Source organism: Pseudomonas sp. NPDC087342, from assembly GCF_044744265.1.
GTDB lineage: Bacteria > Pseudomonadota > Gammaproteobacteria > Pseudomonadales > Pseudomonadaceae > Aquipseudomonas > Aquipseudomonas nunensis.
Window position 1 is genome coordinate 189,247 of the sequence record NZ_JBIUXZ010000004.1, and the last position, 55,894, is coordinate 245,140.

The window sequence follows — 55,894 nt, forward strand, 5'->3', positions numbered from 1 at the left end:
GGTGTGCCAACCCCAAACCCCCTCGCCCCCCGGCCTACACCTTGTTGGAGCCTGGTGCCCCCGCTACGGCTATTAAAACCCCCCCTCCGGGGCCAAGCCTCGCTCCTACAGGCGAAGGCGATTTCATGGACGCCTTCGCGGGCAAGCCTCGCTCCTACAGGCGAAGGCGATTTCAAAGACGCCTTCGCCGGCAAGCCTGGCTCCTACAGGTTATTCTTGCGCCTTTTAGTCAAGGCCATTCCTCATCCATGTCTACTTCCCCTCGCATCATCCACATCGCCGCCGCCCTGTTGATCGGCTCCGACGGCCGCACTCTGCTGGTCCGCAAACGCGGCACCGAAGCCTTCATGCAACCCGGCGGCAAGATCGAAGCCCATGAGCAACCGGTCCATGCCTTGGCCCGCGAGCTGGAAGAAGAACTGGGCCTGGTCATCGACCCGACGCAAACCACGTTTCTGGGCCAATTCTCGGCACCGGCCGCCAATGAACCGGGTTTTGTCGTCCAGGCCGAACTGTTTCTGCTGAACATCGACGCAAACGTCACTCCGGCCGCCGAGATCGAAGAAGTGCGCTGGATCGACCCGGCCACTGACGGTCATCTCACGCTGGCGCCATTGACACGGGATGTGATCCTGCCGTTTTATCGAGCCTCGCTGACTGCGATCGCCTGATCAACACTGGACCCAGGACTGCCCCATGATCCCGCTTCAAGACTTGCTGATCTTCGCCGCCGCCGCGTTGCTGATGGTACTGACGCCGGGGCCGAACATGATTTACCTGATCTCCCGTTCGATCTGCCAGGGGCGCAGGGCCGGGGTGACGTCGTTGCTCGGCGTGGTGGCAGGATTCTTCGTACATTTGTTCGCCGCCGCGGCCGGTTTGACCGCAGTGTTCCTGGCGGTGCCGATGGCGTATGAAGTGTTGAAATGGGCCGGCGCGCTGTACCTGGTGTGGCTGGCCTGGCAAGCGGTCAAACCCGGCGCGCGCTCGCCGTTCGAAGCCCAGCAGTTGCCGCCGGACTCATCGCGCAAACTGATCACCATGGGCTTTCTCACCAGCGCCTTGAACCCGAAGATTGCGGTGTTCTACTTGTCGGTGTTTCCGCAGTTCATCAGCCCGGAACATGGCTCGGTGTTTACCCAGAGCATCATCCTCGGCCTGACCCAGATCAGCGTGAGTTTCTGCGTCAATCTGCTGATCGCGCTGTTCGCCGCTGGAATCGCGTCGTGGTTCGTCAGCAACCCGACCTGGCTGGCGGTGCAGCGTTATTTCATGGGTTTCGTGCTGTCGGCCTTGGCGGTGCGGCTGATGCTTGAACAGCGCAAGGCGGCGTGACCATGTGGATCGAACGCCTGGATGCCAGCCATGCCTTGGACTATCGGGAACTGATGCTCGAAGCCTACGACCGGCATCCGCAAGCTTTCACCTCCAGCGTGCGCGAGCGTGCCGCGATGCCGCTGGGCTGGTGGGAATCGCGATTGACCAGCAAGCTCGATGTGGTGTTCGGCGGGTTCGTGGAGGGGAAGCTGTCGGGCATCGTCGGCCTGGCCTTCGAACCCCGGGAAAAGGCTCGGCACAAGGCGACGCTGTTTGGCATGTACGTGTCTGGCCAGGTTCGTCAGTGCGGACTCGGTTTTGAATTGGTCCAGGCAGCGCTGACGGAAGCGAAAAACCGTCCAGGCCTGAAACTGATTCAGCTGACCGTTACGGCTGGCAATGACGCAGCGTTCAAGCTGTACCAGCGTTGCGGTTTCATCCAGTTCGGCCTGGAACCGCTGGCGGTGCGGGTCGGCGAGGACTACTTCGACAAGATCCACATGTGGCGCGAGATCTAAGATCAAAGTAGATCTTTGGGACCACAAATAACCTGTAGGAGCGAGGCTTGCCCGCGAAGGCGTCCTCGAGGCTGCAAAAAGCTTCGCGGGCAAGCCTCGCTCCTACAGGGGTTGTGTCGTGTGTATGGTCGTTCCCACGCAGAGCGTGGGAACGATCGGGGTTAGCGAACTGCGCTGACGCCGTCGAGGGTGGAGAACGATGTGTCCTTCGCCGTCAGCAAGAAATCGCGCATGTACGGCGCATCCAGCATGTCCGCGCGAATCCCCGCGTACAACGTCGCAAACAAGCCTTTCTCGCCCAGCCGCTTGGCCTTCACATAACCCCGTGAACTGTATTCATGCAGCGCCCAATGCGGCATGCCGCAGACGCCGCGTCCGCTGGCCACCAGTTGCATCATCATCACCGTCAGTTCCGAAGTGCGGACCTGGGCCGGTTCGACGTCGGCCGGTTCGAGGAAACGCGTGAAGATATCCAGCCGATCGCGCTCCACCGGGTAGGTGATCAAGGTTTCCGTGAGCAAGTCTTCCGGCACGATGTACGCCTTGCTCGCCAACCGGTGTTGGTTGGCCACCGCGAGCATCGCTTCGTAGGTGAACAACGGCACGTAGGTGATCCCGGCCAGTTCCAGCGGATCGGATGTCACCACCAAGTCCAGATCGCCACGGGCCAGGGCCGGCAGCGGGGCGAAGGAGAAGCCCGAGGCCAGGTCGAGTTCGACTTCCGGCCAGGCATCGCGGAACTGGTCGATGGTCGGCATCAACCATTGAAAGCAACTGTGGCACTCGATCGCCATGTGCAAACGCCCGGCCGTGCCGCCGGCCAGCCGCGCGATATCGCGTTCGGCGCCACGCAGCAGCGGCAGGGTGGCGTCAGCCAGTTGCAGCAGGCGCAAACCGGCACTGGTGAAACGCACCGGTTTGGTCTTGCGCACGAACAACGGCATGCCCATGCGCTCCTCCAGTTCCTTGAACTGGTGGGACAGGGCCGACTGCGTCAGGTGCAGGCGGTCGGCCGCATCCACCAGGCTATCGGCTTCGCGCAAGGCATGCAGGGTCTTCAGGTGACGGATTTCAAGCACCGGGGGCTCCATGAGGAAAACTTGTGATCAACACGAAAAGGTTGAGTTTGTCTCATGTTGGGTTGGCTGTCGACAATAGGCCCACGTTTTTACAACATCTTTAAAGGGAGAAATTCACCATGGCTCTGGCCCACACACTTGGTTTCCCGCGCATCGGCGCTGACCGCGAACTGAAAAAAGCCCTCGAATCCTATTGGAAGGGCGACCTCGATCAGGACGCTTTGAACGCCGTTGGTCGCCAACTGCGCGCCACCCATTGGCAATTGCAGAAAGACGCCGGCATCGATTTGCTGCCGGTCGGCGACTTTGCCTGGTACGACCAGGTGTTGAGCCATTCCCTGGCATTCGGCGTGGTGCCCGAGCGTTTCGACAGCACCCTGGACTCCAGCGGCCAGCCGACCCTCGACACCCTGTTCGGCATGGCCCGTGGCGCCACTGCGGCCTGCTGCGGTGGTGAGCACACCAAGGCGCAATACGCTCAGGAATTGACCAAGTGGTTCGACACCAACTACCACTACCTGGTCCCGGAATTCAGCGCTGATCAGCAGTTCAAACTGAGCTGGGAGCAACTGTTCGACGAAGTCGCCGAAGCAAAGGCCCTGGGCCACAACGTCAAACCAGTGATCATCGGCCCGCTGACTTATCTGTGGCTGGGCAAAGCCAAAGGCAACGACTTCGACAAACTCGAACTGCTCGAACGCCTGCTGCCGGTCTACAACGAAATCCTCGGTCGCCTCGCCGAGCAAGGCGTGGAATGGGTGCAGATCGACGAACCGATCCTGACCCTCGACCTGCCACAAGCCTGGAAAAGTGCCTTCGAACGCGCTTACCACATCCTTCAATACTCGCCGCTGAAAAAACTCGTGGCGACCTACTTCAGCGGCCTGGAAGACAACCTCGGCCTGGCCGTCAGCCTGCCGGTGCAAGGCCTGCACATTGATGCCGTGCGCGCGCCGGATCAACTCGGCCAAGTGCTGGATCGCCTGCCGACTTACAAAATCCTCTCGGTCGGCCTGGTCAACGGCCGCAACGTCTGGCGCTGCGAACTGGAACAAGTGCTGGCGCAACTGCAACCGGCGCAAGAGCGTTTTGGCGACAACTTGTGGGTCAGCAGTTCCTGCTCGTTGCTGCACAGCCCGGTGGATCTGGAGCGCGAAGACAAGCTCGACCCGGAACTGAGATCCTGGCTGGCCTTCGCCGTGCAGAAGTGCGGTGAAATCGCCGTGCTGCGCGATGCCCTCAACGACCCGCAAGCGCCCAAGGTGCAGGCCGCACTGGCCGAAAGCCGCGCGATCCAGGCCAGTCGTGCGCAGTCGCCACGTATCCATAAAGCCGAAGTTCAGGCCCGGATCAACGCTATCGGCGCGAAAGACAGCCAACGTCATTCGCCGTTCGCCAAACGCATCGAACAACAGCGTGCACGCCTGAAACTGCCGACGTTCCCGACCACCACCATCGGCTCGTTTCCGCAGACCGGTTCGATCCGTCTGGCGCGTCAGGCGTTCAAGCAAGGCAAGCTGTCGGCCAACGATTACACCGACGCCATGCACAGCGAAATCCGCCACGCGGTGCAAGTCCAGGAACGCCTGGGCCTGGACGTGCTGGTGCACGGTGAAGCCGAGCGCAACGACATGGTCGAGTACTTCGCCGAGCAACTGGACGGTTATTTGTTCACCCGTTTCGGTTGGGTGCAGAGCTACGGTTCGCGCTGCGTGAAACCGGCGATCATCTACGGCGACCTGAGCCGCCCGAACGCCATGACTGTCGACTGGATCACCTACGCGCAAAGCCTGACCGACAAGGTCATGAAAGGCATGCTCACCGGTCCCGTGACCATGCTGATGTGGTCGTTCCCGCGTGAAGACGTGTCGCGCAAAATCCAGGCGCAGCAACTGGCCTTGGCCCTGCGTGATGAAGTGGTGGACTTGGAAAACGCCGGCATCAAGATCGTGCAGATCGACGAAGCCGCGTTCCGCGAAGGCTTGCCGCTGCGCCGGGCGCAATGGCAGGAATACCTCGACTGGGCAGTGGAGGCCTTCCGTCTCACAGCCTCCGGTGTGCGCGACGAAACCCAGATCCACACCCACATGTGCTACAGCGAATTCAACGACGTGATCAAATCCATCGCGGCCATGGACGCCGACGTGATCACCATTGAAACCTCGCGTTCGGACATGGAGTTGCTGGAAGCTTTCGAAGCCTTCGACTACCCGAACGACATCGGCCCGGGCGTGTATGACATCCACTCGCCACGGGTGCCGGACACCGCTGAAATGGTCAAGTTGATGAGCAAGGCTGTGAAGCGCATTCCGGCTGAACGCTTGTGGGTCAACCCGGATTGCGGCTTGAAGACCCGTGCGTGGCCGGAAACCGAAGCGGCGCTGGTGAACATGGTGGCGGCGGCGCGGCAATTGCGCAGTCAGCTCGCCTAAGTACGGATGCGGCAAAAAAAAGCCCGCTGAACCGGTGACGGTCAGCGGGCTTTGTTTTGGTTGATGGCTTATACAAGCGCCTTATGGAAGCTTCTTTGTCCTGCATGATTGACGAAATACCCGGTCACTCCCAGATTTGCGCCATATTCTGGGCTGATGACATCGGAGCGAGTGGCGCCCGATCCAGCGTCATCCATGCCATATCAAAAACATTTCCGCGACCACCCTCCATGCCGCTTTCGAGGTACAGCGTGCACTCGGGTGTGGGCGGTACAAAATGCAGGCTGAGCACCTCCAGGACCTGGTTGTTCAACCGCACAAAGTCCGATGCGGCGCCGGTGCTGGAGCGCAAGCGAAGGGACGGCTGAAGGTTGCCGGTTGCCGACTGGACCACGGCGACCTGGAGCCGATAACTGGCGCCGGATTGGAGGTTATTGAATGATCTGGACAGTATGTCCGCCGGGGCTGCGCCGGATACGGTCTCGGTCTTGAGTACGCAATAGCGTCCGCACGGTGACTGGAAAAAGGAGAACACGTTCTTGAAATCCGGATCGTGCGGGACCCAGCCTTGATAGTCCGGGTAATCGAAAACCACTCGGTCCTCTGACAGTCCTGGCTGGACAGTGAACACGTACGGTGGCGAGTGTTGCGTACTGTCGATCGACCGCACCGTGATGACATGGCGCGCTACCGCAAAGGTTCGCGCCGGCACGACCCAGTCGCCATTGGCATCCACCGTGAAGCGTCCCAGATTGCGCACCCCCTCATAGACAACCACCGATTGCCCCGCTGTCGCCCGGCCGCGAATAACCAGGGCGTTGCGGTAGTAAGTGACGCCAGTGTGGGGGATCACCTGATCCCTGGTGGTGACGGCGCTGATGATCGGTATCTGCGGCGGCAAATCCTGCGAATCGAGTACAGCGCTGGGACCGAGCAGCAAATGGGTGGGTTGGCCGAGGGCTGCTCTTGATGCCGGCACATGACGACGCACACCGGTGTGATCGGATTCGAACACCACGTGCGCCGAACACGGCGCCATCGGGTCCGGGCCATTTTTGATCTGGTCCTGCACGGTGTAGAAAAGCGTCAGTCGCGGACCGTTTGCAGCCTGCCGGAACTGTTGTGCCGTCAATGTCCGCACGATGCATTGCGGTTCGTTCGCCACGCATTGTGGGAGCTCATCGGGCGACACCGTGAAACACACGGTCAGGTTGCCCATGGTCAGTGTGATGACGTCGTGAGGCCGGCAATAGGGATAGCAAAAGCTCACCTCGACGCCCAGCGCTATACGTTCGGCATCCAGACCATTATCGATAACGTCCTGTGGCAGTTTCAGTTGCAATTCCGAGTGTCCGGGATTGCAATCGCGGTCCTTGTTGCCGGGGCGGATGGCGTTGTACAGGACCCTCAATGGCGGCGAGAAGGTTTCGGTGTCATGGCTGACCCGGCTGATCGTGGCTTGCAGCAAGTTGATCCTGTCGGGCATGAGCTCAAGCTTGGGAAGCTTCATCTCATGCCGACACTTCACCGTGCCGGACTGGATGATCAAGGTGTCGACGATGCGTCCGTTGAGCAGTAGATCGATCACATCCAAAGCCACGGCCCCTGTCACCGGATTGATAATGACCCTGGAACCGTTGAGGTCACTGTCATCGTAAATCCGTAGCGAGACACCACAATCGGCGCCTTCCACCGCTTCAGTCGCTCCTAAAATGGTCGGTTGGGCGATCTGCAACACACCGTCTTCGGGAGCAGCCGCTGGCGGATGCGGCGGCTCACTGCTCCTGTGCGTGTGACCGACAATCAGAATTTCCGTGGCCGGTAATGTCTGCGTAGCGCCATGGGCGTCGGTGCGGGTGAAAAACAGCCGGGCACTGCCACCGGCCAGCTCCTGCATGACCTCGTTGGGAATCTTGAAGTCCAGCCTCGATGGGCTTTCCAGGGTTTGTTCCAGGGTCAACACCTTCGACTTGCCTGCGCGGTCCAGGCCTCGCCAGACCAGTTTCAGCGTGTCACCGTGGGCAAAATCCTGAGTGTCGAGGCTGACCTTCGCCGAGCGGCTGCCCAATCGGCTCAGGTACAACGTGTGCTGCTGATCGGTGCCTTCCACCGTCGCAAGTATCGGTTCGTCGGTGCCGCACTGGATCATCAGTACGCGGCCCGGTGAGTGATCCAGCGCGCAATTTCTCAGTTCATCAAACACCGTGTAATACACAACGACCGCGCCGTCGCCATTGCTGGCAACCTTGTCTCTGGACAGCGTAAACGTCAGCGGCTGTCCAATCTCGGCGGCTTTTACCGTATGCAGCAAGGCCCAGTTGCCAAACATCAGCGTGACCTTGTCGTTCGGGCTCATGCCCTCATAGGCGGGCACGATGACGGTTTCATCCTGCTGAGCGTTGAGCGTGGTGGAGCTGATGTATGGCGCAGCAAGCGGTTTATCGATACCGCCGGGCAAACGGGTCTTGACCCGAACTTGCAGCGGGGCGGATCGCTCAATGTTCACCCGGTACGTCAGGGTGAAAACACCTTCGGGGATCAGCGTCGCCGGGATGTATGGGGTGATGGACTGTCCGGCGTAATCCTTCTTCACCGGCAGGACCAGCACCAGCCGCGTGTCGAGGTACACCGACACACTGTCGCCGGGTTTGACGCCGTTGGAGTCAATGGCGATTGGCAAGCCTCGCTCCATGAGCATGGCCTGATTGACGCCCAACTCCGCACGCTCGACGCAGGTCATCGCGCCGGGTATTTCCAGCGCTGGGCGGGTGGCCAATTCCTGTCTGGCCTCGGGGCAATTGGTTGTGATCATGAACGCAACCTCTGTGTGTGCCCGGAGGGGCGATTGAATACACAACGGGGGAGGCTGCCTACTGTCAGAAATAACAGGTGGACGGGGTCTTCCGATGAGCGGCTGCAAGGACTTGTCTGGAGGATGCCGCGAGCCCCGACACGACCACTCGGCAATCTTCATCAAACTGTCACGCAACTGTGGCAGCGCGCTTGAACAAACTTCATCAGACTCGCGCTCTACTGGGGTTCTGCGTTTCGGTGTTTTTCATGTGTGTACGATTTTTTTCAAGGGCGGTACTGTTGGCTGCGCTTTTATTCAGCCTGCCGTCCCTTGCGGCCTCGCGTTGTGACGTCAATGTCCCGACTGAACATGCCGATCTGGACCAGGTGAGCCTGGCGTACCAGAGCATTGGCCGTGCGTCTGATCCGGCATTGCTGCTGGTGATGGGGCTGGGCGGGCAACTGATCCACTGGCCGGACGAGGTGGTGGTTGCCTTGTGTCAGCAGGGCTTTCGGGTGATTCGCTATGACAACCGCGATGTCGGGCTGTCGACCTGGCGCCAGACGCCGGCCAACGCCAACCTGACCTTCGAAGTGTTGCGCTACAAACTCGGCTTGCCGGTGGCGGCGCCGTACACCTTGACCGACATGTCCGAGGACGCGTTGGGGCTGATGGACGCGTTGCACATCGAGCAATTCCACGTGCTGGGCGCAAGCATGGGCGGGATGATCGCCCAGCATATGGCAGCGATGGCGCCGCAGCGGATCGAAAGCCTGACGTTGATCATGACCAGTTCCGGGGCCGAAGGCTTGCCGGCGCCGAGCGCGGCGCTGGTGCAACTGTTGTCGCGTCGCGGCGCACCGAATCGCGAAGTCGCGCTGGAGCAACAGGCGGATTTGCTCGCAGCCCTGAGCAGCCCGAGCGTGAGCGATGACCGGCAAGTGTTGCTGCAACAGGCGGCGGCTTCATATGACCGAGCGTTCAACCCCGAAGGCGTGAAGCGCCAGATCATGGCAATCCTCGCGGAGCCGAGTCGGGTGGCGTTGCTGAATCAATTGCGCGTGCCGACGCTGGTGGTGCACGGCACGGCGGACCCATTGCTGCCGGTGATGCACGGCGTCCACCTGGCGGCGCACATCCGCGGCAGTCAGTTGAAACTGATCCCGGGCATGGCCCATCGTTTCCAGGAAGCGTTCAAGGCGCCGTTGCTCGCAGCGGTGTTGCCGTACTTGCAGTCCCACCGCGAAGACACCTCGCATTGGGCGCAGATCGAACCGGTGGCAACCCCCAACCTCCTGTAACCCACCTCCCATATTTTGTGGGTGACACAATCCCCCTGTGGGAAATGTGAATCAGGGATCTGCTGCAACCCCAGCCCCGTCGGGTGTATTGTTCGAGCTTTACGGCGCGACATTAGCCTGCGAGGTACGCGATGAGTAACTCCCTGAAAATCGATTTTGTCAGCGACGTGTCCTGCCCCTGGTGCGTCGTGGGTCTGTATGGTTTGACCAAGGCGTTGGACCTGCTGGGTGACGAGGTGCAGGCCGAGATCCGTTTCCAGCCGTTCGAGCTGAACCCGAACATGGGCCCTGACGGCCAGAACATCACCGAACATATCACCGAAAAATACGGCTCCACCCCGGAGCAATCGCAGAAAAACCGCGAGATGATCCGCGCCCGTGGCGCCGAGGTCGGGTTTGCCTTTCGCACCGACGGCAACAGCCGCATCTACAACACCTTCGACGCGCACCGCTTGCTCTACTGGGCCGGGCTGGAAGGGTTGCAGTTCAATTTGAAAGAAGCGCTGTTCAAGGCGTATTTCACTGATGGTGGTAATCCGTCGGACCCCGCGCAACTGGCGCAGATTGCCGAAAGTGTTGGACTGGATCGGCAACGGGCTGAAGTGATTCTGGCGTCGGATGAATACGCCAAAGAGGTTCACGAGGAAGAACAGTTGTGGCTGTCGCGCGGAGTGAGTTCGGTGCCGACGGTGGTGTTCAACGGGCAGTACGCCGTGACGGGCGGGCAGCCGGTAGAAACGTTTGTCGGGGCGATCCGGCAGATCATGAGCGAGGCGAAGGGCGGGACCGTCAGCTGATCCTGAGGTGAGTGGGATTGATACTGTGGGAGCGAGCCTGCTCGCGAAGGGGCCGTCAGCTTCAACATCATTGTTGAATGATCCACCGCATTCGCGAGCAGGCTCGCTCCCACAGGGGGGCGTGGTCAGCGGACAATCTTGTCCACATGAATCCCCAATTTCTTCAGCCGATACCAGAAGCTGCGCTCGGAAATCCCGATCAACTGCGCCGCCGCTGCCTGCACGCCATTGCTCTGTTGCAACGCCGCCAGAATGTAGGCTTTTTCAACTTCAGCCAGCGCCGCTTCCAGGTCCGCCGGCACGCCGTTGTTTTCAACCAGCACACCGCCGTCGGCGGGGCGTGAGGCGAACAGATACGCCGGCAAGTCATCCTCTTCAATCACCGACCCACTCGCCACAATCGTCGCGCGCTCCACGCAGTTCTGCAGTTCGCGAATATTCCCCGGCCACGAATAATTCGCCATCGCCTGCAACGCCTCCGCGCTAAAACCGCTGAACCGTTTACCGGCCGCAGCACCCAGCGTATTAGCGAAATGCCGGGCCAACGGTGCGATGTCTTCGACCCGTTCGCGCAGGGCAGGCAGCGGAATCGGGAACACGTTGAGGCGGTAATACAAATCTTCGCGAAACTCTTTTTTGGCCACCGCATCCAGCAGATTTTTGTTGGTGGCCGCGATCACCCGCACATCGACCTTGCGCTCACGCGGATCACCCACCGGCTCGATCACCCGCTCCTGCAACGCGCGCAAGATCTTCGCCTGCAAGGCCAAGGGCATTTCGCCGATCTCGTCGAGAAACAGCGTGCCCTTGTCAGCCTGTTGAAAGCGCCCAATCCGATCCGCCACCGCACCGGTAAACGCGCCTTTGCGATGGCCGAACATTTCGCTTTCCAGCAAGCCTTCGGGGATCGCCGCACAGTTGACCGCCACGAACGGCTTGTCGGCGCGGTTGCCGTGTTTGTGGATGGCGCGGGCGACCATTTCCTTGCCGGTACCGCTTTCGCCGGTCAGCAGAATCGTCGCGTTGCTTTCGCGCACCGAATCGATCGCTTGCAGTACCCGGCGGAAACTCGGGCTATCGCCCACCAGGCTATCGATCTGCTGGTGTTCGTCGAGTTCGGCACGCATGCGCTGGTTGTCTTTGAGGATGTCGCGAAATTGCAGGGCCTTGCTGACGGTGATGTCCAGTTCGTCGATATCGAACGGCTTGGCGATGTAGTCGAAGGCGCCGTTGCGCATCGACTGCACGGCGTTTTTCACCGTGCTGTAGGCGGTCATCACGATCACCGGTAGCTGCGGGAAACGGCTTTTGATTTCCGCGAGCAATTGCGGACCGTCCATGCCCGGCATGCGCCAGTCGCTGATCACCAGGTCAATGTCCTCGCACTCCAGCACCTTGAGCGCGTGCAGGCCGTTGCCGGCGGTGAACACGCTGATGCCGTTCTGACTCAGGGCCGATGCCAGCAGGTCGCAGAGCTTGGGCTCGTCGTCGACCACCAGTACGTTATGTGTCATCGCTCGCCTCGTCGAAGTCGTCGCCATGGGTCGGAATGTACAGGCTGAAAGTGGCGCCGGCATCTTTTTCGCTGGTGCACTCAATGTGCCCGTCATGGTTTTCCATGATCGAAAACACCTTGGCCAGACCGAGGCCGGTGCCCGAAGCCTTGGTGGTCACGAATGGGGTAAAGATCCGTTCCAGCATGTCGGGCTCGATGCCCTGGCCGGTGTCCGCCACGCTGATGATGGTGTGGGCGGCGTCGCGGTGGATGCCGAGTGTCAGGTGGCCGCCATCGGGCATGGCGTCGATGGCGTTGACGATCAGGTTCAGCCCGGCCTGCTTGAGCTGGCGCGCATCGGCGTACAGGGTCGCGCCCGGCGCCTGGTCGTCGATGTGCACCTCGATGTTGTGGCTGGCCAGTTCCGGCGCGCAGAACCCCACCAGCTCATCCACCAGCGGTCGCGCCGCTTGGGTCGAGCGCAGGGGGGCGCTGGGTTTGGCGAAGTCGAGGAAATCGGTGATCAGGTCATTGATGCGGCTGACTTCACTGACCACGTATTCCAGATGCCGCTTATCGGTCTCGGGCAAATCCGCGCGGCGGTGCAGCAGTTGGGTGGCGGTCTTGATGATGCCCAGCGGGTTGCGGATTTCATGCGCCAGGCCCATGGCAACTTCGCCCAGTGCATGCAAACGATCGCGGCGGCGCAGTTGCGATTCCAGGTGTTGCAACTCGCCCAGGCGTTCGCTCATGTGGTTGAAGGTGCTGCTCAGTTCCGCCAGTTCGTCGCCGCCGGTGACCGCCAAGCGCTGGCGATAATCCCCGGCGATCACCGCTTGCACGCCGTTGGACAAACCGCGCAACGGTTGGGTCAGGCGTTGCGAAACCAGCCAGCCGACACCGAGGGACGCCGCCGAACTGAGCAGAAAAATCAGGATGAACAGGTTGCTCTGGTTTACCAGCCCCACCAGGCTGGTATGGCGCAGCAAGCCGCTGAAGATCACGCCTTGCAGCTCGCCGTTTTCATTGAGGATCGGCCGATAGATGCCGCTGTAGCGACTGGTGAATTGTTCGGTCGGCTGCTTAGTGGTGCGCAGGATCTGCTCGATTTTTTCCGGCACCGCCGCCGGGTGATCTTCGAAGCGCTGACTGGAGAAAATCTCGGAAAAGTCATTGCCCTTGGCCAGGTACAACCGCAAGTCCAGCGAGTGCACGTCGGAGACGCTGGTCAGAAAGCTGTTGTCGAGGTAGGTGGCGATCACCAGTTTGTAATCGACGCCGTCCTGTTCGGTCTCGAAGGTCGAGACCACCGTGCCGGTCGGCACGCCGCCGATCTGCAAGGTCTGCATCACCGCTTTGGGCGCGGTACTGATCTGCCGCACGATGTCATCGGCGGCGGTGCTGAACACCACTTTGTGATCGCTGTTGCGCACCAGCGCGACGACATCGATGCCCATCGAATCGGCGATGTCAGTGGTCAATCGGTCGTGGCGCAGCGATAACTTATCCACTGGCGGACGGACGTAACGCAAGAACAACTGCGCGGCCCGAGCGTTGTCACGGAGGATTTCGCTGATCTCGTCTTCGACGATCTTGGTCGATTCCTGCAGCCAGATGCGCACGTTGCTGTCGAAAATCTGCGACAGGGTGGTGGCCGCCAGTTCCGCGGCGATCATGGTCGGGATCACGCTGACCAGCCAGAAGGCCAGGACCAGTTTGCGTTGCAGGCTCCAGCCGGAAAGGGCGAAGGGTCGGGCGTTGACAGGTCGGTGTCTGGTCATCGGGTTTCGCTTGTCGAAAGCCATGGCGGGAGAAATCGTGAGGCCTGGTTCAATACAGTAGCCGACATTGCCCCGCCAGTGGCGACCCGTCTGCAACCGGGTTCGCCATGGGCTCAGGCCAGTTGTCGGTATTCCTGGCGCAGAGGTCGCGGGGTGGAGCGCTGTTGGATGAAACGCTGTTGGATAAAGTCCACGCTCAGCTCAATCACTCGGCGGTATTGCAGGTCGACGGTGATCATGTGATAGCAGTCGTCCAGCAACACCTTGACCACCGGCCCGCCGAGTTTGCGTTCGACGTAATCGGCGTTCCAGCGGCTGGTGATGTCGTCCTCGATGGAGTGCAGCACCAGCGCTTGGGTGGTGATCGACGGCATGCATTTTTTCACCACGGCATTGAGTCGGTGCAGTTCGCGAACCGTGACGCCTTCCATAGTCAGCAGACCGGCTGCGCTGCTTTCGCCTTCCTTCATCTGGCGTTCGACGATGGCGCGCAGGCGTTCGTTCTTGATGCCGTAGGGCGGTTTTTCTTCGAAGCTGCAAAGGTGCACGCCGAACGGGATGCGCATCAGCAACGGCGTGAGGAACGCCAGTTTGTTGATGCTCCAGCCGTCGTAGCGCAGGGTGGTCGAATACAGCAGCAAGCCTTCGATTTGCCCCGGGTGCTCGGCCGCCAGGTACATCGACAACACCGCGCCCATGGACAAGCCGCCGACGAACACATGCTCGTGTTTGCGCCGCACACCGACGAAGGTATTGCGCGCGCTTTCGTACCAGTCGCGCCAGCCAGTGGCTTGCAGGTCAGCGTTGCCGCCGCAGTGCCCGGCGAGGGTCGGCACGTAGACCGTGTGCCCGGCTTTCGCCAGGCCCATGGCCACCCGACGGAGTTCCGTCGGGGTGCCGGTGAGGCCGTGGATCAACAACACCGCGACCTCGCCCGAGCCGAGAACGAAACCGGCGCTGCCTTCGCCCATATCGATCTCGTCATGCATCATCTTTTCATCGCCCGGTGCAAGAGACGGTCGAGGAGGGCGAGACCCAGGTCGATTTCCGGGTAGCTGATTTCCAGCGACGGGGCCAGGGTGATCACGTTCTTGTAGTAACCGCCCACGTCGAGGATCAGGCCCAGGCGTTTGCCGTCGATTTCGATGTCGCCCTTCATGCCTTCGTCGACCATGAAATCCAGGGTCGCCTTGTCCGGCGTGAAGCCGTCCGGGCCGCAGATTTCGCAGCGCAGGGCCAGGCCCAGGCCATCGACGTCGCCGATGATCGGGTAGCGTTTCTGCAGGTCTTTCAAGCCTTCGAGGAAGTATTTGCCCTTGGCCATGACCATCGCGCCGTAATCGACTTCGCTGGTCATCTTGAACATTTCCAGGCCGACCGCAGTGCCCAACGGGTTGGACGCGAAGGTCGAGTGAGTCGAACCCGGCGGGAAGATTTTCGGGTTGATCAATTCTTCCTTGGCCCAAATGCCGCCCAGCGGGTTGAGGCCGTTGGTCAGCGCTTTGCCGAAGACGATCACGTCCGGTTTGACGTCGAAGTGTTCGATCGACCACAGCTTGCCGGTGCGCCAGAAGCCCATCTGGATTTCATCGACCACCATCAAGATGCCGTGTTGATCCAGCACATGCTTGAGTTCGCTGTAGAAGTTCATCGGCGGGATCACGTAGCCGCCGGTGCCCTGGATCGGCTCGACGTAGAAGGCTGCGTATTCGCTCTGGCCGACTTTCGGGTCCCAGACGCCGTTGTATTCGGTCTCGAACAGACGGGCGAATTGCTGCACGCAATGGCTGCCGTATTCTTCCTTGGTCATGCCTTTCGGGCCACGGAAGTGGTACGGGAACGGGATGAAATTGGCGCGCTCGCCGAAGTGGCCGTAGCGACGGCGATAGCGGTAGCTGGAGGTGATCGACGACGCGCCGAGGGTGCGACCGTGGTAGCCGCCCTCGAAGGCGAACATCAGGCTTTTGCCGTTGGTGGCGTTGCGCACGACTTTCAGCGAGTCCTCGATGGACTGCGAACCGCCGACGTTGAAGTGCACGCGACCGTCGAGGCCGAATTTTTTCTTGGCATCGACCGCGATCATTTCCGAGAGCTCGATCTTGCCTTTGTGCAGGTACTGGCTGGCGATCTGCGGCAGGGTGTCGATCTGTTGTTTCAACGCGTTATTGAGGCGCGGGTTGGCGTAACCGAAGTTGACCGCCGAGTACCACATTTGCAGGTCGAGGTAGGCCTGGTCTTCGGTGTCCCACACGTACGAGCCTTCGCAGCGGCTGAAGATGCGCGGCGGGTCGATGTAGTGAACGGTGTCGCCGTAGGAGCAATATTTGGCTTCTTTATCCAGAAGGATCTGGTCTTCGGCGGTAGCGATTCGAATATCAGACATGATGGAAGAGTTCCTGTGTTTCGACGTTGAAAGAGGTGGCGTTGGCGCTGCTGGCAACAGGCAGCAGGGCCAGCAGGGCTGGAAGTTCGGCGAAGCTGTCGAAGCGTGCGTAGGCGATGCCGTTGCGCTCGCAGTGCTCGGCCAGGCGATCCTTGGCGAACACGAAATCGGCGGTAGACGCCACGCACATGTCCGACTGACCGTCACCGATCACCAGCACCCGTTTGCTCTTGGGCGTGGACTTGCATTTGCAGTTGCCGGACGCGGCGCGGCAGGCGTCGCTGGAGTACGGGAAGTCGATGCGCCAGCTCTCGTGGCCGAGTTGGCGCAAGCGGTTGGCGAGGATCGGCAGCAGGGTCACGTAGTTGCGCGCAAGAATCCGCGCGATGCCTTGCTCGATGCCGTCGCTGACGACTTCGAGAGTGGCGCCGAGGCCGATCACGTGGTCGACGAAGTCGGGGAAGTCCGGGTCGATTTCGATCGTGTCGAAAAACGCGAGCAGTTCGTTCGGCGTGGCCTTGACCAGCGAGAGCTGGCGGCTGAGGCATTCACGGGAACCGATGTCGCCTTGCAGCCACTCGTTTTCGATCGCTTCCCAGCTCGGGTCGGCGAAGCGCTGGAGGATGCTGTCGATCACGTCGGTGCGGGTGATGGTCCCGTCGAAATCACACACGATATGCCAATCATTCATCTGCATTACCTATTGGGGCAGGGCGCGCTGTTTGCGCTTGCAGAAGGGGTAGAGCAGGGACTGTGCCAATCGGCTTTGGCCCCGTATTTACGGGGTTTCGGCGGGTGTGCGCGTTGGCGAAGCTACAATTTTTGTAGGTCGCTACAAACAACATGAGTGCTTGCGCAGGGAGGGCGAAAAGAGGATTGATGCGCGCATATCTTGTTAAGGAAGGGCCTCATGTCGAGGATTACGCTTGCTCTGTTTACGGCGCTGACGTGCTTGTCAGCCAACGTCCTGGCCGATGGCATTACCGGTGAGGCCGGTGCGGGGCTGAGTTATCAGCCTCATGACCCGACCGGCAGTCGCCATGAAGTCCGGCCGGTGCCGTATTTCGATCTGGACTGGGGCGATGTCAGCCTCAGTACCGATGACGGGTTGACCTGGAGCGCGCTGAAAACCAACGGTTTCAGCGCCGGGCCGTTCCTCAATTACCTGCCGGGGCGCACCGCCAACGGCAGTTTGCAGGGCCTGCACGATGTGCCGGACATGGGCGTGGCCGGTGGGTTCGTGCAATACGCGCCGGCTGATTTCTGGCGGGTGTTTGCGACTGTGGGCGAGGCGGTCGGCGGGCCGCAAGGCGTGGTCGGCAGGGTCGGTGGCGAGATCGGTTATCCACTGGGTGGTGGGGTGATTGGCAGCAGCAACCTGACCGCACACTTTGCCGATGCGCAGCAGAATCAGGCGTTTTATGGGGTGAGTGGTTCAGAGTCGCAGGCTTCGGGAATTGCCCGCTACAACGCTGGTGGCGGTTTGCAGAACGTGGCGTTGACCCAGAGCTTCGAGTTTCCGCTGGCAACCCATTGGTCGCTGTTGACCAGTGCGAGCTGGATTCACCTGACGGGCGCGGCAGCGGACAGCAGCATCGTCAAACAGGTCGGGCAGCAGGATCAGGGGGAAGTGCAGGCGGCGGTGGCTTACAAGTTTGACTGACCTGAGCACAGTGCCGAGCGAGCTTTTTGTGGCGAGGGGGCTTGCCCCCGTTCGGCTGCGCAGCAGTCGTAAACCCTGCAACTGAGGTCTGTCTTGATGGACTGTGGCGGATGGTTTGGGGGCGGCTTCGCCACCCAACGGGGGCAAGCCCCCTCGCCACAATGGACTGTGTAGTTCTCAGGTTTGTTCGCCTTGAGCCAATAACGCAATCCCGCCAATAATCACCGCCACCCCCACCCAGTGCAGCACGCTGATCTGTTCACCCAGCCCCAGCCACGACCCCAGCAGCACCCCGACAAACACCAGCGAACTCAGGGGAAATGCCAGGGACAAACTGCTGCGGCGCAAGATCAGCATCCAGACAAAAAACGCGCCGATGCCGCAGCCCACCGCAAACAAAACCCCGGGGTCGACGATCACTGCTTGCAGCCAGTGCAGGGTAAAAGTCATCTGGCCCAACTGATCGCCACCGACCTTGGTCGCAATCTGCCCGGCACTTTCCAGCGTAATTAACAGCGCCCAGAGCACCACCGTGCCGAGTCGCCCGTGCAGCCAACCCATCGATTCAGTATCACGCATGGCCGGCACACGCGAGCATCACGCCCACCGTAATCACCAACGTTGCGAGCCAGCGCCGGCGGCTGACGGTTTCCCCGAGCACCACTTTGCCCGCCAGCACCACGCCGCAATAGGCCAGGGCCCCGGCCGGAAACAACAGGCTCAACGGTGCCCGGGACAAGGCTTCGAGCCAGACGAAAAACTCCAGGGCATAGGCGCTGATCCCGCACCACAACAGCGGCGCATTGAACACCTGGCCCCAGAACGCGTTCAGCCGAAAACCGCCTTCGAGTTCCGGCAAACGGTCCAGGCCGAGTTTGAAACAGAGCTGGCCGATCACATCCAGCACGATGGAAAACGCCACCAGCACAATGACGGTGAAGGTCATGGGCGTGGTGCCTTTTTGAAAGTGTTCACGGTCAGGCTCTACCCCTTGGTGGGCGCTTTCAGACACCGGGCTCATGAGGTATGAGCACCGGCCGAGAGGGCTTTGAGGGTAAATGCAAGGGGCGGGCCAGCCAACGCATACCGTAGGAGCGAGCGGGCGGCGTTCTGACTTGCCCGCGAATGCCGTGACGCGGTCTGTTTGAATCACCGCGTTATCGTTCTTCGCGGGCAAGCCTCGCTCCTACAGACAGCGGGATCAGGCGTGAACGCGTACCCAGACGCTGACGAGCACGGTCGCGGCCATCAACCATGCCACCGCCGCCACGGCCAGCGATGCTTCCAGGCGCATGCGATCCACCATCACGTACAGCGTGGCCAGGTACACGAAGTAGGGAATGATCGACCACATGCCAAACACGATGGTGGTCTTCAAATCGTCCAGCGAGCGGCCCTTGCCGACGATGTAGTGCGCTATCAGCGCGAAGGTCGGGAACAGCGGCACCAGCCCGGCGATGTAATAGTTTTTGGTCTTGGCCAGCGCGGCAAGGATCAGCACCACCGCCGCGCCCAGGAGCGCTTTGATCATCAGGTCCATCAGTGGCTTAGTCCGTACTTTTTCACTTTGTCGAACAGCGTAGTCTTGGCCATTCCCAATTCCAGGCTGGCCTGGGTCAAGTTGCCGCCGCTGCGCTGCAAGGCGTCGTTGAGCAGGTTGCGTTCGAACGCTTCCACCGCTTCGGCGAACGCCAGGCCTTGATTGCTGCCACTGGCGCCGGACTTTTTGAAGGCCGGCAAGCCGAGGGCGAAACGTTCGGCGACGTTGCGCAGTTCGCGCACGTTGCCCGGCCAGTCGTGGCTCATCAGATTGGAGAGGGTCTGGTTGTCCAGCTCCGGCACCGCGCGGTCAAAGCGCAGGGACGACTGCTGCAGGAAGTGTTCGAACAGTTGCAGGATGTCTTCGCGACGTTCGCGCAGCGGCGGCAGTTCCAGGGTCACCACGTTAAGGCGGTAATACAGGTCGCTGCGGAACTCGCCCTTTTTGCTCGATTCGTCCAGGTCGGACTTGGTCGCCGCAATTACCCGGCAATCCACCGCCACACTCTGGTTCGAACCGAGGCGTTCGAGGGTGCGTTCCTGCAATACCCGCAGCAGTTTGATCTGCAACGGCAGCGGCATGCTTTCCACTTCATCGAGGAACAGTGTGCCGCCGTCGGCGTGTTCGATCTTGCCGATCCGCCGTTTGCCGGCGCCGGTAAAGGCGTTGGCCTCGTGGCCGAAAATTTCGCTTTCGAACAGGTTTTCCGGGAGCCCGCCGCAGTTCAGCGCGACGAACTGTTTGGTGTGGCGGCGACTGAAGTCATGCAGGCAACGGGCGACCAGTTCCTTGCCGGTGCCGGTCTCGCCTTCGATCAACACGTTGGCCGAGGTATCGGCGACGTTGGCGATCAGTTCGCGCAGGTTCTGCATCGCTGGCGAACGACCGATGATCCGTCCTTCCAGAGAATCCCGTTCCGCCAATTGGCGACGCAACGACGAGACTTCGCGAGCCAGGCTGCGTTGTTCCAGAGCGCGGCGGGCCACGTCCACCAGGCGTTCCGGGGAGAAGGGTTTCTCCATGAAATCGTAGGCGCCTTTCTGCATCGCGCCGACCGCCATGGAGATGTCGCCATGACCGGTGATCAGCACCACCGGCAGGCTACGGTCGCGCGCCTTGAGCCGGGTCAGCAGTTCGAGGCCATCGATGCCCGGCAGGCGGATGTCGCTGATGACGATCCCGGCAAAGTTGTCGCCGACCCGCTCCAGGGCTTCTTCGGCGCTGCCGACACCGACACAGGGAATGTCTTCCAGGGTCAGCGCCTGTTGGCAGCCGAGCAGCACATGGGGGTCGTCTTCGACGATCAGTACGCTAAGGTCGTTGTTCATATTGGCTCGGCGGGAGTGGGGCTTACCAACGGTAAACTGAGGACGAAGGTGGTACCACCGCTGGCCGGGTGTTCGACACCCAAGTGACCGCCGGTGGCCGCGGCCAGGCTGGCGGAGAGGGTCAGGCCGAGGCCCAGGCCCTGTTCGCCGGGTTTGGTGGTGAAGAACGGTTCGAACAGATGCTTGCGTGCTTCGGCGTCGATGCCGTGGCCGTTGTCGCGAACCCGCAGGCGATATTTGCCGTCGTACTCTTCGCCTTCCAGCCACAGCTCTGGCAGCGGTTGCGACTGCATGGCGTCGAGGGCGTTGCCGATCAGGTTGACCAGAATCTGCTCCAGCCGCGTCTGGTCGATCTGCACTTGCACGTCTTTCAAGTCGCGATGCAGGTCCAGATGTACGCTTTCCATTCGGCTGCCCAGCAGTTGCAACGCAGCGTCCACGGCTTTGCCGAGACTGGCCTGGCCCTTGTCGTCGCCGCGCCGGGCGAAGGAACGCAGGCTGGCGGTGATGCGGCCCATGCGGTCGATCAATTCGTTGATGGTTTTCAGGTTGGTGCTGGCGACGTCCAGTTGACCGCGCTCCAGAAAGCGCACGGTGTTGCCGGACAAGGTCCGCAGTGCGGCCAGTGGCTGGTTCAATTCATGCGCGATGCTGGTCGACATCTGGCCGATGGCCGCCAGTTTGCCAGCCTGGACCAGTTCATCCTGGGCCCGGCGCAACGTCTCTTCGGCCTGGCGTCGTTCGCGGATCTGACCCTTGAGCCGCTCGTTGCTGGCGCGCAGGTCGGTGGTGCGTTCGGTAATCCGACGCTCCAGTTGATTGTTGGCTTCCTGCAAGGCTTCCCGGGCCGCGAGACGGGTGGCGATGACCTTGCGCCGCTCGTTCCAGGCGATCAGCAGGAACGCTACCAGGGCAAACGCCACCGCCACCAGAATCCCCTGATTGATCGCTTCCCGGCGCAAATCCGCGAGGGGCGTCAGCAGGGTGAAATTCCACGGGGTGTCGCTCAAGGGGCGGGTCTGCGCCAGATAGGTGATGTCTCGCTCGTCGGACGCCAATTCGCTGTTGGCGGGGAAGGTCAGCTTCTCCACGCCTTCGGCCAGGGTTTCCCGGGCCAGCGGTTGCAATTCGTTCAGCGGAAACCAGTAGTACTGCAGGCTGCGGGCGAGTTTTTCCTTGGTTTCGTCGCTCAGCGGCACCACGGATTTGAGCCGGCGCGCGGGATCGCTGGAGAGAATGATGATGCCGTTCTCATCGCTGACGAAAGCTTCGAGGCGCGCACGCTGCCAGCGTTCTTCCATGGCTTCGAGGCGCACCTTGACCACTGCGACGCCGATGATCTTGCCGTGTTCTTCCAGGCCGTGGGCCAGGTAATAACCGGGTTCGCCGTTGGTGCTGCCGATGCCATAGAAACGGCCCGGCTGACCGCGCACGGCGTTCTGGAAATAGGCGCGGAAGGACAGGTCTTCACCGAGGTAACTGTCGACATCGCGCCAGTTGCTGGTGGCCAGCACGCGTCCGGTGGTGTCCATGACGTAGATGGCCCGACTGCGGCTGCGCCGGTTCAGGCCTTCAAGGTAATCGTTGACCGTTTGCCGGGTTTCCGGGGTCGGGTCGTCCAGCAGTTTTGAAACACTGGATTCGAGTTCCAGCAGGCTGGGCAGGTAGGTGTACTTGCTGATCTCGCTCTCGACGGCGCGGGCGTGCAGTTCCAGCTGACGCTGGCCGTTCTCGCTGAGGCTGCGGATCCCGTAGTGTTCACTGACCCAGAAGCCGATGTAACCCAACCCGATCATCAGGGCGATGACCAGCGGCGGCAGGAACAGATGGCGAATCAGACGGGGTTTCACGGCGAGTGATGGCGGCGCTGCGCGATAGAGAGTGGGGTCGCATTTCATCACAGATGCCTTGGGTCAACCAGCGTGGCAACAGGCTTGCTCTGGTTTCCAGTCGAACGCGGACCTGTGGCGAGGGAGCTTGCTCCCGCTCGGCTGCGAAGCAGTCGTAAAACCGGCCAATGCGGTGTGTCAGACAGCAGGCATTTGCCGGTTTTGGGGCCGCTACGCGACCCAGCGGGAGCAAGCTCCCTCGCCACAGAGTTCGGTGTATTGCTTTTAGTGCTGCAAAATCTTGTTAAGGAAATGCTGCGTACGCTCGGCGCGGTGGCTGATGTCGCCGAAGAACTCCTCTTTCTTGCAGTCTTCGATGATCTTGCCCTGGTCCATGAAGATCACGCGGTCGGCCACTTTGCGGGCGAAGCCCATTTCGTGGGTTACGCACATCATGGTCATGCCTTCGTGGGCCAGTTGCACCATCACGTCGAGCACTTCGTTGACCATTTCCGGATCGAGCGCCGAGGTCGGTTCGTCGAACAGCATGACGATCGGGTCCATCGCCAGCGCACGGGCAATCGCCACACGCTGTTGCTGGCCACCGGAGAGTTGGCCGGGGTGCTTGTGGGCGTGGGCCGACAAGCCGACGCGTTCGAGCAGTTGCAGGCCTTTCTTGGTGGCTTCTTCCTTGCTGCGGCCCAACACCTTGATCTGCGCGATGGTCAGGTTTTCGGTGATGGACAGGTGCGGGAACAGCTCGAAATGCTGGAACACCATGCCGACGCGCGAACGCAGTTTCGGCAGGTCGGTCTTCGGGTCGGCGATGGATGTGCCATCGACTACCACGTCGCCTTTCTGGAACGGTTCCAGGGCGTTGACGCATTTGATCAGGGTCGATTTGCCCGAGCCGGACGGCCCGCAGACCACGATCACTTCGCCTTTTTTGACCTCGGTGCTGCAATCAGTCAGCACCTGGAAGTCGCCATACCACTTGTTGATGTTCTTGATAGAGATCATACGGCAAACCTTTTTTGCAGACGCTTGACCAGCAGCGAGGCGGCAAAGCTGATTGTGAAGTACGTAAGCCCTGCGAAGATCAGGAACTCGTTGGAGCGACCGATGATGTCGCCACTGGCGCGCGAAGCATTGAGGAAGTCCACCAGACCGACCGCGTACACCAGCGAGGTGTCCTGGAACAGGATGATGCTCTGTTGCAGCAGCAGCGGGGTCATCTTGCGAAACGCTTGCGGCAGGATGATCAAACGCATCATCTGGCCGTACGTCATGCCCAAGGCTTGGGCAGCGCCCATCTGGCCCTTGGAAATCGACTGCACGCCAGCCCGGACGATTTCGCAGAAGTACGCCGCTTCGAACATCATGAACGCCACGATGCACGAGGCGAACGCGCCGATCGGCGTGTCTTCGCCGGTGATCCAGCGCAGTACGAACGGCACCGCCAGGTAGAACCAGGTGATCACCAGCAGCAAAGGGATCGAGCGGAAATAGTTGACGTAGGCGCCGGCTAGGTTCGACATCAGTTTGTTGTGGGACAGGCGCATCAGCGCCAGGATCGTGCCGAGGATGATCCCGCCGACCACGCCCAGAGCCATCAGCTGCAGGGTCATGATCATGCCGTTCCACAGGCCCGGCAGGGACGGAACGATGCCCGAGAAGTCGAATTCCATCATTTACCCCCTAGGGAGATCAGGCCCGGTACGGCGACTTTCTTCTCGACCAGGCGCATCAGCAACATCAGGCTCATGTTCAGGGTGAAGTAGATCAGCGTGGCCAGGGTGAAGGCTTCGAACAGGTTGGCGGAGAACTCGGCGGTCTGCTTGGTCTGCGCGAGCAGTTCCATCAGGCCGATCAGCGAGGCCACGGACGAGTTCTTGAACACGTTCAAAAATTCCGAGGTAAGCGGCGGAATAATGATGCGGTAAGCCTGGGGCAACAGCACATTCCAGTAGATCTGCGGCAGCTTGAAACCCATGGCACGCGCGGCGGATTCCTGACCGCGTGGCAACGCCTGGATGCCGGTGCGCACCTGTTCGCAAACACGAGCCGCGGTAAACAGGCCCAGGCACACGACGACGCTGAGGTAGGCCGAGGTGGTCGGGTTCAGGTCCTGCTTGTACCAGTCTTGCAGGTTCTGCGGCAGCAGGTCGGGCACCAGGAAGTACCAGATGAACAGCTGAACCAGCAGCGGCACGTTACGGAAGAGTTCGACGTAGCAGGTCGCGATGCCCGATACGACGCGGTTCGGCACGGTACGCATGACACCCAGGATCGAGCCCAGCGTCAGCGCGATAATCCAGGCCACGACGGCGATGGCGATGGTCCAGCCCAAACCGGAGATGAACCAGTCGAGATAAGTCTCGCTGCCCACGCCGGTGGACTTGAAGAACACGCCCCAGTCCCAGTTGTAATTCATTAGGGTCTCCCCTCGGATCGATCAATGTACAAGTGCCCGCCTGGGGAAGCTCCGTTCCCGCCTGAGCTTGAAGCTCAGGCACACACGATCGGCTCGACAGCCACCGGTTCGAGTGTTTCCAAAAAATGCCAGCAGGGAGTGACAAACCCCTGAAAGGGCAGTGGCCCTCTCAGGAGATAAGGTTAGTCAGGAATCAGGACTTCTTGTCGTCAGCCGCTTTATCGGTCGGATTGGCGATCAGGGCCTTGAGCTCGTCGCTCATCGGGAAGTTCAGGTTCAGGCCTTTAGGCGGGATTGGCGCCATGAACCATTTGTCGTAGATCTTGTTGATCTCGCCCGAAGCGAAGGTGGCCTTGATGGCGTCATCCACAGCCTTTTTGAACGGTTCGTCGCCCTTGCGGACCATGCAGCCGTAGATTTCGTAGGACTGTGGAGTACCGGTAACGGCCCAGTCATCGGCTTTCTTGGCTTTGGCTGCTTCACCGGCCAGCAAGGCGTCGTCCATCATGAACGCAACAGCGCGGCCCGATTCCAGCATCTGGAAGGACTCGCCGTGGTCTTTGGCGGAGATGACGTTCATGCCCATCTGCTTGTCGGCGTTCATCGACTTGAGGATGCGCTCGGACGTGGTGCCCGCGGTGGTCACGACGTTTTTGCCTTTCAGGTCGTCGAAGTCTTTGTACGCGGAGCCTTTCTTGGACAGCAGGCGCGTACCGATTTCGAAGATGCCGACGGAGAAGTCAACTTGCTGCTGACGTTCTACGTTGTTGGTGGTGGAGCCGCACTCGACGTCCACGGTGCCGTTTTGCACCAGCGGGATACGGGTTTGCGAGGTGACCAGGTTGTATTTGACCTGCAGGTTCGGCAAGTCGAGGTCTTTCTTGATGGCTTCGACGATTTTCAGCTGGATATCGTGGGAGTAGCCCATCGGCTTGCCGGAAGCGTCCGCGATATAGGAAAACGGAATGGAAGCGTCACGATGCCCGAGGGTGATCACACCGGACTCTTTGATCTTCTTCAGTGTGCCGGTGAGTTCGGCAGCGAAAACTGGAGTGCTAATCAGAGCGGCAGCAATGGCTGCGCCCAGGATATGGGGAACGATGCGCATCAAATTTTCCTCGACATTGTTTTTTTTATGGAGCCAGTGCGTCGGCCCTTTTGTGCTTCGAATGCGTGGTGGCACCTGAAGGGTGGGCACGACAATACATTCGTCCAAGAGTGTAGAGCATGACTCGTGCCAGGCCAGGCGGTGATGATCAAGCTATTGATTTATAAAGGGATTAAATATTTATGGCGGGATTTTTAGCCGGGAATAATCCGGTTAACCGAATTGACCGACAAGTCGCGTTCGGAAAACCGAATGGAGTCTTGCGGTATCCCCTGTAGGAGCGAGGCTTGCCCGCGAAGAGGGCGTGTCAGCCAACATTAATGCAGCAGACACACCGCTTTCGCGGGCAAGCCTCGCTCCTACAGATATCCAGCGCATACAAAAAGCCCCTGAATCTCTCGATTCAGGGGCTTGTGTCCAGCCGGTTTCCCGATCAGGCCGCTTCGATCTTGCTGCGGTTCTGCTCGACCTTGCTCAAGTAATCCACCAGCTTCTGCTGCTCATCCGGGGTGGTGAACAACCCGAGCTTGCTGCGGCGCCACAGAATGTCGTGGGCGGTGGTGGCCCATTCTTCGCTGCACAGGTAATCGACTTCGCGGGTATAGAGACCGCCGCCGATGTGTTCACCCAGGTCATTGAGGTTCTGCACGCCTTCGAGCATGCGCCAGGTGCGGCTGCCGTAGGTGGTGGCCCAGCGGCGCGCGATCTCGGTCGGCACCCAGTCGAAGGTGTCGCGGATCTTGGCGCACAAGGCTTGCGGCGTGGTCATGTCTTCGCCGCCGGGCAGGGTGGCCGTCGCGGTCCAGCTTGGCTTGATCTGGGTGAAGTACGGTGCCAGTTGCGCCAGCGCCGATTCGGCCAGTTTGCGGTAGGTGGTCAGCTTGCCGCCGAACACCGACAGCAATGGCGCTTCTTCACCGCTGCCAGACAATGCCAGGGTGTAGTCGCGGGTCACGGCCGACGGGTTGTCGGATTCGTCATTGCACAGTGGGCGCACACCCGAATAGCTGTGCAGGATGTCGTCGCGGCTGACTTGCTTCTTGAAGTGAGCGTTGACCACTTTAAGCAGGTAATCGGTCTCGCCTTCGGTGATCGCCACTTTTGCCGGATCGCCAGTGTATTCGCGGTCGGTGGTGCCGATCAGGGTGAAGTGGTTCAGGTACGGAATAGTGAAGACGATGCGCTGATCTTCGTTTTGCAGAATGTGTGCGTGTTCGCCTTCGTACAGTTTCGGCACGATCAGGTGGCTGCCCTGGATCAGGCGGATGCCGTACGGCGAATCCATCTTCAGGTCGTCACGGATGAATTTGGCGACCCACGGGCCGGCGGCGTTTACCAGTGCCTTGGCGCGGATCGAAAACAGGCTGCCATCGGCACGTTCCAGGTTCAGGTGCCACAGGCCTTTGGCGCGACGGGCGCTGATGCAACGGGTCTGGGTGTGAACGTGGGCGCCTTTCTCGCGAGCGGCCATGGCGTTCAGGACCACGAGGCGAGCATCGTCGACCCAGCAATCGGAGTATTCGAAACCTTTGGTGATTTCGCTTTTCAACGGGCTGTTCGGGCCGAACTTCAGGCTTTTCGAACCTTCCAGTTTTTCCCGCTTGCCCAGGTGGTCATAAAGGAACAGGCCGGCGCGGATCATCCACGCTGGACGCAGGTGCGGGCGATGTGGCAACACGAAGCGCATCTGTTTGACGATGTGCGGGGCCTTGGCCAGCAGCACTTCGCGTTCGGCCAGGGCTTCGCGCACCAGGCGGAATTCATAATGTTCGAGGTAGCGCAGGCCGCCGTGGATCAGCTTGCTGCTGGCCGACGAGGTGTGGCTGGCCAGATCGTCTTTTTCACAAAGGAACACCGAAAGACCGCGACCGGCGGCATCCGCTGCAATCCCCACACCATTGATCCCACCACCGATGACGGCGATATCGTAGACCTCGGCGAGAGGGGGCGTAGGCAAGGTAGAAGTGGGCATCGGCTGGCCTCGGGCTTTTATGATTTTCGATATTGGAATTCGAACATTAATGTTCATTTGCGAAAATGGTAGCCCATAAAGCCGCGCACAGCCAGTCAACTTCGATTGAAAATACTGATCGAAGGGCGGTTAAAGGAAAATTTACGAACATTTAGATGTGCGGTAAGCCGCAAAAGGTGTGCCGCAGGGGCAGCCGTATTCGCGAGCAGGCTCGCTCCCACAAGGATTGCGCTGAACCTGTGGGAGCGAGCCTGCTCGCGAAGGCGCCGGTACAGGCGCCGAAGAGGGGGGAGAGTTAAACCACTTCCAACCGAATCTTGTGCTGGCTCAATAACTGCGCCAGCGCCGGAACCGGCTGCTGATCAGTCACTAAACAATCAATCAGGCTGATCGGTCCCAGGCGAATCATGGCGTTGCGCCCGAATTTGCTGGAGTCCGCCGCCAATATCACCTGTCGGGCGTTAGCGATAATCGCCTGGGACACCCGCACTTCCTGATAATCGAAGTCGAGCAGGCTACCGTCTTCATCGATCCCGCTGATGCCGACCAAGGCGAAATCCACCTTGAACTGGTTGATGAAGTCGACACTTGCCTGACCGACCACACCACCGTCACGCCGCACATTGCCGCCCGTCAGCAGGACATCGAAGTCGTCCTTGGCGCTGAGCATCGAGGCTACGTGCAGGTTGTTGGTGATGATTTTCAGGTGATTGTGATTGAGCAGTGCCCGGGCAATCGATTCGGTGGTGGTGCCGATGTTGATGAACAGCGAGGCGTGATCGGGAATCTGCGCCGCAATGGCTTCGCCGATACGCTGTTTTTCATCGCGCATCTGGTCGGCACGCATGGCGTAGGCGGTGTTCTCGACACTGGAATCGTAGGCCGCGCCGCCGTGGTAGCGACGCAACAAATTGGCTTCCGCGAGCTGATTGATATCGCGGCGGATGGTTTGCGGTGTAACGACGAACAGCGTAGCCATTTCCTCGATGCTGACATAGCCGCGTTCGCGGACCAGTTCGAGGATTTGCTGCTGACGGGGAGGCAGATTCATGGGGCTTCCTTTGGGCTGCCGTGCAAAATTTGCCCATGATGCCGCAGGAATCTGCTCCCGACCAGTTACAACCGGATACGAGTCCGGTCCTTGGCTTATTCAGCCCCTTCGTGCGGCTCCCAATCGCGGGTGCGGCTAACCGCTTTTTTCCAGCCGGCGTAGAGTTTTTCCTTAGCCGATTCTTCCAGCGCTGGTTCGAACTCGCGCTCGATCACTGCCTTGCCACGCAACTCGTCCAGGCTGCCCCAGAAGCCGCACGCCAGGCCAGCCAGGTAAGCGGCGCCGAGTGCCGTGGTTTCGCGCATTTGCGGACGCTCAACCTGAGTGCCGAGGATGTCGGCCTGGAATTGCATCAGGAAGTTGTTCGCCACTGCACCGCCGTCCACACGCAGGGACTTGAGGCGTTCGCCGGAGTCCTGTTGCATGGCGTCGAGCACGTCACGGGTTTGATAGGCGATCGATTCCAGCGCGGCACGGATGATGTGATCCACGCGAACGCCACGGGTCAGGCCGAACAGAGCGCCACGGGCATACGGGTCCCAGTAAGGTGCGCCCAGACCGGTGAAGGCTGGCACCAGGTACACGCCGTTGCTGTCCTTGACCTTGCTGGCGAAGTATTCGGTGTCGGTGGCGTCGGCGATGATCTTCAGCTCGTCACGCAACCATTGCACGGTCGAACCGCCGTTGAACACGGCGCCTTCCAATGCGTAGGCCACTTCGCCTTTCGGACCGCAAGCGATGGTGGTCAGCATGCCGTGCTTGGACTTCACGGCTTTGTCGCCGGTGTTCATCAGCAGGAAGCAGCCGGTGCCGTAGGTGTTTTTCGCCTGGCCTGGCTCGACGCACATCTGGCCGAACAGGGCGGCTTGCTGGTCACCCGCGATACCGCCGATGGCGATGCCACTTTTTGTGTGGCCGTAGATTTCCGACGACGATTTAACTTCCGGCAACATCTCACGGGGGATGTCGAGGATCTCCAGCATCTTCGCGTCCCACTCCAGCGAGTGGATGTTGAAGAGCATGGTGCGCGAGGCGTTGGTGTAGTCGGTGACGTGGACTTTGCCGCCGGTAAATTTCCAGATCAGCCAGCTGTCGACGGTGCCGAACAGCAGTTCGCCGTTACGTGCACGTTCGCGGCTGCCTTCGACGTTGTCGAGGATCCACTTGAGCTTGGTGCCGGAGAAGTACGGGTCAGTTACAAGGCCCGTGGTGTCGCTGATGTATTGCTCGTGGCCATCGCGCTTGAGCTGCTGGCAGATCTCGGTGCTGCGGCGGCACTGCCAGACGATCGCGTTGTAGATCGGGCGGCCGGTGGTCTTGTCCCAGACCACGGTGGTTTCACGCTGGTTGGTGATACCGATGGCGGCGACCTGGTCATGATGCAGGCCGGCTTGAGCCAGGGCCTCGACCATCACGGCGCTTTGGGTCGCGAAGATTTCCATCGGGTCATGTTCGACCCAACCGGCTTGCGGGTAGTGCTGCACGAACTCGCGCTGTGCAGTGCAGACCACGTTCGCGTCACGGTCGAAAATGATCGCGCGGGAGCTGGTCGTACCCTGATCGAGGGCAATGATGTAGTTCTTATTCTGAATATCGGTCATGTCGATTGCCTTGGACGAAATAAGGTGTGAGGTCAGGCGCGGGATCAAAGGGCAGGATCACGCGCCAACGGTATCAAGAAGTTCTTGGTTTGCCGTCAATGGCCGGTGGTGCGTCCTTTGTAGCAGGTTCGGTGCCTGGCAGATGACGGGCAATCAGCCCGCGATATGCAGCAGCGCCGAGGCAGGCACCGACAATCGGTGCAAAAATCGGAATCAGGAAGTACGGGATATCGCGACCGCCAGTGAAGGAAATTTCACCCCAGCCAGTAAAGAAAGTCATCAGCTTAGGACCGAAATCACGCGCCGGGTTCATCGCGAAACCGGTCAGCGGACCCATCGAGCTGCCAATCACTGCAATCAGCAGGCCGATCAGCAGTGGCGCCAACGGACCCTTTGGCAGGCCGTTGTTGTCGTCGGTCAGGGACATGATCACGCCCATCAGGATGGCGGTGATGATCACTTCAACCAGGAACGCCTGGGCCGTGGACAGTGCCGGGTGCGGGAAGGTGGAGAACACCGACGCCAGCTCAAGGCTTGCCTGGGTGCCACGAACCATATGGTGAGTTTGTTCGTAATCGAAGAAAAGATTGCTGTAGAGCGTGTAAACCAACAACGCCCCGCAGAACGCGCCAGCGACCTGGGCGAGGATGTAGAAGGGCAGTTTGCGTTTTTCGAAATCGGCGAAAATGCTTAAGGCGATACTGACGGCAGGATTGAGGTGAGCCCCGGAAACACCGGCGGTCAGGTAGATCGCCATGCTCACGCCAACACCCCAGATGATACTGATTTCCCAAAGCCCGAAGCTGGCACCCGCGACCTTGAGCGCGGCAACACACCCCGTCCCGAAAAAGATCAACAGCGCAGTGCCCAGGAATTCGGCCATGCATTGGCTCGAGAGTGGCGGTTGTTTCAAAGCAGTTGTCATCGAAAACCTCTTTTTTGTTGTTGTCTGGCGCCTTGTCATCTTGGCCAAGGCGCGATTTTCACCGAGTCAGGATCCCCATCCTGATTTCGGTCTACTGCCGAGTACTTACTTCGGGATCATTCCTACAGTATTCGCAAACGAAAAAATATAGACAAGAAACGCCGCTGTCAAAGGTCGAAAGTGAACCACCAGTCATATTTAAACTATTCGTCTCGTGAATGATCGTGTTGATGGCGTTTTGAATTGCGTGTGAACCCGTGTAGCAGGGCTTCGCCAAGCCTTTGAAATAGCGCCGCAATAGAGCCTTTTGTTGATCAATGGCCTAGAATCCGAGGCAGTATTTTTCTGCTGCCGCCAAGCCTGGAGCTGCCATGACCCCCGCATTGGATTTGTTGAAAAAAGTTCGCGCCGAACATCGTGTGCACAGTTACGAACATGATCCGAAGGCGGCGTCCTATGGTCTGGAGGCAGCGGAAAAACTGGGGTTGGACCCGGCGCAGGTGTTCAAGACATTGCTGGCGGCCAGTGAGAAAGGTGAATTGTTGGTGGCGGTGGTGCCGGTCGTCGGAAGTCTCGACTTAAAGCACCTGGCCCATGCGGCTGGCGTCAAAAAAGTCGAAATGGCCGACCCGGCGGCGGCACAGCGAGCGACGGGTTATCTGCTGGGAGGCATCAGCCCGTTGGGGCAGAAGAAACGTCTGCGTACGTTCATCGATAGTTCAGCACAGCCCTTCGCCAGCATTTTTGTCAGTGCGGGGCGCCGTGGTCTGGAGGTGGAACTGGCGCCCGCGGTATTGGCTGAGCACACCCAAGCGACGTTCGCTGATATCGGTCGCGTCTGACGAGCACTGTCTATCCGGGGTGTATGGTGAAAATTGGACTTCACTGTCACTGGTGCCGAAAAAGTCGCGGCTTCATGCTCGACGGCCGGACTTAGGGAGAAGGTTATGCAGCTTGAATTTCATCAGGTCGATGCGTTCAGTGATCGACCGTTCAGTGGCAATCCGGCGATGGTGTATCGGCTTGATGCCTGGCTCGCCGATGAGTTGATGCAAAAGATCGCCGCCGAGCATAACCTCGCCGAAACCGCTTTCGTGGTGCGCGAAGGCCAGGCCTGGCATATCCGCTGGTTTACCCCGACGACCGAAGTGCCGCTCTGCGGGCATGCGACCTTGGCCTGCGCGTTCGTGCTGTTCGAAATGTATAAGGAGCCGGTCGAGCGCCTGGATTTCATCTGCAAATCCGGCCCGTTGAGCGTCAGTCGTGAAGGTGGGCGGTTGTGGTTGGACTTCCCGGCGATTGTGCCATCGGAAGTCGGCGTGACCCTGGATATCGAGCGTGCGCTGGGTGTGGAAGCAGTCGATGTGTTGGGTTCGAATGAGCTGCTGGTGGTGCTGGAATCCGAGCAGGCGGTGCTTGATTGCAAACCTGATATGGCAGCATTGGCGAAACTGCCGTGGCCGGGCGCCATCGTCACGGCCAAGGGTGGCAAACATGATTTTGTATCCCGGTACTTCGCGCCGGCGATTGGCATCAATGAAGATCCGGTGACCGGGTCGACCCATTGCAGCTTGATTCCGTACTGGTCGAAACGGTTGGGCAAATCGATTCTGACGGCCTATCAGTGCTCGGCCCGAGGCGGGGAGCTCTTCTGTCGGCTGGAAGGGGAGCGGGTGAAGATTGGCGGGAATGCGACGCTGGTGGCGAGTGGCAGGTTATTGCTCGGATGATGTCTTTGTAGGAGCGAGGCTTGCCCGCGAAGGCGCCGTGTCAGTTGACATCATTATCGGCTGGTCAGACGCCTTCGCGGGCAAGCCTCGCTCCTACGGGTTCAGGTTCAGCTGGCGGTGCTGTAGCGGCGGACTCCGGATTCAACTGTCGGAATCTGCGCCGCCGTGCTGCCGGAGGCCTGGAACAACACCAGATGCTCAGCCGCCACCCGAATCCCCACCTGCGCACCAACTTGATGGTCGGCATGGCTCGGGAAGATTGATTCCAGCTGCGCACCGGTTGGCATCTGCAAGCGATACAGCGTCGAAGCACCCAGGAACGTCTTGCCGACGATCCGGGCCTTCAAAGCACTGTCCGGTGCGTAAACGATGTCGTCCGGGCGCAGTAACACATCCACCGCGCCGCCAATCGGCCACGTATAGGCACGATTGCCACGCAGCTCGCCCAACTCGGTCTGCACCGATTCCGGCGTGTTCAACTGGCCGCGAATGAAGTAGCCCTGACCAATGAAACTGGCCACAAACGGTGTCAGCGGTTCGTGATACAGGTTGTAGGGGGTGTCCCACTGTTCCAGGCGACCTTCCTTGAAAACCCCTACGTGATCGCTGACGGCGAAGGCTTCTTCCTGGTCGTGGGTCACCAGAATCGCACTGGTGCCACGGGCCTTGAGAATGTCGCGCACTTCATGGCTGAGCTTGCGCCGTAGTTCGCCATCGAGGTTGGAAAACGGTTCGTCGAGCAGCAACAGTTGCGGCTCCGGCGCCAGGGCGCGGGCCAGGGCGACACGTTGCTGCTGACCGCCGGACAACTCGTGCGGGAAGCGCTTGCCGAGGTTCTTCAAGTTGACCAGTTCCAGCAACTCTTCGGTGACACGATCCTTTTGTGGATGCTTGCGAATCCCGAAAGCGATGTTCTCGGTCACGCTCAGGTGCGGAAACAATGCGTAGTCCTGAAAGACCATGCCGATCCGGCGTTTCTCCGGCGCGAGGGTGAAACCGGCGCTGGAAATGGTCTCGCCGGCCAACTGGATTTCACCTTCGTGCACCGGTTCGAAACCGGCAATGGCGCGCAAGGTGGTGGTCTTGCCGCAGCCCGAAGAGCCCAGCAGGCAGCCGATGTCGCCGGCATTCAAATGCAGGTTGAGGTTCTGCACGACCCGCTGGTCTTGATAGCCGCAGGCAACGTTGCGCAGGTTGAGCAGTAATGGCTGGCTCATGCGTGGTGGTACGCCGGCATGACGAGAAACTCGAGCAGGGCCTTTTGCGCATGCAGACGGTTTTCCGCTTGATCCCAGGCCACGGAGCGCGGGTCGTCCAGCAGGTCTAGGCTAATTTCCTCGCCACGGTGGGCTGGCAGGCAATGCATGAACAGCACGTCCGGCGCCGCTTGGTCGAGCAGGGCGCGATTGACCTGAAACGGCGCGAACAACTTCAGGCGCTTGGCGGTTTCTTCTTCCTGGCCCATGGAGGTCCAGACGTCGGTGCTGACCAGGTGGGCGCCACGTACGGCATCCTGTGGATCGCGGACGATGGTCACACGATCGCCGGCCTTGGCCAGGAATTCAGGGTTTGGCTCGTAGCCTTCCGGGCAGGCGATGCGCAACTGGAAGTCGAACTGGATCGCCGCTTCTATATAGCTGTTGCACATGTTGTTGCCGTCACCGATCCAGGCCACGGTCTTGCCCTGGATCGAGCCGCGGTGTTCGAGGAAGGTTTGCATATCGGCCAGCAACTGGCACGGGTGCAGGTCATCGGACAGGCCGTTGATCAAAGGGACGCGTGAGTTTGCGGCGAATTCGGTCAGTGTGCTGTGGGAAAACGTACGGATCATCACTGCATCGAGCATGCTCGACATGACAATGGCGGCGTCGCCGATCGGCTCGCCACGACCCAACTGGGTGTCGCGCGGCGACAGGAAGATCGCCTGGCCGCCGAGCTGGATCATGCCGGCTTCGAACGAGATGCGGGTGCGGGTCGAGGACTTCTCGAAAATCATCCCCAGGACGCGGTTTTTCAAAGGCTCGAACAGTACGCCGCGGTTACGCAGGTCCTTGAGCTCAACGCCTCGACGGATCACGCTGACCAGCTCTTCGGGCGTGCAATCCATCAGGGAGAGAAAGTGCCTTGCGCTCATCATTGACTACCTTTTTGCAACAGACCGCAGATACTCAAAGCCTTGTTTAACTGAAAAACGGGCGAGACCTGCGGCGTAAGCCGCACGGGGCGACGAAATAGGGGAAGGCGCGATCTTATAATTAAATGTCGCGTCTTACCAATAGGGGGCTTATTTTTCCGGCTGCTGACATGTTTCGAAATTCACAAGCGAGCCGCATTTGTACACGGTGGCGAAGCGGGTTTGCAAATCAGGCGCAATGCGGAGCCCCGGTAACTGCATGGTTTCAAAGGGGCACGTTGCTTGCTGTTACGGTTTTACCTGCCGGTAGTGAGACCGTCGTCCCGTATCATCCGTCCATTGCGGATTTTCGAATGAATCAAGTCAACAACCAAGGAGGGCGTGCCCCAGATGCCGATCAACAAAACTGGAAACATTGGTCTGACACGCCTGCGTCGCGTGTCTCCGGCGTTTGACATGGCCGTGCTGTCTACCGTCATGGGCTTTGCGATTATCGCGAATACGATCTACCCCGGCGTTCCGAGCGCAGTGGTGGGGGCCATTGTTGGCGCATTTATCGGTGTGAAGAATTTCAAGGATGATGCGATTGCAGATTGATTCGGGGGTTCTATCGATGCGCTTGGGTAGTGTGTCTGGTCTGAAACATTTGCTAATGCAAAGTGCTGGGTTATAACTACCTCACGACGATGCAGGAAGCCTCCGGAATGGAATCGAAAGAACAGCAGTTAATGGAATTACTCGGCCTCACGGCCCGCTCCCTGACCCATCTCACCGCATCCATGACCTCGATGTCTTTCGAGTTGATGCGCAGCGACGACGAAGTGACCAAGGCCGCCGGTCGACGGATGATCGACCGCATGGCCACTATCAGTGCCGGGCTTGATGAGCACTGGCGGCTGATCGGCGAGCTCACTGGCGTGCATGTCGCCCATGAGCAGATCGAAACCATTCAGGAGATCCAGCTGCAGGCGCCGCCCCGGTTGCCGCCGAACTGAATGCGCACCGCCATCGGCTGGCCTGATGGCCGCCGATTCACAAGACGAACGTCGCTGGCGCAGCGGCGGTTCGCGCGCCATAGTTTTGCTCCCGTGGCATACATTGCCCGCCCAGAACAAGACAGAGACTGGCCATGACCAAGACTCTCCATCACCGTGCCTGCCACCTGTGCGAGGCCATTTGCGGCCTGACCATCGAAACCACCGAGGCCGAAGGCCGGGTGCAGATCACGTCGATCAAAGGTGATCCGCAGGATACGTTCAGTCGCGGGCACATCTGCCCCAAGGCTGTGGCCCTGCAAGACATCCAGAACGATCCGGATCGGCTGCATCAGCCGATGCAGCGCGTGGGCAGCGAATGGCAACCCATCGCGTGGGAAGACGCCTTCAATCTTGTAGCCGAACGCCTGGCAGGGATTCAGGAGCGTCACGGGCAGAATGCGGTGGCGGTCTATCAAGGCAATCCCAGCGTGCACAACTATGGGTTGATGACCCACAGCAATTATTTTCTCGGGTTGCTGAAAACCCGCAACCGGTTTTCCGCGACCTCGGTCGATCAGTTGCCCCATCATCTGACCAGCCATTTGATGTACGGGCACGGCTTGCTGTTGCCGATCCCGGACATTGATCACACCGATTTCATGCTGATCCTAGGCGGTAATCCGCTGGCGTCCAACGGCAGTATCATGACCGTGCCGGATGTCGAGAAACGCCTGAAAGCGATTCAGGCCCGTGGCGGTAAAGTGGTGGTAGTCGATCCGCGCCGCAGTGAAACGGCAGCGATTGCCGATCAGCATCTGTTCGTGCGTCCTGGCGGCGATGCGGCGCTGTTGTTCGGGCTGCTCAATACCTTGTTCGCTGAAGGTTTGACTCGCGACAGTCATCTGCCGGTGGACGGTCTGGATGAGGTGCGTGAGGCGGTCGCGGGTTTCACTGCTGAAGTGATGAGCCCGTTGTGTGCAGTGCCCGCCGAACAGATCCGGCAACTGGCCCGGGACTTTGCGGCGGCGCCGACGGCGGTGTGCTACGGGCGCATGGGCGTCTCGACCCAGGCCTTCGGCACGTTGTGTCATTGGGTCGTGCAGTTGATCAACCTGGTCACCGGCAATCTCGACCGCGTGGGCGGTGCGCTGTGCACTGAGCCGGCGGTGGATCTGGTGGCGTCCACCTCGGGCGGGCATTTCAATCGGTGGCAGAGCCGGGTCTCCGGGCGGCCGGAATACAGCGGCGAATTGCCGGTGTCGGCGCTGGCCGAAGAAATGCTCACCGGCGGGGAAGGGCAGGTGCGGGCGCTGATCACCGTGGCGGGCAATCCGGTGCTGTCCACGCCGAACGGCCGGCAACTCGAGCAAGCGCTGGATGGCCTGGAGTTTATGGTCAGTATCGACTTGTACATTAATGAAACCACGCGTTACGCCGACCTGATCCTGCCGTCCACCTCGGCCCTGGAAAACGATCACTACGACACCACGTTCAACATGTTTGCCGTGCGCAATGTCTCACGCTTCAACCGGGCAATCCTGGCCAAGCCGGAAGGCGCGTTGCACGACTGGGAAATCTTCGTCGGTCTGGCCCAAGCGTTTGCGGCGAAGACCGGCAAGGAGCTCAAACCGACCATCGCTCCGGCGCAGATGATCGACCGTGGTTTGCGCATGGGGCTGTATGGCGATGCTTCCGAGCACAAACTGTCGCTGGCGACCCTGTTCGATCATCCTCATGGTGTTGATCTGGGCGCACTCAAATCCAACCTGGTGCCACGGCTCAAGACGCCGAACCAGCGTGTCCAGGCTGCACCGGCGGAGATCCTCGCAGACCTGGCGCGTTTTGCCGCATTGCAGGCCCCGGCCGCCGATGAGTTGTTGATGATTGGCCGCCGGCATGTGCGCAGTAACAACTCGTGGATGCACAACTATCACCGTCTGGTGAAGGGCAAGCCACGGCATCAGTTGTTGATGCATCCGGAAGATCTGGCCAGCCGTGGGCTCAACGACGGGCAGCGGGTGCGGGTCAGTTCCCGGGTCGGCGTGATCGAAGTTGAAGTGCTTGGCAGTCTGGATATGATGAAAGGCGTGGTCAGTCTTCCGCACGGTTGGGGCCATGCTCGACCGGGTGTGCAGATGACGATCGCCAGCAGTCAGCCGGGGTCCAGCGCCAATGACCTGACGGACGAATGTCAGCTCGACGAGTTGTCGGGGAATGCGGCGTTGAACGGCGTGCCGGTGACCGTGGCGGCGGCTTGATCGAGTCTGTCGGGGAGACCGAGCATGGCGCTCGGGTTTCCGTTACAATGCGCCACCGTGCCGACCCTTGAGTCGGAAAGTTCAGCCGAGGTGCTCCATGGATATCATCGAAACGATTAAAGAGCAGATTGCTAACAACACCATTCTGCTTTACATGAAAGGCTCGCCGAATGCCCCACAGTGTGGCTTCTCCGCGAAAGCCGCGCAGTCCGTTATGGCGTGTGGCGAGAAGTTCGCGTACGTGGACATCCTGCAGAACCCGGAAATTCGCGCCAACCTGCCAAAATACGCCAACTGGCCAACCTTCCCGCAACTGTGGGTTGGTGGTGAGCTGGTCGGCGGTAGCGACATCATGACCGAAATGGCTGCTGACGGTTCGTTGCAGGCCACGATCAAAGCGGCTGTTGAAAAAGCAGCTGCCGCCAAGACCGAAGCCTGATCCGGCGTTCCCTACGGGGAGCGACCCGAACAGCTTCCTGTAGGAGCGAGGCTTGCCCGCGAAGATCGATAACTCGGTATTACTGATAAACCGTGTCATCGTTCTTCGCGAGCAAGCATCGCTCCTACAAATCAGGCATAAAAAAGCCCCGCACCTCACAAGAGGGCGGGGCTTTTTAGTGGCTCGAGTTTAGCGAACGCTAATTTACTCTTCGCCCATCTGCGATTGCAGGTAGTTCTCAAGACCGACTTTATCGATCAGGCCCAGTTGGGTTTCCAGCCAGTCGATATGTTCTTCTTCGGATTCAAGGATATCTTCAAGCAGTTCACGGCTGCCGAAGTCGCCGACGGTTTCGCAATGCGCGATCGCGACCTTGAGGTCCGCGTGGCCGGTGCGTTCGATACGCAGGTCGCACTCAAGCATTTCCTGAGTGTGTTCGCCGATCTGCAGCTTGCCCAGGTCCTGGACGTTCGGCAGGCCTTCAAGGAACAGGATGCGCTTGATCAGCTTGTCCGCGTGTTTCATCTCGTCGATCGATTCGTGGTATTCGTGCTTGCCGAGCTTGTTCAGACCCCAATCTTCGTACATGCGCGCATGCAGAAAGTATTGATTGATCGCGACCAGCTCATTGGCAAGGATCTTGTTGAGATGCTGGATGACTGTAATGTCGCCTTTCATGATGGGGTCCTGCCCTGTATTAACTGACTATAAGGCAGAGTTTGAGCCGCGTAATTAAGAGTGTCAAACCTAAGTTATTGAAAGTTATATGAAAATTAATCGGAATAAGAATGTTTGTGTTCCGCGTCTTGAGCCTAAGCGATTGATTTGCGGGCATAAAAAAACCGGACATTAGTCCGGTTCTTTGAAATACGGTAATTATGCGGCAGTAAATTCAACAGGAAATGGAATCGCGGCCTGGGCGGTTTGCAGCTTGGTCAGGGTTTCGCGCACCACTTCCTTGGCAAGGCAGGCGCATTTACCGCATTGGCTAGCTACGCCGGTGGCCTGACGGACTTCTTTATAGCTGCAGCAACCTTCATAGATTGCATCGCGGATTTGACCGTCGGTGACGCCAGTGCAGAGGCAGACATACATAAGTGAGAACCGTCGCTGGTTGTGACTCAATTGCGATGGATCTTAATGTTAACGAGAATGATTGTCAAAGTGCTTTCTGAAAGCTTCGCGTTATAAGCGCCGATGGCTGACGAACGGTTTTCGACATGGCATTACGACAGTAACCGTAACAGTCCGAATTTAACGCGCCGCTGAAAATCCGTTAAGGACAGCTCAAAAACGCCGTGTATGATGGTCGGTCCTTGCGAAGGGGATCGTGTCACAGGGCTGTCGCCTGAGGGTGGCAGGCTGATGCGAATCCAGTTCTTCACGTTAATAGACCAGGAGATATTCAATGAGCGTACTCGTAGGCAAACAAGCTCCAGACTTCACCGTACCGGCTGTACTCGGCAACGGCGAGATCGTAGACAGCTTCACCCTGTCGTCGGCTATCAAAGGCAAATACGGCCTGGTGTTCTTCTACCCACTGGACTTCACCTTCGTTTGCCCGTCCGAGCTGATCGCTCTGGACAACCGCATGGCTGACTTCAAGGCGCGCAACGTTGAAGTGGTTGCCGTGTCGATCGACTCGCATTTCACCCACAACGCATGGCGCAACACCCCGGTGAACAATGGCGGTATTGGCCAGGTTCGCTACACCATGGCTGCTGACATCAAGCAGGAAATCATGAAAGCCTACGACGTTCAGTCCGCTGACGGCGTTGCATTCCGTGGTGCATTCCTGATCGACGACAAAGGCGTTGTCCGTTCGCAGATCATCAACGACCTGCCACTGGGCCGTAACATGGAAGAGCTGATCCGTCTGGTCGACGCACTGCAATTCCACGAAGAGCACGGCGAAGTTTGCCCTGCCAACTGGAAAAAAGGCGACAAAGGCATGACCGCTTCCACCGAAGGTGTTGCGGCTTACCTGACCGAGCACGCTGCGGCGCTGTAAGCCCAAGCGTCAGGCATAAAAAAACCGGCCGCGAGGCCGGTTTTTTTGTGGGCGGGATAAAACCGTTCGACCGGATCAGTCGTTGAAGTCTTCCCAGCCGCCCATTTGTTTCCAGCGATTGACGATGCCGCAGAACAACTCGGCGGTCTTCTCGGTGTCGTAGCGAGCCGAGTGAGCCTCGCGACCGTCAAAGTCGATATCGGCTGCCTGGCAGGCCTTGGCCAATACGGTTTGACCGTAGGCCAGACCGGCGAGGGTTGCAGTGTCGAAACTGGAGAACGGATGAAACGGGTTGCGTTTCATGTCCAGGCGCGCGACAGCGGCGTTGAGGAAGCCCAGGTCGAAGCTGCTGTTGTGCCCGACCAGGATCGCCCGTTTGCAACCGTTGGCTTTCAGAGCCTTGCGGATGCCGCGGAAGATATCGGTCAGGGCAGTTTCTTCACTCACGGCCATGCGCAGCGGGTGATCGAGCTTGATCCCGGTGAATTCCAGGGCGGCCGCTTCGATGTTCGCGCCTTCAAACGGTTCTACGCGAAAGAAGTAGGTGTGATCGGGGTAAACAAACCCTTTTTCATCCATGGCGATGGTGGTCGCGGCAATCTCCAGCAGGGCGTCGGTGGCCGAGTTGAAACCACCGGTTTCTACGTCGACGACAACCGGCAGGTAGCCACGGAATCTGGCAGCCATTGGATGACGAGGACCGCCTCCACCGCCTTGACCGTCCTGTTCGTCGTCGAAATGGTCTTCACTCACGCGTGTTCCTCCAGCAGGCGCCAGCGCAGTTTTTCACCGGCGCGCAGCGGGATTACGGTCAGCTCGCCAAATGGCAGGCTGGTTGGGGCGGTCCACTCTTCGCGGACCAGGGTAATGCGATCGGTGTTCACCGGCAGGCCGTAGAAGCGCGGGCCGTTGAGGCTGGCGAAGGCTTCGAGCTTGTCCAGCGCGTTGCGCTGTTCGAAGGCCTCGGCGTACATCTCGATCGCAGCATAAGCGGTGTAGCAACCGGCACAGCCGCAAGCGGCTTCTTTGGCATGCTGGGCATGCGGCGCCGAGTCGGTGCCGAGGAAGAACTTCTCGCTGCCGCTGGTGGCGGCGTCGAGCAGGGCTTCCTGGTGCGTGTTGCGCTTGAGAATCGGCAGGCAGTAGAAGTGCGGCCGAATCCCGCCCACCAGCATGTGGTTGCGGTTGTACAGCAGGTGATGAGCAGTGATGGTCGCGCCGACATTGGCCGGAGCCGCGTTGACGAACTGCACGGCATCGGCGGTGGTGATGTGTTCGAACACCACTTTGAGCGTCGGGAAACGCTCGACCACACGGCGCATGTGCTCATCGATGAAGATTTTTTCGCGATCGAACACGTCGACATCGCCACGGGTGACTTCACCGTGGATCAACAACGGCATCCCGACTTCGGCCATGGCCTCGATCGCCGGGAAAATCTTGTCGATGCTGGTGACGCCAGAATCCGAGTTGGTGGTGGCGCCGGCCGGGTACAGCTTGGCGGCGTGAACGAAACCGCTGGCCTTGGCTTCACGAATTTCTTCGGGCTGGGTGCGGTCGGTCAGGTACAGCACCATCAGCGGTTCGAAACGACTGCCGGCCGGGCGTGCAGCGAGAATCCGCTGGCGATAGCCGTCGGCTTCAGCGGCGTTGCGCTGCTGAGGTACCAGGTTGGGCATGATGATGGCGCGAGCTAAGGTGCGCGCGACATCCGCAACGGTATTGGACAAAACAGCACCATCGCGAAGATGAATATGCCAGTCGTCGGGACGCAGCAGGGTCAGGCGGTCGGACATGAGGGGATTCCAGGCGGGTCAAACTGAGGGGAATGCTACCGGAAAAGACTCTCTCAGGCACTCGCTATCAAGTTTTGCAGCAAGCTTCCGATATCCAATAGGTATGCCGTAAACGTATGTGTCGGTCTTTTTGTTGTAGAAGCCAGTGGAGCCTCCCGTGCGCCAGCGTTATTTAGCCTTGCTCAGTGTGTTTGCCAGCCTTCCCGCGATGGCGCTCACTTTCCAGACCCGTCTGGAGAGCATTGAGTGGACGGTCGAAGGGGATAAATTCGAATGCCGACTGGCCCAGCCGATTACCGATTTCGGTTCCGGCGAGTTTGTGCGTCGTGCGGGTGAGCAGGCGATTTTTCGTCTCAAAGCCTACAACTCGGTGATCGGCGGTGGCTCCGCGACCTTGCTGGCGGCGGCTGCGCCATGGCAACCGGGACGTGGCGACATCAATCTGGGGTCGGTGAACATCGGCAGCGGCAACGTGTTGTTCAACAGCTCACAAGTGCAGGCCGGGCGCCTGATCAGTGGCTTGATGGACGGTCGCAGTCCGGTGATCCGACGCGCGTCCGGCGATGGCCGGGTGTCTGAAGTTCGCTTGCTGCCGGTCAAGTTCAACAAGGCTTTCAATGATTATCAGGGCTGTGTGGCCAAGCTGTTGCCGCAGAATTTCGAGCAGGTGAAGCAGTCCGAAGTCGGTTTCCCCGGCGAAGGTGTCGATCTGGATCCGCAGGCCAAGGCCAAGCTGCAGGTCATGCTGGAGTTTATGAAAGCCGATCCGACGGTTAATCACATCGAACTCGACGGTCACTCCGACAACAGCGGCAATCGCCTGACCAACCGCGAACTGTCACGCCGCCGCGCATTGGCAGTGATGGACTTCTTCAAGGCCAATGGCATCCAGGAATCGCAGATCACCATGCGTTTCCACGGTGAACGCTACCCGCTGGCGCCGAATACCAATGCGACCAACCGGGCCAAGAATCGCCGGGTCGCGGTGCGTCTTGAACGGGTTGCTCCGACCGAGAAACCGACAACTCCGGCCACCGCATCCGCTGGCGCTGCGGCTACATCCTGACTCGGCGGTCATCGTCGCGCTCTCGTAAGAATCTGTCGCTTCGTCGTCATAAGCTGTCGCGGTACTGTAAATTATTCCGTATGAGCGGTAGACTTCACGGCTTTCCGTAAACCCCGTGGAGTGATGGCATGGCGGACGTAAACAAGGTCGTTCTGGCGTATTCCGGCGGCCTGGACACTTCGGTGATCCTCAAGTGGCTGCAGGATACTTATAACTGTGAAGTAGTGACCTTCACCGCTGACCTGGGTCAGGGCGAAGAGGTCGAACCGGCCCGCGCCAAGGCTCAGGCCATGGGCGTAAAAGAAATCTACATCGACGATCTGCGCGAAGAGTTCGTGCGTGATTTCGTGTTCCCGATGTTCCGTGCCAACACCGTTTACGAAGGTGAGTACCTGCTGGGTACTTCCATCGCTCGTCCGTTGATTGCCAAACGCCTGATCGAAATCGCGAACGAAACCGGCGCTGACGCCATTTCCCACGGCGCGACCGGCAAAGGCAACGACCAGGTGCGTTTCGAACTGGGCGCCTACGCACTCAAGCCAGGCGTGAAAGTGATCGCCCCTTGGCGCGAGTGGGACCTGCTCTCCCGTGAAAAGCTGATGGATTACGCTGAAAAGCACAACATCCCGATCGAGCGCCACGGCAAGAAAAAATCCCCGTACTCGATGGATGCCAACCTGCTGCACATCTCCTATGAAGGCGGCGTGCTGGAAGACACCTGGACCGAGCACGAAGAAGACATGTGGAAATGGACCGTCTCCCCGGAGAAGGCTCCAGACAAGGCGCAGTACCTCGAACTGACCTACCGCAACGGCGACATCGTCGCGCTGGACGGCGTCGAAATGACCCCGGCCACCGTGCTGGCGACCCTGAACCGTATCGGTGGCGAACACGGTATCGGCCGTCTCGACATCGTCGAGAACCGCTACGTGGGCATGAAGTCCCGTGGCTGCTATGAAACCCCTGGCGGCACCATCATGCTGCGCGCTCACCGTGCGATCGAATCGATCACCCTGGACCGCGAAGTGGCTCACCTCAAAGACGAGCTGATGCCGAAATACGCCAGCCTGATCTACACCGGTTACTGGTGGAGCCCTGAGCGTCTGATGCTGCAACAGATGATCGACGCTTCCCAGGCTCACGTAAACGGTGTGGTTCGCCTGAAGCTGTACAAAGGCAACGTGATCGTCACCGGCCGCAAGTCCGACGAATCGTTGTTCGATGCCAACATCGCGACCTTCGAAGAAGACGGCGGCGCCTACAACCAGGCCGATGCGGCGGGCTTCATCAAGCTCAACGCCTTGCGCATGCGTATTGCTGCCAACAAGGGTCGCAAGCTGTTCTGAGACCTTTGCCGTAGCAAATGAAGCTGTGGCCCTGTCATTGACAGGGCCACAGCTCTTTACGATCCATTCAGCAATACATTCCTGATCACTCATCAAGCATCTGATCCAGCACCGTCACGCCCTGTGAGCTCAAGTTGTAAACAATGCAAAAGGGTTCGCGTGTGCCTTTCCTTTTCAGCTTTGAATGCTTGAGTGCGCCTTCCTTCAGTAACTTCTCAGACTCGCTGCAAGCAAGAAACACGATCACCTTTATGGGATGACTGTGTGGTTTGCGGATTTTCTCCATCAAGGTGGTGTAGCCCGCCTGAGTGTCCATCCCGCGAGTATCGACGATGCTCAATCCTTTCAATCGCCCCGGCAGATAGACGCTGTGCTGCTCGCGGATGCCTGTGTGCAGATGGATCGGGGTCGGCGGGCCCTGCGCACTCCAGAACCAGTGACGAAACCTCTTCGCCCTGGTCGAAAAGCCGGGGGTGGCCGGGCGCTCGGCGTTATCACTGGTTTTTATAAAGGACTTGTCTTTATCAAAGTCAGAGGGGGCGTAAAGCGATCGATAGTTGAAGTTGAGCGTGAGGAAAAAAAGAAAGAGTAAGTAAAATGGAAAGCTGATTAAAAACCAGACGTAGATTTCCCGTTCGTCGTTATCGAGAAACGGCAGGGAGACAGCGGCAGAGGTTTCGGAGATTGCTGCAAATATCGCAATAATGGTCATCGGATTCGAGATCCTTCTTTTGAGTCTTTTCATGTTTTACACTCGTGGAATAATGGCTTTTCTCGTGTGGATAAAGTAACTGGCAATAGGCGGTTTCAGATTTGATGGTCGCTATTGAGGGTGAATCGTTCAGCGTAATAAGAATGACTATATAGATTAAATGTAGTTCTCGTTGTTGTTATATGTTGGGTGTTCTTGTTTCAAAAGTTTATGTCATGAGTTACACAAGGCCTTCTGCCGACAAACCGGTATTAGAGCTTGTATTCTGGGGTGGCTTTTGAAGGTGACAATGTCCGTTACTTTTCAGCATTGGCCTGTAGGCAAAGAACGCGGGAGGTGTTGCGGGGTGGTCGGTTCTGCGCGGTGTTGGTTGTAAGCCGATACATAAAAATGCACCTGAAGTCAGGCGTTCTTAAGATTTCATAGTTTCAGCCTCATTATATTTTAGGTTTTTTTGTAGGAATCATCCTTGTTGCTTGTAGGGAATGTCTCTCGGTGTGGGTGCCCGGGGGGTACGACATGCCACGGGTGAAACGACTAGGCTATTGTGCGGGCTCTAAAAATTCGAACAGCGAAAATTGGACTTGCCCATGAATAAAGTGCTGATCGTGGATGATCACCCTGTCATTCGTCTTGCGGTGCGTTTGCTAATGGAACGTCATGGCTACGAAGTCATCGCAGAAACAGACAATGGTGTGGATGCATTGCAACTAGCCCGCGAACATATGCCGGATATTGTCATTCTGGATATTGGTATACCGAAACTGGATGGGCTGGAAGTCATCGCGCGTCTGACATCGGTCGCGCTGCCGTTGAAAGTGCTAGTGCTGACTTCCCAGGCGCCGGGACACTTTTCAATGCGTTGCATGCAATCGGGGGCTGCCGGTTATGTTTGCAAACAACAGGACCTGACTGAATTGCTTAGCGCTATCAAGGCGGTATTGTCAGGCTACAGTTACTTCCCCAATCAAGCCTTGCATACCGTTCGCTCCAGTCTTGGCAATGCCAGTGAAGCCGATATGGTGGATCGTTTGTCGGGGCGGGAAATGATGGTGTTGCAACAACTGGCCCGTGGAAAGACAAACAAGGAAATTGCCGATGGGATGTTTCTCAGCAACAAGACGGTCAGTACTTACAAGACCCGGTTGTTGTTGAAGCTCAATGCTCGCTCGCTGGTGGACTTGATCGAACTGGCCCAGCGCAATGGCCTGGTATGACGGCACACAGTAAAAAGCCTCCGTTTCGGGAGGCTTTCAGGTGTCATAGATCAAAATCGTAATCGGCCAATTGCTTCTGCAGTCGGCGCTCCTCCAGCAGATTGTCGATGGTGCGGCGCTTGCTCAGGTTGGTTTTTGCCACTTCAACCACCGGTTCAGCGTCATCGGCTTCAACGGGGGTGAAGTCGTCTTCTACGTCCAATTGCTCTTTGCCAGTGCTCATTTTGTTACTCCAGGCTAAGACTGCCTTTGGCGCTCCTTATATCGACATTCTCCCGGCGGGTAAAAAAGATTTTTTCAATCGGTGAATCAATAATTCTAATAGCGCCTCAATCGTCGGAGGTCTTTTGCTTGTATTCGCACAAGTCCTCGATTCGGCAACTGCCGCAGCGGGGCTTGCGGGCCAGGCAAACGTAGCGTCCGTGGAGGATCAGCCAGTGATGCGAATCGAGCAGAAACTCCTTGGGCACGAATTTCATCAGCTTGTTTTCCACCTCGACCACATTCTTGCCGGGAGCAATCCCGGTACGGTTGCTGACCCGGAAGATATGGGTGTCCACGGCCATGGTCAGTTGACGGAATGCGGTATTGAGCACCACGTTGGCGGTCTTGCGGCCGACGCCGGGCAAGGCCTCCAGCTCCTCACGGGTCTGAGGCACTTCGCCGCCGTGTTTTTCCACCAGCAGGCGACAGGTCTCGATCACGTTCTTGGCCTTGCTGTTGAACAGGCCGATGGTCTTGATGTACTCCGTCAGCCCTTCGACCCCCAAGGCATAAATCGCGGCGGGGGTGTTGGCCACCGGATACAGCTTCGCCGTGGCCTTGTTGACGCCGACATCGGTGGACTGCGCCGAAAGAATCACCGCGATCAGCAATTCAAACGCAGAGGAATAGGCCAGTTCGGTCTTCGGTTCCGGGTTGTCTTCGTGCAACCTGCGAAAGATTTCGTAACGTTTTGCGGCATTCATGGGTGATGCGTTTCCTCGAAAGCGGTCAATTTGAGGGGCGAAGCCAAGCCTGTTTCGCAGCGATCAGCAGCCCCAGCAGAATAAATCCACCGGGGACCAGTGTGGCCAGGTGCAAGCCACCGTCGGCGGTCAGCACCCAGCCGGGCCAATCCAGCCCGCCGACCAGCCAGGACAGATGCGCGCCAACAGTGCCGATACCGACGAGTTCACGCAGCAAACCCATGGTCATCATCAGCGCGCCGAACAGGCCACACAGGCGCAAGCGATCACGCCAAGGGCTCTGGAAAAATTCATTGCTGTCCAATACGACGCATTGCAAGGCAATCAGTCCGGCATACAGCCCCAGGTGTTGCTGCCATTGCAGCGACCAGGCTTGCCCGGCGAGCTCGGCGCAACTGGTCAGCGCGGCTGCCAGCAGAACGCTGGCAGGTAAGCATGCCCAAGGCGCAAGTCGGGTGCGTAGGGGCGCTATTCCCGTGCCATAGATGGCAATCACCACCACAAACATCAACCACAAACCCACGGCGGTCATCAGGGAGTCAGTGGCGCCGATCAGTGGCGCCAGCATCAGCGAGTTCTGCACGGAGGCCTTATTCATGGGCGCTGCTCCCGATCAGCTGTTGCCGATGCTCATCAAAGTAGCGCAATGCATCGTGAATGGCGTTGATCACCGCTCTTGAGGTGGTGGTCGCCCCGGCCATTTGATCGAATTGTCCCTGATCCTTTTTCAGCGCCCAGCCATTGTCAGCGGGGTCGGTGCGCGACTTGCCGGTGAAAAGGTGCAGCCAGGCGTTCGGCCAGTCGGCGAGACGACCGCCCAGGCCCGGGGTTTCCGCCTGCTTGAGGGTTTTGACGCCGAGCAGTTTGCCGTTGGCGTCGATGGCAATCAGCAACTCGATGCTGCTGGTGTAACCCACAGTCTGGCTGCGCAGCAACACGGCGCTGGGTTGGCCGGCCTTGGTTGCCAGGTAGCCCTTCAGCAATGTGCTGTTGCTCAGCGAGGTATTGTCGAGGACCAGTGGCTTTTCCAGCGGCTGATTGTCGTAGCTCTCGGGCGGCAACATATCCAGCAGCGTGCGACTGTCGATCAGCCGTTGTTCGGTGGCAATGCGCTCGGCACTGGTGTGTTTAACAAGGTAGGTCGCGCCAATTCCCAGGCCGGCCAATAAAACCAATGTCACAACGCTGGTCGGCCGGTTCATGGTGCGCTTCGCTCCTGGCGGCCGGCGATAAACCGCTCCAGCGCCGGTACGCAGAGATTCATCAGCAACACGGCAAACGCCACGCCATCCGGGTAACCGCCCCAAGTGCGAATCAGGTAAGTCAGCAGTCCCACACCCGCGCCGAACATCAGCCGGGCGCCAGGGCTTTTGGCGCCGGACACCGGCTCCGTGACGATAAAGAAAGCGCCAAGCATGCTCGCGCCAGTCAGCAGATGAAACAACGGCGAACCATGGGAATCCGAGCCTGAGCCGTTCCAGCACAGCAGGCTGATGATGAACAGGCTGGCGAGCATGCCCACCGGCGCATGCCAACTGAATACCCGTTGCTGCAGCAAAAAGGCGCCGCCAGCCAGAAACGCCAGGTTGACCCATTCCACCCCGCGCCCGCCGAAATGGCCGAACGCCGAATTGCCGGCGAACAACTCATCCATGGTCAGGCTTTTGTTGATGCGCAGGCTGTCCAGTGCCGTAGCCTGGACCCAGGCATCCGGCGTCTGGCTGAAACTGAAGCCGAAGATCTGTTGCAGACCGCCGAGCAGGTCCATGCCATGGGATGACGGCCAATGCGTCATCGGCTGGGGAAAGCTCACCAGCACCAGGGCGAAACCAAGCATGGCCGGGTTGAACGGGTTCTTGCCGACGCCGCCATACAGGTGTTTCCCGAACAGCATCGCGGCGGCCGCCGCACTGACCGTCAGCCACCACGGGCAATAGGGCGGCAACGCCAACGCCAGCAACGTCGCGGTGACCAACGCACTGCCGTCGCTCAAGGTCGGCTGGATCGCACGTTGGCGCAGCTTCAGTACGGCGGCTTCCACCGCCAGCGCCGTTATCGCGGTCAGAATCAGGTTGATCAATACGCCCCAGCCGTACAGCCAAAACAACGCCAGCATCCCCGGCACGGTGGCCAGCAATACCAGCTTCATGGCCTGCTGAAGGCGTTCGTCTACCGATTCAAGGGGCGACATAAGCCTCCACCAGACGTTCGGCTTCCAGCAGTCGGGCGCGGGCTTTGTCCATCAACTCGGCAGACGTATCGGGTTGTCGCTGCAGTTTGCTGACGTCGGCGCGGGCGTAGGCCAATTCGGTTTTCAGCTGTCGAAGCTGCTTGTCGATCGGACGTTTTTCGACGCGCTGCAAATCAGGCAACGGTTGATCGCTGACGGCTTCCGCATCGTGCAAGACCTGTTCGGCGTCTTTCAACGCTTGCTCCAACGCTTCGATCTGCTGTGCCGGTGCTTCACTGGTTTGCGCTTTTTTTAGTTCGGCGCGACGCATGGCCAACTGGATTTTTGCCCGTTTCAGCTCTGCATCTTTTGCCGGGGCAACCGGTGCCGGAGCAGGCGGTGCGCTGCTTTCCAGTTGCGCCAGAGCTTGTTCGGCCGCTTCGAATTGCTGTTGCAGCACGATCAATTGCGATTGTTGCTCGAAAGTCGGCGGATGCCCGAACGCCTTCAGTGATTTGTTCAATTGCGCGCGACTCATCGCCACGTCGATCTTGGCTTTTTTCAGCGCCGCATCAGCGGTCGCGGTTTTCTGCGCACGGACTCGCTCAAGGGCGGCTTGCACCGGATTGAGCGTCACTTCGCTGGGTTGCGCAGCACGTTGGGCGCGGGCCAGGCGCTCAGCGACTTTCTGCTGTTCTTCACGTTGCAGTCGGGCGTTGCGCTGTTCGAACCGACGCCGTGCCCGATTGCGCTTGGTGGCTCGGGCCCGTTGTTCCTCAAGGCTGAACGCCAGGCCGCCGACAATCGGCAGCACCGTGGCCAGCGGTAACGGGTGCATTTCGATGCAGTCCACCGGGCACGGCGCCACGCACAGGTCGCAACCGGTGCATTCATCGACGATCACGGTGTGCATCAGTTTCGCCGCACCAACGATGGCGTCCACCGGGCAAGCCTGGATGCACTTGGTGCAGCCAATGCATTCGGCTTCGCGAATGTAGGCGATCTGCGCCGGTGCCGGACCGCGACTGATGTCCAGTTCCAGCACCGGCACTTTCAGCAGTTCGGCGAGGGCGGCGATGGTTTCGCTGCCGCCCGGCGGGCATTTGTTGATCGACTCGCCGCTGGCAATGCCTTCGGCGTAGGGCTTGCATCCAGGGTGGCCACACTTGCCGCATTGGGTCTGGGGCAGGAGGGCGTCGATGCGTTGAATCAGACTCATGTTTTGATCAGTCCACTGAATCCGAGAAAGGCCACTGCGATCAGTCCGGCGCCGATCAACTGGATCGGCAAGCCACGAAAGGGCAGGGGAACATCGTTGTCACGTGTGCGTTGGTGCAAGTCATTGAACAGGCTCAATACCAGCCAGAAACCCAGCCCCGCGCCAAGGCTCAGGGCTGTGGCGTGGAAAAATCCCTGGTCGTCCCGGGCGTTGAGCAAGGTCAGTCCGAGCACGCCGGCATTGCCCAGCAGCAACGGCCAGAGGCCCTCGAACGAAAATTTTGGCAGTAATCGCGACAGCAGCTGCAGCAGCGAGGCGATCAGCAGAACGCTCAATGGCAGGAACACGAACAGGCGCAGGCTCGTCAGCCCCAGTGGCACGAGTAACCAATGGTAGAGCGCATAACCGAGCATACCAACGATCAGCATCAGGCTCGCCGTAGCAATGCCCAGTGCGTGGACCTGCCTTTGCTCCGAACCCACCAGCGGATCGACGCCCAGCGGCCACTGCAACACGAGGTTGTTGATCAGGGCGGCGCTGATAAGCGTAAAGAGCAGTTCGGTCATGATTGTCCGTACCCACACGACGAGGTGAGCGCTGAGAGTAATTATGGGCCAGACATGAAAATCCCACAGTCACGCCAGGCACGACTGTGGGATTTGTTCAGCAAAATACTTACTTGATGCGCTGACCCGGCTTGGCGCCGCTGTCGGGGCTCAGCAGGTAGATTTCTTCACCGCCAGGACCGGCCGCCATCACCATGCCTTCGGAAATCCCGAACTTCATTTTGCGCGGCTTGAGGTTGGCGATCATCATGGTCAGGCGACCTTCGAGCTTGGACGGATCCGGGTAAGCGCTCTTGATCCCGGAAAGCACGTTGCGTTGCTCGTCACCGATGTCCAGGGTCAGGCGCAACAGCTTGTCGGCGCCTTCCACGGCTTCGGCCTTGAGGATCAGCGCAACCCGCAGGTCGACGGCAGCAAACGCATCGAACTCGATTTCCGGCGACAGCGGTTCCTTGACCAGTTCACCGTTGCCGGCGGGTGCCGTTTCACCGGTATCGGTGGCGCTGGCGGTCAGGTCTTCTTTCGAGGCGTCGGTCATGGCTTGGACTTTTACCGGGTCGATGCGAGTCATCAACGGTTTGAACTCGTTCAACTGATGATTGCTCAGCAGCGTGGCGTGGTCGTTCCAGGTCAGCGGGGCGACATTCAGGAACGCCTCGGCGTCGGCGGCCAGCAGAGGCAGTACCGGTTTGAGGAAGATCACCAGTTGGCGGAACAGGTTGATGCCCAAGGCACAGATGGCCTGGACTTCGTCGTGCTTGCCTTCCTGTTTGTTCAGCGACCACGGGGCCTTGTCGGCGATCCAGGCGTTGGCGCGGTCGGCCAGGCCCATGATTTCGCGCATGGCGCGAGCGAAGTCACGCGCCTCGTAGGCGTCGGCGATGCTTGGCGCGGCGGCCAGGAACGCGTCGGTCAGTTCCGGCGCGGCGTTACCCGCCACCAGCACACCGGCGTTGCCTTTCTGGATGAAACCGGCGCAACGGCTGGCGATGTTGACAACTTTGCCCACCAGGTCGGAGTTGACCTTCTGCACGAAGTCTTCAAGGTTCAGGTCGAGGTCGTCGACGCCACGGCCCAGCTTGGCCGCGTAGTAGTAACGCAGGTATTCCGGCGACAGATGATCCAGGTAGGTCCGGGCCTTGACGAAGGTGCCACGGGACTTGGACATTTTCTGACCGTTGACGGTCAGGTAGCCGTGCACGTTGATGCCGGTCGGCTTGCGGAAACCCGCGCCTTCGAGCATCGCCGGCCAGAACAGCGCGTGGAAGTTGACGATGTCCTTGCCGATGAAGTGGTACAGCTCGGCGGTCGAATCCTTGGCCCAGAATGCGTCGAAATCCAGGTCCGGACGACGGGCGCACAGGTTCTTGAAGCTGGCCATGTAGCCGATCGGCGCGTCCAGCCACACGTAGAAATACTTGCCTGGCTCGCCCGGGATCTCGAAACCGAAGTACGGCGCATCACGGGAGATGTCCCACTGTTGCAGGCCGGCGTCCAGCCACTCGGCGATCTTGTTCGCCACGGCGTCTTGCAGGGTGCCGCTGCGGGTCCAGGCCTGAAGCATTTCCTGAAAGTCCGGCAGTTTGAAGAAGAAGTGCTGGGAATCCTTGAGCACCGGGGTGGCGCCAGAGATTGCCGACTTCGGATCCTTCAGGTCGGTTGGGGCGTAGGTCGCACCGCATTTTTCGCAGTTGTCGCCGTACTGGTCTTCAGTGCCGCATTTCGGGCAGGTGCCCTTGATGAAGCGGTCGGCCAGGAACATTTTCTTTTCCGGGTCGAAGTACTGCGTGATCGAGCGCTGGGCAATGTGCCCGGCGTCGCGCAGCTTCAGGTAGATCTGGCTCGACAGCTCACGGTTTTCTTCGGCGTGAGTGGAGTGGAAATTGTCGAAGTCCACCAGGAAGTCGGCAAAGTCGGCGCTGTGTTCAGCCTGGACGTTGGCGATCAGTTGTTCCGGGGTGATGCCTTCCTTTTCCGCGCGCAGCATGATGGCCGAGCCGTGAGCGTCGTCGGCGCAGACATAAATGCATTGATTGCCGCGGTGCTTCTGGAAGCGCACCCACATGTCGGTCTGGATGTATTCCAGCATGTGGCCAAGATGGATCGAACCATTGGCATAGGGCAGGGCGCTGGTGACGAGGATCTTGCGTGGCTCGGACATGGGGCTCGGCTACTTGATGAAACGGAGGTCGGCCACTATAAAGCGCTGGCGCATATTTTTCACCCCCGGCACAGGCCATCACGGTCCTTTGTAGCAGCTGGCGAAGCCTGCGTTCGGCTGCGAAGCAGTCGTAAAATCGGCCCCACGGTGTTTCAGGTAATTCGAATTTTCTGGTTCTGCGACTGCTGCGCAGCCGAACGCAGGCTTCGCCAGCTGCTACAGAATGCGTGTGGCCACCGGATAATTGTCACATCCTGAAAGCATGCCGTCCGGCCTGTAGAACAGGTACGATACCCGCCTGATTTTCCAGTCTTGTTATCGGAGTTGCCCATGAGCGCCGTCAATCGCGCAGCGGTGGAAGCCGTCCTTCGCCAATACACCGACCCTTACCTGAACCAGGACCCGGTCAGCGCCGGGTGCGTGCGCAACATCGACATCCAGGGTGATCGCGTCAGCGTCCAGCTGGAACTCGGTTACGCCGCCGGCCTGTTCAAAAGTGGCTGGGCTCAGATGTTGGAAATGGCCATCCAGAACCTCGACGGCGTGAGCAGTGCCCGCGTCGACATCACCAGCGTGATCGCCGCGCATAAGGCTCAGGCACAGATTCCGGGCCTGGCCAACGTCAAGAACGTTGTCGCCGTAGCTTCGGGCAAGGGTGGCGTGGGCAAGTCCACCACCGCTGCCAACCTGGCGCTGGCGCTGGCCCGTGAAGGTGCCAAGGTCGGGATTCTCGACGCCGACATCTACGGTCCGAGCCAAGGCATCATGTTCGGCATTCCCGAAGGCACCCGACCGAAGGTCAAGGATCAGAAGTGGTTCGTGCCAATCGAGTCCCATGGCGTTGAAGTGATGTCCATGGCGTTCCTGACCGACGACAACACGCCGATGGTCTGGCGCGGTCCGATGGTTTCCGGCGCCTTGTTGCAACTGGTGACACAAACCGCGTGGGGCGATCTCGATTACCTGGTCATCGACATGCCGCCAGGCACCGGCGACATCCAGTTGACCCTGGCCCAGAAAGTCCCGGTGGCTGGCGCCGTGATCGTCACCACCCCGCAGGACCTGGCCTTGCTCGACGCACGCAAAGGCGTGGAAATGTTCCGCAAGGTCAACATTCCGGTGCTCGGCGTAGTGGAAAACATGGCCGTGCACATCTGCTCCAACTGCGGGCATGCCGAGCATCTGTTCGGTGAGGGCGGTGGGGTGAAACTGGCCACTCAATATGGCTTTGAACTGCTGGCGTCGTTGCCGTTGGCGATGGCCATCCGCGAACAGGCCGATGGCGGCAAGCCAACAGTAATCGCCGAGCCGGACAGCCCGATTGCGCTGGTTTATCAGGAACTGGCCCGCCATGTCGGCGCGCGGATTGTGTTGCAGGAAGCGGCAACACCGGCGATGCCGAATATCACCGTCAGCGACGATTGATCAAGTCGCCTGTAGCAGCTGCCGAGGCACGAGGCTGCGTTGGGCTGTGCAGCGGCCCCCGAGGGAGCCTCAGAGGGCGGTCCTGCGGACACGCAACGCAGCCTCGTGCCTCGGCAGCTGCTACGGCAAACGAGGCTGCGATCTCTTGATCTTGCTTTAGATCCGCAACCCGCCATCCATCTCCAGAATCCGGCCGGTGTAGTAGTCGTTCTCGAAAATGTAGGCCGCCGAATGGGCGATCTCATCCGGCTTGCCCATGCGCTTGAGCGGAATCCCGGCGGTCATTTTCTCCAGCGCTTCCGGCTTCATGCCCAGCGTCATCTCGGTTTCGATAAAGCCCGGCGCGATGCC

General features: G+C 59.5%; 54 protein-coding genes (1 of these 54 cut by a window edge). 18 read left to right on the forward strand and 36 right to left on the reverse strand.

All coding sequences use genetic code 11. The features are described 5' to 3' along the window. The first annotated feature begins 248 nt into the window (after positions 1-248). Genes ACIOYV_RS13250 through ACIOYV_RS13260 form a run of 3 tightly spaced genes read left to right on the forward strand, consistent with a single transcriptional unit; the run spans position 249 to position 1,835 of the window. Entirely contained in the window at positions 249-671 is a 423-nt protein-coding gene (locus tag ACIOYV_RS13250) for an NUDIX domain-containing protein (protein ID WP_401324236.1), read from the forward strand. Between the two features lie 25 nt (positions 672-696). Further along, a complete protein-coding gene (locus tag ACIOYV_RS13255; RefSeq protein ID WP_401324238.1) occupies positions 697-1,335 on the forward strand; it encodes a LysE family translocator in 639 nt (212 codons plus the stop codon). A gap of 2 nt (positions 1,336-1,337) precedes the next feature. Then, positions 1,338-1,835 (forward strand): GNAT family N-acetyltransferase, encoded by a 498-nt coding sequence (locus ACIOYV_RS13260; protein WP_401324240.1) that lies wholly within the window; start codon positions 1,338-1,340, stop codon positions 1,833-1,835. A gap of 161 nt (positions 1,836-1,996) precedes the next feature. On the opposite strand, the gene metR is transcribed toward ACIOYV_RS13260, so the two are convergent. Beyond that, on the reverse strand, positions 1,997-2,914 hold the full coding sequence (metR, locus tag ACIOYV_RS13265; protein ID WP_054613654.1) for a transcriptional regulator MetR: 918 nt from the start codon (positions 2,912-2,914) through the stop codon (positions 1,997-1,999). Between the two features lie 119 nt (positions 2,915-3,033). On the opposite strand from metR, the gene metE reads away from it, so the two are divergent. Beyond that, entirely contained in the window at positions 3,034-5,346 is a 2,313-nt protein-coding gene (gene metE / locus ACIOYV_RS13270) for a 5-methyltetrahydropteroyltriglutamate--homocysteine S-methyltransferase (protein WP_401324242.1), read from the forward strand. A 124-nt stretch (positions 5,347-5,470) separates the two neighbouring features. Here metE and ACIOYV_RS13275 read toward each other — a convergent pair whose 3' ends face one another. Next, the gene (locus tag ACIOYV_RS13275; protein ID WP_401324244.1) at positions 5,471-8,158 is read right to left on the reverse strand and encodes a hypothetical protein; all 2,688 of its coding nucleotides are present in this window, start codon (positions 8,156-8,158) and stop codon (positions 5,471-5,473) included. A gap of 248 nt (positions 8,159-8,406) precedes the next feature. Between ACIOYV_RS13275 and ACIOYV_RS13280 the strand changes: the two genes are divergently transcribed. Both ACIOYV_RS13280 and ACIOYV_RS13285 read left to right on the forward strand, forming a co-directional pair. Continuing rightward, positions 8,407-9,441, forward strand: a complete 1,035-nt coding sequence (locus tag ACIOYV_RS13280) for an alpha/beta fold hydrolase (RefSeq protein ID WP_401324246.1) — start codon at positions 8,407-8,409, stop codon at positions 9,439-9,441. A 131-nt stretch (positions 9,442-9,572) separates the two neighbouring features. Continuing rightward, positions 9,573-10,238, forward strand: coding sequence for a DsbA family oxidoreductase (locus ACIOYV_RS13285; protein ID WP_401324248.1), 666 nt, complete (start codon positions 9,573-9,575; stop codon positions 10,236-10,238). A gap of 125 nt (positions 10,239-10,363) precedes the next feature. Here ACIOYV_RS13285 and ACIOYV_RS13290 read toward each other — a convergent pair whose 3' ends face one another. The 5 genes from ACIOYV_RS13290 to ACIOYV_RS13310 all read right to left on the reverse strand — a co-directional run bounded on the left by ACIOYV_RS13290 (position 10,364) and on the right by ACIOYV_RS13310 (position 16,588). Continuing rightward, on the reverse strand, positions 10,364-11,752 hold the full coding sequence (locus ACIOYV_RS13290; protein WP_401324249.1) for a sigma-54-dependent transcriptional regulator: 1,389 nt from the start codon (positions 11,750-11,752) through the stop codon (positions 10,364-10,366). Next, on the reverse strand, positions 11,742-13,514 hold the full coding sequence (locus ACIOYV_RS13295) for an ATP-binding protein (RefSeq protein ID WP_401324251.1): 1,773 nt from the start codon (positions 13,512-13,514) through the stop codon (positions 11,742-11,744). The genes ACIOYV_RS13290 and ACIOYV_RS13295 overlap by 11 nt, the downstream gene beginning before the upstream one ends. A gap of 113 nt (positions 13,515-13,627) precedes the next feature. Continuing rightward, positions 13,628-14,506: a carboxylesterase gene (locus ACIOYV_RS13300; RefSeq protein WP_163912390.1), complete on the reverse strand. Its 879-nt coding sequence runs from the start codon at positions 14,504-14,506 to the stop codon at positions 13,628-13,630. Further along, the gene (locus ACIOYV_RS13305; RefSeq protein ID WP_054045244.1) at positions 14,503-15,897 is read right to left on the reverse strand and encodes an aspartate aminotransferase family protein; all 1,395 of its coding nucleotides are present in this window, start codon (positions 15,895-15,897) and stop codon (positions 14,503-14,505) included. Before ACIOYV_RS13305 ends, ACIOYV_RS13300 begins: the two co-directional genes overlap by 4 nt. Next, a complete protein-coding gene (locus ACIOYV_RS13310) occupies positions 15,890-16,588 on the reverse strand; it encodes an MtnX-like HAD-IB family phosphatase (protein ID WP_054045242.1) in 699 nt (232 codons plus the stop codon). The genes ACIOYV_RS13305 and ACIOYV_RS13310 overlap by 8 nt, the downstream gene beginning before the upstream one ends. A gap of 219 nt (positions 16,589-16,807) precedes the next feature. On the opposite strand from ACIOYV_RS13310, the gene ACIOYV_RS13315 reads away from it, so the two are divergent. After that, entirely contained in the window at positions 16,808-17,560 is a 753-nt protein-coding gene (locus tag ACIOYV_RS13315) for a MipA/OmpV family protein (RefSeq protein WP_290023484.1), read from the forward strand. A gap of 177 nt (positions 17,561-17,737) precedes the next feature. Here ACIOYV_RS13315 and ACIOYV_RS13320 read toward each other — a convergent pair whose 3' ends face one another. The 13 genes from ACIOYV_RS13320 to ACIOYV_RS13380 all read right to left on the reverse strand — a co-directional run bounded on the left by ACIOYV_RS13320 (position 17,738) and on the right by ACIOYV_RS13380 (position 31,348). Further along, entirely contained in the window at positions 17,738-18,139 is a 402-nt protein-coding gene (locus ACIOYV_RS13320) for an EamA family transporter (protein ID WP_401324254.1), read from the reverse strand. Beyond that, positions 18,132-18,506: a transporter gene (locus tag ACIOYV_RS13325; RefSeq protein WP_054613661.1), complete on the reverse strand. Its 375-nt coding sequence runs from the start codon at positions 18,504-18,506 to the stop codon at positions 18,132-18,134. Before ACIOYV_RS13325 ends, ACIOYV_RS13320 begins: the two co-directional genes overlap by 8 nt. 255 nt (positions 18,507-18,761) lie before the next feature. After that, positions 18,762-19,091 (reverse strand): GlpM family protein, encoded by a 330-nt coding sequence (locus ACIOYV_RS13330; protein WP_161807654.1) that lies wholly within the window; start codon positions 19,089-19,091, stop codon positions 18,762-18,764. 8 nt (positions 19,092-19,099) lie between these two features. Beyond that, on the reverse strand, positions 19,100-20,428 hold the full coding sequence (locus tag ACIOYV_RS13335; protein WP_054045232.1) for a sigma-54 dependent transcriptional regulator: 1,329 nt from the start codon (positions 20,426-20,428) through the stop codon (positions 19,100-19,102). Next, positions 20,425-22,326, reverse strand: coding sequence for an ATP-binding protein (locus tag ACIOYV_RS13340; RefSeq protein WP_401324257.1), 1,902 nt, complete (start codon positions 22,324-22,326; stop codon positions 20,425-20,427). The genes ACIOYV_RS13335 and ACIOYV_RS13340 overlap by 4 nt, the downstream gene beginning before the upstream one ends. 216 nt (positions 22,327-22,542) lie before the next feature. After that, positions 22,543-23,277, reverse strand: coding sequence for an amino acid ABC transporter ATP-binding protein (locus tag ACIOYV_RS13345; protein ID WP_054045228.1), 735 nt, complete (start codon positions 23,275-23,277; stop codon positions 22,543-22,545). Beyond that, positions 23,274-23,945: an amino acid ABC transporter permease gene (locus ACIOYV_RS13350; protein WP_401324261.1), complete on the reverse strand. Its 672-nt coding sequence runs from the start codon at positions 23,943-23,945 to the stop codon at positions 23,274-23,276. The genes ACIOYV_RS13345 and ACIOYV_RS13350 overlap by 4 nt, the downstream gene beginning before the upstream one ends. Continuing rightward, complete coding sequence (locus ACIOYV_RS13355; protein ID WP_265040648.1) at positions 23,945-24,691, reverse strand: amino acid ABC transporter permease; 747 nt, start codon at positions 24,689-24,691, stop codon at positions 23,945-23,947. The genes ACIOYV_RS13350 and ACIOYV_RS13355 overlap by 1 nt, the downstream gene beginning before the upstream one ends. Before the next feature lie 193 nt (positions 24,692-24,884). Next, positions 24,885-25,799 carry a glutamate/aspartate ABC transporter substrate-binding protein gene (locus ACIOYV_RS13360; RefSeq protein WP_401324263.1) on the reverse strand — a complete coding sequence of 305 codons (915 nt, stop codon included), beginning with the start codon at positions 25,797-25,799 and terminating at the stop codon, positions 24,885-24,887. Between the two features lie 433 nt (positions 25,800-26,232). Beyond that, complete coding sequence (gene glpD / locus ACIOYV_RS13365; RefSeq protein ID WP_401324265.1) at positions 26,233-27,771, reverse strand: glycerol-3-phosphate dehydrogenase; 1,539 nt, start codon at positions 27,769-27,771, stop codon at positions 26,233-26,235. Positions 27,772-28,066: 295 nt separating this feature from the next. After that, entirely contained in the window at positions 28,067-28,822 is a 756-nt protein-coding gene (locus ACIOYV_RS13370) for a DeoR/GlpR family transcriptional regulator (RefSeq protein ID WP_007916700.1), read from the reverse strand. Positions 28,823-28,917: 95 nt separating this feature from the next. Beyond that, on the reverse strand, positions 28,918-30,423 hold the full coding sequence (gene glpK, locus ACIOYV_RS13375; protein WP_054045219.1) for a glycerol kinase GlpK: 1,506 nt from the start codon (positions 30,421-30,423) through the stop codon (positions 28,918-28,920). Positions 30,424-30,496: 73 nt separating this feature from the next. Further along, positions 30,497-31,348, reverse strand: a complete 852-nt coding sequence (locus ACIOYV_RS13380; protein WP_401324267.1) for an MIP/aquaporin family protein — start codon at positions 31,346-31,348, stop codon at positions 30,497-30,499. 371 nt (positions 31,349-31,719) lie between these two features. Between ACIOYV_RS13380 and ybaK the strand changes: the two genes are divergently transcribed. Together ybaK and ACIOYV_RS13390 are read left to right on the forward strand one after the other, a co-directional pair. Further along, on the forward strand, positions 31,720-32,190 hold the full coding sequence (gene ybaK / locus ACIOYV_RS13385) for a Cys-tRNA(Pro) deacylase (RefSeq protein WP_054045216.1): 471 nt from the start codon (positions 31,720-31,722) through the stop codon (positions 32,188-32,190). 105 nt (positions 32,191-32,295) lie between these two features. Beyond that, on the forward strand, positions 32,296-33,078 hold the full coding sequence (locus tag ACIOYV_RS13390; protein ID WP_401324269.1) for a PhzF family phenazine biosynthesis protein: 783 nt from the start codon (positions 32,296-32,298) through the stop codon (positions 33,076-33,078). Positions 33,079-33,185: 107 nt separating this feature from the next. On the opposite strand, the gene ACIOYV_RS13395 is transcribed toward ACIOYV_RS13390, so the two are convergent. Next, complete coding sequence (locus ACIOYV_RS13395) at positions 33,186-34,295, reverse strand: ABC transporter ATP-binding protein (RefSeq protein WP_401324271.1); 1,110 nt, start codon at positions 34,293-34,295, stop codon at positions 33,186-33,188. Further along, complete coding sequence (argF, locus tag ACIOYV_RS13400) at positions 34,292-35,212, reverse strand: ornithine carbamoyltransferase (protein WP_054045210.1); 921 nt, start codon at positions 35,210-35,212, stop codon at positions 34,292-34,294. Before argF ends, ACIOYV_RS13395 begins: the two co-directional genes overlap by 4 nt. Positions 35,213-35,602: 390 nt before the next feature. Between argF and ACIOYV_RS13405 the strand changes: the two genes are divergently transcribed. The 4 genes from ACIOYV_RS13405 (at position 35,603) to grxD (ending at position 38,886) form a co-directional block, all read left to right on the forward strand. After that, a complete protein-coding gene (locus ACIOYV_RS13405) occupies positions 35,603-35,809 on the forward strand; it encodes a hypothetical protein (RefSeq protein WP_054613667.1) in 207 nt (68 codons plus the stop codon). Positions 35,810-35,916: 107 nt separating this feature from the next. Next, positions 35,917-36,207, forward strand: a complete 291-nt coding sequence (locus ACIOYV_RS13410) for a hypothetical protein (protein WP_054045204.1) — start codon at positions 35,917-35,919, stop codon at positions 36,205-36,207. A gap of 134 nt (positions 36,208-36,341) precedes the next feature. Continuing rightward, positions 36,342-38,447 carry a molybdopterin oxidoreductase family protein gene (locus ACIOYV_RS13415; RefSeq protein ID WP_401324274.1) on the forward strand — a complete coding sequence of 702 codons (2,106 nt, stop codon included), beginning with the start codon at positions 36,342-36,344 and terminating at the stop codon, positions 38,445-38,447. Positions 38,448-38,544: 97 nt separating this feature from the next. Next, a complete protein-coding gene (gene grxD, locus ACIOYV_RS13420; protein WP_054045200.1) occupies positions 38,545-38,886 on the forward strand; it encodes a Grx4 family monothiol glutaredoxin in 342 nt (113 codons plus the stop codon). A 204-nt stretch (positions 38,887-39,090) separates the two neighbouring features. Here grxD and bfr read toward each other — a convergent pair whose 3' ends face one another. Together bfr and ACIOYV_RS13430 are read right to left on the reverse strand one after the other, a co-directional pair. After that, the gene (gene bfr / locus ACIOYV_RS13425; protein WP_017340571.1) at positions 39,091-39,564 is read right to left on the reverse strand and encodes a bacterioferritin; all 474 of its coding nucleotides are present in this window, start codon (positions 39,562-39,564) and stop codon (positions 39,091-39,093) included. A 198-nt stretch (positions 39,565-39,762) separates the two neighbouring features. Further along, positions 39,763-39,981, reverse strand: a complete 219-nt coding sequence (locus tag ACIOYV_RS13430) for a bacterioferritin-associated ferredoxin (protein WP_008057530.1) — start codon at positions 39,979-39,981, stop codon at positions 39,763-39,765. 313 nt (positions 39,982-40,294) lie between these two features. Between ACIOYV_RS13430 and ACIOYV_RS13435 the strand changes: the two genes are divergently transcribed. Continuing rightward, positions 40,295-40,897, forward strand: coding sequence for a peroxiredoxin (locus ACIOYV_RS13435; RefSeq protein ID WP_054045198.1), 603 nt, complete (start codon positions 40,295-40,297; stop codon positions 40,895-40,897). Between the two features lie 75 nt (positions 40,898-40,972). Here ACIOYV_RS13435 and rnt read toward each other — a convergent pair whose 3' ends face one another. Continuing rightward, complete coding sequence (gene rnt, locus ACIOYV_RS13440) at positions 40,973-41,650, reverse strand: ribonuclease T (RefSeq protein ID WP_054045196.1); 678 nt, start codon at positions 41,648-41,650, stop codon at positions 40,973-40,975. Beyond that, positions 41,647-42,693 (reverse strand): dihydroorotase, encoded by a 1,047-nt coding sequence (gene pyrC, locus ACIOYV_RS13445; protein WP_401324278.1) that lies wholly within the window; start codon positions 42,691-42,693, stop codon positions 41,647-41,649. Before pyrC ends, rnt begins: the two co-directional genes overlap by 4 nt. 157 nt (positions 42,694-42,850) lie before the next feature. On the opposite strand from pyrC, the gene ACIOYV_RS13450 reads away from it, so the two are divergent. Both ACIOYV_RS13450 and ACIOYV_RS13455 read left to right on the forward strand, forming a co-directional pair. Next, positions 42,851-43,759 carry an OmpA family protein gene (locus ACIOYV_RS13450; protein WP_290023478.1) on the forward strand — a complete coding sequence of 303 codons (909 nt, stop codon included), beginning with the start codon at positions 42,851-42,853 and terminating at the stop codon, positions 43,757-43,759. Positions 43,760-43,887: 128 nt separating this feature from the next. Then, positions 43,888-45,105, forward strand: coding sequence for an argininosuccinate synthase (locus tag ACIOYV_RS13455; protein ID WP_007898502.1), 1,218 nt, complete (start codon positions 43,888-43,890; stop codon positions 45,103-45,105). Positions 45,106-45,190: 85 nt separating this feature from the next. Here ACIOYV_RS13455 and ACIOYV_RS13460 read toward each other — a convergent pair whose 3' ends face one another. Beyond that, positions 45,191-45,850, reverse strand: coding sequence for a hypothetical protein (locus ACIOYV_RS13460; RefSeq protein ID WP_401324280.1), 660 nt, complete (start codon positions 45,848-45,850; stop codon positions 45,191-45,193). A gap of 557 nt (positions 45,851-46,407) precedes the next feature. Here ACIOYV_RS13460 and ACIOYV_RS13465 point away from each other — a divergent pair. Continuing rightward, complete coding sequence (locus ACIOYV_RS13465) at positions 46,408-47,034, forward strand: response regulator transcription factor (protein ID WP_054045186.1); 627 nt, start codon at positions 46,408-46,410, stop codon at positions 47,032-47,034. 43 nt (positions 47,035-47,077) lie between these two features. Here the strand turns inward: ACIOYV_RS13465 and ACIOYV_RS13470 are convergent, their stop codons facing one another. The 8 genes from ACIOYV_RS13470 to metG form a co-directional block, all read right to left on the reverse strand. Next, entirely contained in the window at positions 47,078-47,257 is a 180-nt protein-coding gene (locus ACIOYV_RS13470) for a PA3496 family putative envelope integrity protein (RefSeq protein WP_007898493.1), read from the reverse strand. 106 nt (positions 47,258-47,363) lie between these two features. Continuing rightward, complete coding sequence (gene nth, locus ACIOYV_RS13475) at positions 47,364-48,002, reverse strand: endonuclease III (RefSeq protein WP_054613670.1); 639 nt, start codon at positions 48,000-48,002, stop codon at positions 47,364-47,366. A gap of 25 nt (positions 48,003-48,027) precedes the next feature. Further along, positions 48,028-48,600, reverse strand: a complete 573-nt coding sequence (locus ACIOYV_RS13480; protein ID WP_401324283.1) for an Rnf-Nqr domain containing protein — start codon at positions 48,598-48,600, stop codon at positions 48,028-48,030. Then, the gene (locus ACIOYV_RS13485) at positions 48,593-49,204 is read right to left on the reverse strand and encodes an RnfABCDGE type electron transport complex subunit G (RefSeq protein ID WP_401324285.1); all 612 of its coding nucleotides are present in this window, start codon (positions 49,202-49,204) and stop codon (positions 48,593-48,595) included. The genes ACIOYV_RS13480 and ACIOYV_RS13485 overlap by 8 nt, the downstream gene beginning before the upstream one ends. After that, positions 49,201-50,193 (reverse strand): RnfABCDGE type electron transport complex subunit D, encoded by a 993-nt coding sequence (locus ACIOYV_RS13490; RefSeq protein WP_401324287.1) that lies wholly within the window; start codon positions 50,191-50,193, stop codon positions 49,201-49,203. Before ACIOYV_RS13490 ends, ACIOYV_RS13485 begins: the two co-directional genes overlap by 4 nt. Then, a complete protein-coding gene (gene rsxB / locus ACIOYV_RS13495; protein ID WP_401324289.1) occupies positions 50,180-51,391 on the reverse strand; it encodes an electron transport complex subunit RsxB in 1,212 nt (403 codons plus the stop codon). Before rsxB ends, ACIOYV_RS13490 begins: the two co-directional genes overlap by 14 nt. Continuing rightward, complete coding sequence (locus ACIOYV_RS13500) at positions 51,388-51,957, reverse strand: Rnf-Nqr domain containing protein (protein ID WP_401324291.1); 570 nt, start codon at positions 51,955-51,957, stop codon at positions 51,388-51,390. Before ACIOYV_RS13500 ends, rsxB begins: the two co-directional genes overlap by 4 nt. Positions 51,958-52,066: 109 nt before the next feature. Next, positions 52,067-54,118, reverse strand: a complete 2,052-nt coding sequence (metG, locus tag ACIOYV_RS13505) for a methionine--tRNA ligase (RefSeq protein ID WP_163912425.1) — start codon at positions 54,116-54,118, stop codon at positions 52,067-52,069. Positions 54,119-54,448: 330 nt separating this feature from the next. Here metG and apbC point away from each other — a divergent pair, with 330 nt between their 5' ends. Then, positions 54,449-55,543, forward strand: coding sequence for an iron-sulfur cluster carrier protein ApbC (gene apbC / locus ACIOYV_RS13510; RefSeq protein WP_401324293.1), 1,095 nt, complete (start codon positions 54,449-54,451; stop codon positions 55,541-55,543). Between the two features lie 156 nt (positions 55,544-55,699). Here the strand turns inward: apbC and ACIOYV_RS13515 are convergent, their stop codons facing one another. Beyond that, positions 55,700-55,894, reverse strand: the end of a protein-coding gene (locus ACIOYV_RS13515; protein WP_054045171.1) for an SDR family oxidoreductase. 564 nt of this gene lie beyond the right edge of the window; 195 of the gene's 759 nt are visible here — the last part of the coding sequence; its start codon lies beyond the right edge, outside the window; the stop codon is at positions 55,700-55,702.

Bases quoted from the DNA above. Each gene is read 5' to 3' on its own strand.
- argF (WP_054045210.1), bottom strand. From the start codon at position 35,212: ATGAGCGCAAGGCACTTTCTCTCCCTGATGGATTGCACGCCCGAAGAG.
- metG (WP_163912425.1), bottom strand. From the start codon at position 54,118: ATGTCCGAGCCACGCAAGATCCTCGTCACCAGCGCCCTGCCCTATGCC.
- ACIOYV_RS13490 (WP_401324287.1), bottom strand. From the start codon at position 50,193: ATGTCGCCCCTTGAATCGGTAGACGAACGCCTTCAGCAGGCCATGAAG.
- ACIOYV_RS13340 (WP_401324257.1), bottom strand. From the start codon at position 22,326: ATGAAATGCGACCCCACTCTCTATCGCGCAGCGCCGCCATCACTCGCC.
- ACIOYV_RS13430 (WP_008057530.1), bottom strand. From the start codon at position 39,981: ATGTATGTCTGCCTCTGCACTGGCGTCACCGACGGTCAAATCCGCGAT.
- ACIOYV_RS13305 (WP_054045244.1), bottom strand. From the start codon at position 15,897: ATGTCTGATATTCGAATCGCTACCGCCGAAGACCAGATCCTTCTGGAT.
- ACIOYV_RS13255 (WP_401324238.1), top strand. From the start codon at position 697: ATGATCCCGCTTCAAGACTTGCTGATCTTCGCCGCCGCCGCGTTGCTG.
- grxD (WP_054045200.1), top strand. From the start codon at position 38,545: ATGGATATCATCGAAACGATTAAAGAGCAGATTGCTAACAACACCATT.
- ACIOYV_RS13360 (WP_401324263.1), bottom strand. From the start codon at position 25,799: ATGCGCATCGTTCCCCATATCCTGGGCGCAGCCATTGCTGCCGCTCTG.
- bfr (WP_017340571.1), bottom strand. From the start codon at position 39,564: ATGAAAGGCGACATTACAGTCATCCAGCATCTCAACAAGATCCTTGCC.
- ACIOYV_RS13330 (WP_161807654.1), bottom strand. From the start codon at position 19,091: ATGATCAAAGCGCTCCTGGGCGCGGCGGTGGTGCTGATCCTTGCCGCG.
- ACIOYV_RS13500 (WP_401324291.1), bottom strand. From the start codon at position 51,957: ATGACCGAACTGCTCTTTACGCTTATCAGCGCCGCCCTGATCAACAAC.
- ACIOYV_RS13275 (WP_401324244.1), bottom strand. From the start codon at position 8,158: ATGATCACAACCAATTGCCCCGAGGCCAGACAGGAATTGGCCACCCGC.
- nth (WP_054613670.1), bottom strand. From the start codon at position 48,002: ATGAATGCCGCAAAACGTTACGAAATCTTTCGCAGGTTGCACGAAGAC.
- ACIOYV_RS13300 (WP_163912390.1), bottom strand. From the start codon at position 14,506: ATGATGCATGACGAGATCGATATGGGCGAAGGCAGCGCCGGTTTCGTT.
- ACIOYV_RS13350 (WP_401324261.1), bottom strand. From the start codon at position 23,945: ATGGAATTCGACTTCTCGGGCATCGTTCCGTCCCTGCCGGGCCTGTGG.
- ACIOYV_RS13410 (WP_054045204.1), top strand. From the start codon at position 35,917: ATGGAATCGAAAGAACAGCAGTTAATGGAATTACTCGGCCTCACGGCC.
- ACIOYV_RS13250 (WP_401324236.1), top strand. From the start codon at position 249: ATGTCTACTTCCCCTCGCATCATCCACATCGCCGCCGCCCTGTTGATC.
- ACIOYV_RS13455 (WP_007898502.1), top strand. From the start codon at position 43,888: ATGGCGGACGTAAACAAGGTCGTTCTGGCGTATTCCGGCGGCCTGGAC.
- ACIOYV_RS13290 (WP_401324249.1), bottom strand. From the start codon at position 11,752: ATGACACATAACGTACTGGTGGTCGACGACGAGCCCAAGCTCTGCGAC.
- ACIOYV_RS13285 (WP_401324248.1), top strand. From the start codon at position 9,573: ATGAGTAACTCCCTGAAAATCGATTTTGTCAGCGACGTGTCCTGCCCC.
- ACIOYV_RS13335 (WP_054045232.1), bottom strand. From the start codon at position 20,428: ATGAACAACGACCTTAGCGTACTGATCGTCGAAGACGACCCCCATGTG.
- ACIOYV_RS13390 (WP_401324269.1), top strand. From the start codon at position 32,296: ATGCAGCTTGAATTTCATCAGGTCGATGCGTTCAGTGATCGACCGTTC.
- ACIOYV_RS13460 (WP_401324280.1), bottom strand. From the start codon at position 45,850: ATGAAAAGACTCAAAAGAAGGATCTCGAATCCGATGACCATTATTGCG.
- pyrC (WP_401324278.1), bottom strand. From the start codon at position 42,693: ATGTCCGACCGCCTGACCCTGCTGCGTCCCGACGACTGGCATATTCAT.
- ACIOYV_RS13380 (WP_401324267.1), bottom strand. From the start codon at position 31,348: ATGACAACTGCTTTGAAACAACCGCCACTCTCGAGCCAATGCATGGCC.
- ACIOYV_RS13260 (WP_401324240.1), top strand. From the start codon at position 1,338: ATGTGGATCGAACGCCTGGATGCCAGCCATGCCTTGGACTATCGGGAA.
- ACIOYV_RS13405 (WP_054613667.1), top strand. From the start codon at position 35,603: ATGCCGATCAACAAAACTGGAAACATTGGTCTGACACGCCTGCGTCGC.
- apbC (WP_401324293.1), top strand. From the start codon at position 54,449: ATGAGCGCCGTCAATCGCGCAGCGGTGGAAGCCGTCCTTCGCCAATAC.
- ACIOYV_RS13325 (WP_054613661.1), bottom strand. From the start codon at position 18,506: ATGACCTTCACCGTCATTGTGCTGGTGGCGTTTTCCATCGTGCTGGAT.
- ACIOYV_RS13470 (WP_007898493.1), bottom strand. From the start codon at position 47,257: ATGAGCACTGGCAAAGAGCAATTGGACGTAGAAGACGACTTCACCCCC.
- ACIOYV_RS13435 (WP_054045198.1), top strand. From the start codon at position 40,295: ATGAGCGTACTCGTAGGCAAACAAGCTCCAGACTTCACCGTACCGGCT.
- ACIOYV_RS13310 (WP_054045242.1), bottom strand. From the start codon at position 16,588: ATGAATGATTGGCATATCGTGTGTGATTTCGACGGGACCATCACCCGC.
- ACIOYV_RS13320 (WP_401324254.1), bottom strand. From the start codon at position 18,139: ATGCGTGATACTGAATCGATGGGTTGGCTGCACGGGCGACTCGGCACG.
- ACIOYV_RS13370 (WP_007916700.1), bottom strand. From the start codon at position 28,822: ATGAATCTGCCTCCCCGTCAGCAGCAAATCCTCGAACTGGTCCGCGAA.
- glpK (WP_054045219.1), bottom strand. From the start codon at position 30,423: ATGACCGATATTCAGAATAAGAACTACATCATTGCCCTCGATCAGGGT.
- ACIOYV_RS13295 (WP_401324251.1), bottom strand. From the start codon at position 13,514: ATGACCAGACACCGACCTGTCAACGCCCGACCCTTCGCCCTTTCCGGC.
- glpD (WP_401324265.1), bottom strand. From the start codon at position 27,771: ATGCCCACTTCTACCTTGCCTACGCCCCCTCTCGCCGAGGTCTACGAT.
- ACIOYV_RS13355 (WP_265040648.1), bottom strand. From the start codon at position 24,691: ATGAATTACAACTGGGACTGGGGCGTGTTCTTCAAGTCCACCGGCGTG.
- ACIOYV_RS13480 (WP_401324283.1), bottom strand. From the start codon at position 48,600: ATGAATAAGGCCTCCGTGCAGAACTCGCTGATGCTGGCGCCACTGATC.
- ACIOYV_RS13345 (WP_054045228.1), bottom strand. From the start codon at position 23,277: ATGATCTCTATCAAGAACATCAACAAGTGGTATGGCGACTTCCAGGTG.
- ACIOYV_RS13315 (WP_290023484.1), top strand. From the start codon at position 16,808: ATGTCGAGGATTACGCTTGCTCTGTTTACGGCGCTGACGTGCTTGTCA.
- ACIOYV_RS13280 (WP_401324246.1), top strand. From the start codon at position 8,407: ATGTGTGTACGATTTTTTTCAAGGGCGGTACTGTTGGCTGCGCTTTTA.
- ACIOYV_RS13485 (WP_401324285.1), bottom strand. From the start codon at position 49,204: ATGAACCGGCCGACCAGCGTTGTGACATTGGTTTTATTGGCCGGCCTG.
- ACIOYV_RS13415 (WP_401324274.1), top strand. From the start codon at position 36,342: ATGACCAAGACTCTCCATCACCGTGCCTGCCACCTGTGCGAGGCCATT.
- ACIOYV_RS13465 (WP_054045186.1), top strand. From the start codon at position 46,408: ATGAATAAAGTGCTGATCGTGGATGATCACCCTGTCATTCGTCTTGCG.
- ybaK (WP_054045216.1), top strand. From the start codon at position 31,720: ATGACCCCCGCATTGGATTTGTTGAAAAAAGTTCGCGCCGAACATCGT.
- ACIOYV_RS13395 (WP_401324271.1), bottom strand. From the start codon at position 34,295: ATGAGCCAGCCATTACTGCTCAACCTGCGCAACGTTGCCTGCGGCTAT.
- rsxB (WP_401324289.1), bottom strand. From the start codon at position 51,391: ATGAGTCTGATTCAACGCATCGACGCCCTCCTGCCCCAGACCCAATGC.
- metE (WP_401324242.1), top strand. From the start codon at position 3,034: ATGGCTCTGGCCCACACACTTGGTTTCCCGCGCATCGGCGCTGACCGC.